The 55830-nt window shown below is 71.2% G+C and carries 54 protein-coding genes, 1 tRNA gene and 1 riboswitch (2 of these 56 running past the window's edge); of the genes, 24 read left to right on the top strand and 31 right to left on the bottom strand.

All coding sequences use genetic code 11. From position 1 onward, the window contains the following. A protein-coding gene (locus KUM39_RS08685; protein WP_217784849.1) for an ROK family transcriptional regulator crosses the window boundary here: on the bottom strand, positions 1-666 show its 5' portion. 717 nt of this gene lie to the left of the window's left edge; 666 of the gene's 1383 nt are visible here — the first part of the coding sequence; its start codon is at positions 664-666; the stop codon falls past the left edge of the window. Positions 667-725: 59 nt separating this feature from the next. Here KUM39_RS08685 and KUM39_RS08680 point away from each other — a divergent pair, with 59 nt between their 5' ends. The 3 genes from KUM39_RS08680 (at position 726) to KUM39_RS08670 (ending at position 3437) form a co-directional block, all read left to right on the top strand. Next, on the top strand, positions 726-1802 hold the full coding sequence (locus tag KUM39_RS08680; protein WP_217784848.1) for a Gfo/Idh/MocA family oxidoreductase: 1077 nt from the start codon (positions 726-728) through the stop codon (positions 1800-1802). Further along, the gene (locus KUM39_RS08675; RefSeq protein ID WP_217784847.1) at positions 1799-2290 is read left to right on the top strand and encodes a heme-degrading domain-containing protein; all 492 of its coding nucleotides are present in this window, start codon (positions 1799-1801) and stop codon (positions 2288-2290) included. Before KUM39_RS08680 ends, KUM39_RS08675 begins: the two co-directional genes overlap by 4 nt. Positions 2291-2549: 259 nt before the next feature. Further along, positions 2550-3437 (top strand): LLM class F420-dependent oxidoreductase, encoded by an 888-nt coding sequence (locus KUM39_RS08670; RefSeq protein ID WP_217784846.1) that lies wholly within the window; start codon positions 2550-2552, stop codon positions 3435-3437. 312 nt (positions 3438-3749) lie between these two features. Here KUM39_RS08670 and KUM39_RS08665 read toward each other — a convergent pair whose 3' ends face one another. The 3 genes from KUM39_RS08665 to KUM39_RS08655 form a co-directional block, all read right to left on the bottom strand. Next, a complete protein-coding gene (locus KUM39_RS08665; protein WP_217784845.1) occupies positions 3750-4607 on the bottom strand; it encodes a fumarylacetoacetate hydrolase family protein in 858 nt (285 codons plus the stop codon). A 143-nt stretch (positions 4608-4750) separates the two neighbouring features. Further along, a complete protein-coding gene (gene yidC / locus KUM39_RS08660; RefSeq protein WP_217784844.1) occupies positions 4751-5614 on the bottom strand; it encodes a membrane protein insertase YidC in 864 nt (287 codons plus the stop codon). A gap of 284 nt (positions 5615-5898) precedes the next feature. After that, on the bottom strand, positions 5899-6147 hold the full coding sequence (locus tag KUM39_RS08655) for a DUF6412 domain-containing protein (protein ID WP_246619834.1): 249 nt from the start codon (positions 6145-6147) through the stop codon (positions 5899-5901). Positions 6148-6840: 693 nt separating this feature from the next. On the opposite strand from KUM39_RS08655, the gene KUM39_RS08650 reads away from it, so the two are divergent. Both KUM39_RS08650 and KUM39_RS08645 read left to right on the top strand, forming a co-directional pair. After that, positions 6841-7869, top strand: coding sequence for a hypothetical protein (locus KUM39_RS08650; protein ID WP_217784843.1), 1029 nt, complete (start codon positions 6841-6843; stop codon positions 7867-7869). Continuing rightward, positions 7866-8357, top strand: a complete 492-nt coding sequence (locus tag KUM39_RS08645) for a very short patch repair endonuclease (RefSeq protein WP_308288085.1) — start codon at positions 7866-7868, stop codon at positions 8355-8357. The genes KUM39_RS08650 and KUM39_RS08645 overlap by 4 nt, the downstream gene beginning before the upstream one ends. Here KUM39_RS08645 and KUM39_RS08640 read toward each other — a convergent pair. The 4 genes from KUM39_RS08640 to KUM39_RS08625 form a co-directional block, all read right to left on the bottom strand. Continuing rightward, the gene (locus KUM39_RS08640; protein WP_217784842.1) at positions 8286-9635 is read right to left on the bottom strand and encodes a DNA cytosine methyltransferase; all 1350 of its coding nucleotides are present in this window, start codon (positions 9633-9635) and stop codon (positions 8286-8288) included. The genes KUM39_RS08645 and KUM39_RS08640 overlap by 72 nt on opposite strands. Positions 9636-9801: 166 nt before the next feature. Continuing rightward, on the bottom strand, positions 9802-11619 hold the full coding sequence (locus KUM39_RS08635) for a DEAD/DEAH box helicase (RefSeq protein WP_217784841.1): 1818 nt from the start codon (positions 11617-11619) through the stop codon (positions 9802-9804). Then, positions 11616-13049, bottom strand: coding sequence for a ParB N-terminal domain-containing protein (locus KUM39_RS08630; protein WP_217784840.1), 1434 nt, complete (start codon positions 13047-13049; stop codon positions 11616-11618). Before KUM39_RS08630 ends, KUM39_RS08635 begins: the two co-directional genes overlap by 4 nt. A gap of 56 nt (positions 13050-13105) precedes the next feature. Further along, the gene (locus KUM39_RS08625; RefSeq protein ID WP_217784839.1) at positions 13106-13804 is read right to left on the bottom strand and encodes a KpnI family restriction enzyme N-terminal domain-containing protein; all 699 of its coding nucleotides are present in this window, start codon (positions 13802-13804) and stop codon (positions 13106-13108) included. 387 nt (positions 13805-14191) lie between these two features. Between KUM39_RS08625 and KUM39_RS08620 the strand changes: the two genes are divergently transcribed. Beyond that, positions 14192-15109 (top strand): hypothetical protein, encoded by a 918-nt coding sequence (locus KUM39_RS08620; protein ID WP_217784838.1) that lies wholly within the window; start codon positions 14192-14194, stop codon positions 15107-15109. A 92-nt stretch (positions 15110-15201) separates the two neighbouring features. On the opposite strand, the gene KUM39_RS08615 is transcribed toward KUM39_RS08620, so the two are convergent. Further along, the gene (locus KUM39_RS08615) at positions 15202-15642 is read right to left on the bottom strand and encodes a DUF2267 domain-containing protein (protein ID WP_217784837.1); all 441 of its coding nucleotides are present in this window, start codon (positions 15640-15642) and stop codon (positions 15202-15204) included. 348 nt (positions 15643-15990) lie between these two features. Here KUM39_RS08615 and KUM39_RS08610 point away from each other — a divergent pair, with 348 nt between their 5' ends. After that, positions 15991-16293 carry a hypothetical protein gene (locus tag KUM39_RS08610; protein WP_217784836.1) on the top strand — a complete coding sequence of 101 codons (303 nt, stop codon included), beginning with the start codon at positions 15991-15993 and terminating at the stop codon, positions 16291-16293. A gap of 24 nt (positions 16294-16317) precedes the next feature. Here KUM39_RS08610 and KUM39_RS08605 read toward each other — a convergent pair whose 3' ends face one another. After that, positions 16318-17658 (bottom strand): SGNH/GDSL hydrolase family protein, encoded by a 1341-nt coding sequence (locus KUM39_RS08605; RefSeq protein WP_217784835.1) that lies wholly within the window; start codon positions 17656-17658, stop codon positions 16318-16320. A gap of 164 nt (positions 17659-17822) precedes the next feature. Here KUM39_RS08605 and KUM39_RS08600 point away from each other — a divergent pair, with 164 nt between their 5' ends. From KUM39_RS08600 to rdgB, 3 genes are all read left to right on the top strand, one after another. After that, positions 17823-19208, top strand: a complete 1386-nt coding sequence (locus tag KUM39_RS08600) for a DUF445 domain-containing protein (RefSeq protein WP_372455726.1) — start codon at positions 17823-17825, stop codon at positions 19206-19208. 238 nt (positions 19209-19446) lie between these two features. Then, positions 19447-21009 carry an MFS transporter gene (locus KUM39_RS08595; RefSeq protein ID WP_217784833.1) on the top strand — a complete coding sequence of 521 codons (1563 nt, stop codon included), beginning with the start codon at positions 19447-19449 and terminating at the stop codon, positions 21007-21009. Positions 21010-21137: 128 nt separating this feature from the next. Further along, positions 21138-21740 carry an RdgB/HAM1 family non-canonical purine NTP pyrophosphatase gene (gene rdgB, locus KUM39_RS08590; RefSeq protein ID WP_217784832.1) on the top strand — a complete coding sequence of 201 codons (603 nt, stop codon included), beginning with the start codon at positions 21138-21140 and terminating at the stop codon, positions 21738-21740. A 75-nt stretch (positions 21741-21815) separates the two neighbouring features. Here rdgB and KUM39_RS08585 read toward each other — a convergent pair. Then, positions 21816-21890, bottom strand: a tRNA-Leu gene (locus KUM39_RS08585). Positions 21891-22115: 225 nt separating this feature from the next. After that, on the bottom strand, positions 22116-22583 hold the full coding sequence (bcp, locus tag KUM39_RS08580; protein WP_217784831.1) for a thioredoxin-dependent thiol peroxidase: 468 nt from the start codon (positions 22581-22583) through the stop codon (positions 22116-22118). A gap of 93 nt (positions 22584-22676) precedes the next feature. Here bcp and KUM39_RS08575 point away from each other — a divergent pair, with 93 nt between their 5' ends. The 3 genes from KUM39_RS08575 (at position 22677) to KUM39_RS08565 (ending at position 23900) form a co-directional block, all read left to right on the top strand. Next, positions 22677-23006 carry a DUF3618 domain-containing protein gene (locus tag KUM39_RS08575; RefSeq protein ID WP_217784830.1) on the top strand — a complete coding sequence of 110 codons (330 nt, stop codon included), beginning with the start codon at positions 22677-22679 and terminating at the stop codon, positions 23004-23006. A 41-nt stretch (positions 23007-23047) separates the two neighbouring features. Continuing rightward, positions 23048-23407 carry a GroES family chaperonin gene (locus KUM39_RS08570; protein WP_217784829.1) on the top strand — a complete coding sequence of 120 codons (360 nt, stop codon included), beginning with the start codon at positions 23048-23050 and terminating at the stop codon, positions 23405-23407. Positions 23408-23516: 109 nt separating this feature from the next. Further along, positions 23517-23579, top strand: a riboswitch (guanidine-III (ykkC-III) riboswitch). A 30-nt stretch (positions 23580-23609) separates the two neighbouring features. Beyond that, a complete protein-coding gene (locus KUM39_RS08565; RefSeq protein WP_217784865.1) occupies positions 23610-23900 on the top strand; it encodes a DMT family transporter in 291 nt (96 codons plus the stop codon). 200 nt (positions 23901-24100) lie between these two features. Here KUM39_RS08565 and KUM39_RS08560 read toward each other — a convergent pair whose 3' ends face one another. Continuing rightward, positions 24101-26845 (bottom strand): transglycosylase domain-containing protein, encoded by a 2745-nt coding sequence (locus KUM39_RS08560; RefSeq protein ID WP_246619828.1) that lies wholly within the window; start codon positions 26843-26845, stop codon positions 24101-24103. A gap of 1022 nt (positions 26846-27867) precedes the next feature. Here KUM39_RS08560 and KUM39_RS08555 point away from each other — a divergent pair. Genes KUM39_RS08555 through KUM39_RS08545 form a run of 3 tightly spaced genes read left to right on the top strand, consistent with a single transcriptional unit; the run spans position 27868 to position 30642 of the window. Next, positions 27868-28668 (top strand): ABC transporter permease, encoded by an 801-nt coding sequence (locus KUM39_RS08555; protein ID WP_217784828.1) that lies wholly within the window; start codon positions 27868-27870, stop codon positions 28666-28668. Then, positions 28661-29614 (top strand): ABC transporter permease, encoded by a 954-nt coding sequence (locus KUM39_RS08550; protein ID WP_372455725.1) that lies wholly within the window; start codon positions 28661-28663, stop codon positions 29612-29614. Before KUM39_RS08555 ends, KUM39_RS08550 begins: the two co-directional genes overlap by 8 nt. Positions 29615-29640: 26 nt before the next feature. After that, complete coding sequence (locus KUM39_RS08545; RefSeq protein ID WP_308288087.1) at positions 29641-30642, top strand: ABC transporter ATP-binding protein; 1002 nt, start codon at positions 29641-29643, stop codon at positions 30640-30642. A 26-nt stretch (positions 30643-30668) separates the two neighbouring features. Here the strand turns inward: KUM39_RS08545 and KUM39_RS08540 are convergent, their stop codons facing one another. Then, complete coding sequence (locus KUM39_RS08540; protein WP_217784827.1) at positions 30669-31604, bottom strand: TerC family protein; 936 nt, start codon at positions 31602-31604, stop codon at positions 30669-30671. A 177-nt stretch (positions 31605-31781) separates the two neighbouring features. On the opposite strand from KUM39_RS08540, the gene KUM39_RS08535 reads away from it, so the two are divergent. After that, entirely contained in the window at positions 31782-32504 is a 723-nt protein-coding gene (locus KUM39_RS08535; protein ID WP_217784826.1) for a DUF1707 SHOCT-like domain-containing protein, read from the top strand. A 39-nt stretch (positions 32505-32543) separates the two neighbouring features. Here the strand turns inward: KUM39_RS08535 and KUM39_RS08530 are convergent, their stop codons facing one another. The 3 genes from KUM39_RS08530 to KUM39_RS08520 form a co-directional block, all read right to left on the bottom strand. After that, positions 32544-32948, bottom strand: a complete 405-nt coding sequence (locus KUM39_RS08530) for a hypothetical protein (RefSeq protein ID WP_217784825.1) — start codon at positions 32946-32948, stop codon at positions 32544-32546. A 203-nt stretch (positions 32949-33151) separates the two neighbouring features. Further along, entirely contained in the window at positions 33152-33889 is a 738-nt protein-coding gene (gene rph / locus KUM39_RS08525; protein WP_217784824.1) for a ribonuclease PH, read from the bottom strand. A gap of 94 nt (positions 33890-33983) precedes the next feature. After that, on the bottom strand, positions 33984-34217 hold the full coding sequence (locus KUM39_RS08520; RefSeq protein ID WP_217784823.1) for a PTS sugar transporter subunit IIB: 234 nt from the start codon (positions 34215-34217) through the stop codon (positions 33984-33986). A gap of 224 nt (positions 34218-34441) precedes the next feature. Between KUM39_RS08520 and KUM39_RS08515 the strand changes: the two genes are divergently transcribed. After that, entirely contained in the window at positions 34442-35731 is a 1290-nt protein-coding gene (locus KUM39_RS08515; RefSeq protein ID WP_217784822.1) for a PTS transporter subunit EIIC, read from the top strand. 165 nt (positions 35732-35896) lie between these two features. Beyond that, positions 35897-37159, top strand: coding sequence for a PTS transporter subunit EIIC (locus tag KUM39_RS08510; protein WP_217784821.1), 1263 nt, complete (start codon positions 35897-35899; stop codon positions 37157-37159). 69 nt (positions 37160-37228) lie between these two features. On the opposite strand, the gene KUM39_RS08505 is transcribed toward KUM39_RS08510, so the two are convergent. Continuing rightward, the gene (locus tag KUM39_RS08505; RefSeq protein ID WP_217784820.1) at positions 37229-37981 is read right to left on the bottom strand and encodes an MBL fold metallo-hydrolase; all 753 of its coding nucleotides are present in this window, start codon (positions 37979-37981) and stop codon (positions 37229-37231) included. 263 nt (positions 37982-38244) lie between these two features. Here KUM39_RS08505 and KUM39_RS08500 point away from each other — a divergent pair, with 263 nt between their 5' ends. Continuing rightward, on the top strand, positions 38245-38718 hold the full coding sequence (locus tag KUM39_RS08500; RefSeq protein WP_217784819.1) for a type II toxin-antitoxin system PemK/MazF family toxin: 474 nt from the start codon (positions 38245-38247) through the stop codon (positions 38716-38718). A 58-nt stretch (positions 38719-38776) separates the two neighbouring features. On the opposite strand, the gene KUM39_RS08495 is transcribed toward KUM39_RS08500, so the two are convergent. The 8 genes from KUM39_RS08495 to clpS form a co-directional block, all read right to left on the bottom strand. Then, on the bottom strand, positions 38777-39223 hold the full coding sequence (locus KUM39_RS08495) for a hypothetical protein (RefSeq protein WP_217784818.1): 447 nt from the start codon (positions 39221-39223) through the stop codon (positions 38777-38779). Between the two features lie 137 nt (positions 39224-39360). Beyond that, entirely contained in the window at positions 39361-41178 is a 1818-nt protein-coding gene (locus KUM39_RS08490; protein WP_217784817.1) for a S53 family peptidase, read from the bottom strand. A gap of 324 nt (positions 41179-41502) precedes the next feature. Further along, the gene (locus KUM39_RS08485) at positions 41503-42453 is read right to left on the bottom strand and encodes a PLP-dependent cysteine synthase family protein (RefSeq protein WP_217784816.1); all 951 of its coding nucleotides are present in this window, start codon (positions 42451-42453) and stop codon (positions 41503-41505) included. 8 nt (positions 42454-42461) lie between these two features. Further along, positions 42462-42740 (bottom strand): MoaD/ThiS family protein, encoded by a 279-nt coding sequence (locus KUM39_RS08480; RefSeq protein WP_217784861.1) that lies wholly within the window; start codon positions 42738-42740, stop codon positions 42462-42464. A gap of 168 nt (positions 42741-42908) precedes the next feature. Next, the gene (locus tag KUM39_RS08475) at positions 42909-43331 is read right to left on the bottom strand and encodes a M67 family metallopeptidase (protein ID WP_217784815.1); all 423 of its coding nucleotides are present in this window, start codon (positions 43329-43331) and stop codon (positions 42909-42911) included. 135 nt (positions 43332-43466) lie between these two features. Continuing rightward, the gene (locus tag KUM39_RS08470; RefSeq protein ID WP_217784814.1) at positions 43467-44912 is read right to left on the bottom strand and encodes an amino acid permease; all 1446 of its coding nucleotides are present in this window, start codon (positions 44910-44912) and stop codon (positions 43467-43469) included. Between the two features lie 360 nt (positions 44913-45272). Next, the gene (locus KUM39_RS08465; RefSeq protein ID WP_217784813.1) at positions 45273-45875 is read right to left on the bottom strand and encodes a DUF2017 domain-containing protein; all 603 of its coding nucleotides are present in this window, start codon (positions 45873-45875) and stop codon (positions 45273-45275) included. An 11-nt stretch (positions 45876-45886) separates the two neighbouring features. Beyond that, positions 45887-46204 (bottom strand): ATP-dependent Clp protease adapter ClpS, encoded by a 318-nt coding sequence (clpS, locus tag KUM39_RS08460; protein ID WP_217784812.1) that lies wholly within the window; start codon positions 46202-46204, stop codon positions 45887-45889. Positions 46205-46260: 56 nt separating this feature from the next. On the opposite strand from clpS, the gene KUM39_RS08455 reads away from it, so the two are divergent. Together KUM39_RS08455 and KUM39_RS08450 are read left to right on the top strand one after the other, a co-directional pair. Next, a complete protein-coding gene (locus KUM39_RS08455; protein WP_217784811.1) occupies positions 46261-47607 on the top strand; it encodes a nicotinate phosphoribosyltransferase in 1347 nt (448 codons plus the stop codon). 85 nt (positions 47608-47692) lie between these two features. Continuing rightward, positions 47693-48286 (top strand): isochorismatase family protein, encoded by a 594-nt coding sequence (locus tag KUM39_RS08450; protein WP_217784810.1) that lies wholly within the window; start codon positions 47693-47695, stop codon positions 48284-48286. A gap of 21 nt (positions 48287-48307) precedes the next feature. Here the strand turns inward: KUM39_RS08450 and KUM39_RS08445 are convergent, their stop codons facing one another. Next, a complete protein-coding gene (locus KUM39_RS08445) occupies positions 48308-48628 on the bottom strand; it encodes a hypothetical protein (RefSeq protein ID WP_217784809.1) in 321 nt (106 codons plus the stop codon). Positions 48629-48749: 121 nt separating this feature from the next. Beyond that, the gene (locus KUM39_RS08440; RefSeq protein WP_217784808.1) at positions 48750-51128 is read right to left on the bottom strand and encodes an immune inhibitor A domain-containing protein; all 2379 of its coding nucleotides are present in this window, start codon (positions 51126-51128) and stop codon (positions 48750-48752) included. A gap of 396 nt (positions 51129-51524) precedes the next feature. On the opposite strand from KUM39_RS08440, the gene KUM39_RS08435 reads away from it, so the two are divergent. Further along, positions 51525-51815 (top strand): hypothetical protein, encoded by a 291-nt coding sequence (locus KUM39_RS08435; RefSeq protein ID WP_217784807.1) that lies wholly within the window; start codon positions 51525-51527, stop codon positions 51813-51815. A 90-nt stretch (positions 51816-51905) separates the two neighbouring features. On the opposite strand, the gene KUM39_RS08430 is transcribed toward KUM39_RS08435, so the two are convergent. Continuing rightward, positions 51906-52703: an RDD family protein gene (locus KUM39_RS08430; protein WP_217784806.1), complete on the bottom strand. Its 798-nt coding sequence runs from the start codon at positions 52701-52703 to the stop codon at positions 51906-51908. Positions 52704-52841: 138 nt separating this feature from the next. Further along, positions 52842-54212, bottom strand: a complete 1371-nt coding sequence (locus KUM39_RS08425) for an RDD family protein (protein ID WP_217784805.1) — start codon at positions 54210-54212, stop codon at positions 52842-52844. A 236-nt stretch (positions 54213-54448) separates the two neighbouring features. On the opposite strand from KUM39_RS08425, the gene KUM39_RS08420 reads away from it, so the two are divergent. Next, positions 54449-54862, top strand: a complete 414-nt coding sequence (locus KUM39_RS08420) for an SsgA family sporulation/cell division regulator (RefSeq protein WP_217784804.1) — start codon at positions 54449-54451, stop codon at positions 54860-54862. 52 nt (positions 54863-54914) lie between these two features. Here the strand turns inward: KUM39_RS08420 and KUM39_RS08415 are convergent, their stop codons facing one another. Beyond that, positions 54915-55830: the 3' portion of an FAD-binding oxidoreductase gene (locus tag KUM39_RS08415; RefSeq protein ID WP_217784803.1), read on the bottom strand. It continues 491 nt past the right edge of the window; 916 of the gene's 1407 nt are visible here — the last part of the coding sequence; its start codon lies off the right edge, out of view — the gene reads right to left on this strand; the stop codon is at positions 54915-54917.

Here is a 55830-nt window from a genome sequence, read left to right as displayed (position 1 = left end):
CGCAGAGCCCGTAGAGGGCTTGCCCCCCGGCACACGCACCGGCGCCCCCGCCGCCCCCCGCACCGGCCGACCCCCCGGCGCCTCCCCCAGCACCTCCCCGACCAGCCCCCGTACCGCCTCCGCGACACCCCCCACCACCGTGTCCGCGCCCGCGCCGAGATCCACGGGCGCGCACCGCTCCCCCCGCACGCTGCCGTCCAAGTCCACGACAACCGCGCGGAGTTCGTCGCGGTCGAGGTGGACGCCGACCGCGTGACCGGCCTCGGGGACGAGGCGCAGTACGGTACGGGGCTTGCCGCCGGTGGAGGCGCGGCGACCGGCCTCGGCGGCGAGACCGTCCTCGCGCAGCCGGGCGGTGATCTTGCTGACGGCCTGCGGGGTCAGCCCGGTGCGTTCGGCGAGTTCGAGGCGGCTGATGCCGTCCCGACCGGCGGTACGCAGCAGGTTGAGCACCAGCGCGGCGTTGTGGCTGCGCAGCGCGAGCAGATTGGCCCCCGCCCCCGAACCACCACCTCGTACGGCCACCGGCACATCCACACCGGCACCCGCACCCGCACGAGCACCGGCACCGGCACCGGCACCCACCACCGCGCCCGCGCCGGACGCGGCACCCGCACCCCCAGCACCCTCCGCCCCCGCACCGACCCCACTCCACGTCTCGCTCATCACACCCCCATTCTCCCCGCCACTTGCACTTTGGCAACAGCGTTGCCAAAGTGGACGGCATGACTGGTACCCCCCTCCGCGTCGGCCTGGTCGGCTACGGCCTCGCAGGCTCTGTCTTCCACGCCCCGCTGACCGCCGCGACCGGTGGCCTGGCCCTGGACACGGTGGTGACCGCCAACCCGGAGCGCCAGGAGCAGGCCCGCGCCGAGTTCCCGGACGTACGCCTCGCCGCGACCCCGGACGAACTCTTCGCCCGCGCCGCCGAGTTGGACCTGATCGTGCTGGCATCGCCGAACAAGACGCACGTACCGCTCGCCACCGCCGCCCTGGAGGCGGGCCTTCCGGTCGTCGTGGACAAGCCGCTCGCCGCGACCGCCGCCGAGGCGCGCGGCCTGGCCGCCCTCGCGGACGAGCGCGGCCTGCTGCTCTCCGTCTTCCAGAACCGCCGCTGGGACAACGACTTCCTCACCCTGCGCGAGCTCATCGCGCGCGGCGACCTCGGTGACGTGCAGCGCTTCGAGTCCCGTTTCGAGCGCTGGCGCCCCAGCCTGAAGGGAGGCTGGCGGGAGTCCGGCGACCCGGCGGAGATCGGGGGCCTGCTCTACGACCTCGGCAGCCACGTCGTGGACCAGGCACTGGTGCTGTTCGGCCCGGCCGCCGAGGTGTACGCGGAGTCGGACGTCCGCCGTCCGGGCGCGGAGGCGGACGACGACACGTTCATCGCCGTCACCCACACGAGTGGCGTCCGTTCCCACCTGTACGTCTCCGCCACCACCGCCCAACTCGGCCCGCGTTTCCGGGTACTGGGCTCGCGCGCAGGCTACGTGAAGTACGGCCTGGACCCGCAGGAAGCAGCCCTCCGGGAGGGTGCCCGCCCCACCCCCGGCGGCGCGCCCTGGGGGGAGGAACCCGAGGAACTGTGGGGCCGCCTGGGCTCCGGCGAGTCCCCGGTCACCGGCGGCGGCACCCCCGTACCCACCCTCCCCGGCGACTACCCCGCCTACTACGCGGCCGTCGCCGCCGCCCTCACCGGCACCGGACCCAACCCGGTGACCGCACTGGAGGCCGCCGCCGCCCTCGACGTCCTCGAAGCGGCCCGCCGCTCCGCCCGCGACAAAGTGACGGTGACCCTGTGACCACGACCCCGCACCTCCCCACTCCGCACACCCCCACCTTGGACGAGCTGGCCGAGCAGGAACTCCGCCTGGTCTTCCGGCAGTTCACGTACGACGACGCCTGGGAACTGGGCAGCCTGCTGGTCGGGATGGCCCGCGAGCGCGCCGCGCCGGTCGCCATCGACATCCACCGCTCCGGCCAGCAGCTCTTCCACGCGGCGCTGCCCGGTTCCGTACCGGACAACGATGCCTGGATCGCCCGCAAGCGCCGTGTGGTCGAGCGCTACGGCGTCGCCTCGTACCGCGTCGGCGCCCGCTTCCGCGCCAAGGGCACCACGTTCGAGGAGTCCTCGCGGCTCGACCCGGACACCTACGCGGCGCACGGCGGCTCCTTCCCCGTCACCGTGGAGGGCGTCGGCGTGGTGGGCTCGGTCACCGTGTCCGGGCTCCCCCAGATCGAGGACCACGCGCTGGTGGTGGCGGCACTGGAACGGTTCCTCGGGAAGTAGGGCTGTCCCCCGGACCGTCCGGCACACCTCCCCTCCGGCCAACCCCCCTTAGCCCGGCCGGACTCCCCCTCCGGCTCTCCTCCTCCCAATCCTCCTGATCCTCCCTCCCTCCCGACACGCTCCGTCTTCCCCGCACGGCTTCCCCACCCCGGAATCCCGCGCGGCTCCCTCCGGTTGGCACCCGCGTGCACGACGATCGCTCGGGCAACCGTGTGCACGAGGATCACGGCACGACACCCGACCGGAGGGAACGCACCCGATGACCGACCAGGCGGACGGCGCACGCGCCGTCAAGGACAGCATCGGCCGCTACGGCGTCTGGAGCACCGGGCTCCGCTCGGAGGACCCGGCCCGGCGGGGGGCCATCGCGGAGGCCGCCGCCGAACTGGAGGACCTCGGTTTCGGCGCCGCCTGGCTCGGCGGCAGCAGCGCCGCCCGGCACGCCGTACCCCTGCTGGAGGCGACGACCCGTCTCGTCGTCGGCACCAGCATCCAGAGCATCTGGCAGTACACCCCCGAGGAGAGCGCCGCCGGGTACGCGGAGGTCGCGGGCGCCCACCCCGGCCGCTTCCTGCTCGGTCTCGGCGCGAGCCACGCCAAGCTGGCGGAGCAGTACCACCGCCCGTACTCCTCCCTCGTCGGCTACGTGGACGACCTCGACGCGGCCGGAGTGCCCGCCGGGGACATGGTCCTCGCGGCCCTCCGCCCGAAGACGCTCGCCCTGTCCCGCGACCGGGCGGCCGGCGCCATCCCCTACCTCGTCACCCCGGAACACACCGTGCGGGCCCGCGAGCTGCTGGGTCGATCCCCCTTGCTGGCACCGGAGTTCGGGGTCGTCCTGGAGACCGACCCGGACCGTGCCCGCACACTGGCCCGCGGGCACCTGGAGATGTACCTGACCCTCCCCAACTACACCGGCAACTTCCTGCGGCTCGGCTTCACCGAGGACGACCTCGCGGACGGAGGCAGCGACCGGCTGATCGACGCCCTGTACGCGTGGGGCGACGACAGCCGCATCCGCACCCGGATCGACGCCTTCCTGGACGCGGGCGCGGATCATGTGGCACTCCAGGTGGTGGAACAGGCCGGGTCGGACGACCTGCCCCGAGCGGCTTGGCGGCGGCTGGCGGGGGTCCTGCTGGGCTGAGGGGGAGCGGGCGGGCGCTCGCCGGTCGGGCAGGCGGGCTGCGGGCGGGTACTCGTCGGCAGGGCGGGTGCTCGTCGGTCGGGTGAACGTCCGCCGATCGGGCGGTACTTGCCGGTCGAGCCGGGCGGTTGCTGTGGCGGTCGGCCGACCGGCCACCGCCGGGCACCGCGACGAACCTCCGCGCCGAACCGGCGACGGTGCCCGGCGTACGCCCGCTCTCCCCCGCGCCCACCCCCTCGTTCGGTCACCCCCGGAGAGCCGGGCTCCGCGACCGGTCGTCGTGGAAGGTACGACGGCCGCGGAGCGCACCCCTCACGCGTCCTTCATCTCCTGCCGCTGCCGACCCAGGCCCTCCACCTCCAGTTCGACCACGTCACCGGCGCGCAGATACGGCTTGGGCTCGGGGCGGCCGAGAGCGACACCCGCCGGGGTACCGGTGTTGATCACATCACCGGGGTACAGCGTCATGAAGCGGCTCAGGTACGCCACCACCTCCCCCACCGGGAAGATCTGGTCGGCGGTCGTACCGTCCTGCTTCAACTCCCCGTTCACCCAGGTCCGCAGCCCCAGGTTCTGCGGGTCGGGCACCTCGTCGGCCGTCACCAGCCAGGGTCCGAGCGGGCTGAACGTCTCGCAGTTCTTGCCCTTGTCCCAGGTCCCGGCACGCTCGATCTGGAACTCCCGCTCGGACACGTCGTTGGCGACCATGTATCCGGCGACGTGCGCGAGTCCCTCCTCCGCCGACTCCAGATAGCGGGCGGTACGGCCCACCACGACCGCGAGTTCGACCTCCCAGTCCGTCTTGGTCGCCCCACGCGGCACCAGCACGGTGTCGTCCGGTCCGACGACCGTGTCCGGCGCCTTGAGGAACACCACCGGCTCCGCGGGCGGCTCGGCACCGGTCTCCCCCGCGTGGTCACGGTAGTTGAGGCCGATGCAGACGATCTTGCCGATACCGGCGAGCGGCGGACCGATGCGCGGATCGGCCGCGTCCAGCACCGGCAGTCCACCGGACGCGGCGGCCTCCCGCACCCGGCCCAGTGCCTCCTCGTCGGCGAGCAACGCCCCGTCGATGTCGGCCACGACACCCGACAGGTCGCGCACCATACCGTCGGCGTCGAGCAGCGCCGGGCGCTCCGCCCCGGCCGGACCCACACGCAGCAGCTTCATGGTCACCATCTCCCTCGATCACGGCACGTCGGGCCGTTGGATGCGGCCATCGCGGGACTGTTCGATCCTCCGAGCCCCCGGTCCGGTCCGCAAGACCATGTTCATGGACCGGACCGGGGCCCGCGCGCCCTCGGCGGCCCGCCTCAGCGGGCCAGTACGACCCTCTCTACTGCCGTCCACGTGGTGCTGGTGACGACGTACAGCGCGGCGGCCAGCGGTACGACGGCCACGGTGGCGAGGGTCAGGAAGGAGAGGTACGGCGCGACGCGGCCCGCGGCGGCCAAGCCGGGTATCTGCTCACCGGAGCCGTTGCCGACGGCACTGCTCCCACCAGTGCCGTTCCCCCTGCCCCGGCCCTTCGCCTTGCCCGCGTCCTCTCCCGTACGCAGGTCCTTGTCGTTGCCGGAGCCCGACGAGGTCCGCGATACGGATGGGCGCGCTGGCGTGGTTGCGGCCGAGGTCGCGGCCGTACGGAAGGCCGCGTCCGCCGTACGCCTCGCGCGGATCACATTGACCGTGGCGACGGCGGCGACCAGGGCGAAGAGTGCGACGTACACCAGCCCCGCCGAGCCGAACGGGCCGCCGTGCGCGAGCGCGTCCAACCAGTGTCCGGCGAGCGGGGCGGAGAGCAGGGTGTGGCTGAGCAGGCCGCCCGCCGCACCGGCGGACGACCCGGTGAAGAGGTGGTACAGCAGGAAGAACACGGGCAGTTGGAGCAGACCGGGTAGGAGACCGGAGAACGGCGAGACCTTCTCTTCGGCATGCAGCTCCAGGACCGCCCGCCGCAGCCGCTCGGGGTCACGGGCGTGCTTGCGGCGCAGTTCCGCGAGTCGTGGCTGGAGCCGGGCGCGGGCTCGCGTACCGCGTGCGGCGGCCCGTGCGAGGGGGTGGGCGAGGAGTCGGACGAGTGCGGTGAACAGGACGATCGCGGCCGCGGTGGCCGAGGCCCCGCAGAGCGGCTGGAGCAGGTCGGCGAGTTGCTCGACCAGGCGGGCGAAGACGGACATGGCTGAACCCTCCACAGGGGTACGCGTCGGGGCGGGCCCACGGGCCCGGTGTCGGCATGGCCGCACAGCCGCGCGGCCGGGCGGTGACGCGGCTCAGGGCTGCGGCACGGCGGGCGGCGCGGTGATGCGGTACTGCTGGTGTCGGATGCGACGACCCGCGTGAAGGGCGCGAGGGGTACGCGGGAGCGTGACGCTCAACAGCGGCTGGAAAAGGGGCACTTACCGAGGTGTGGAGTGCCCGCGTGTCCTGTGATCACCGCTGTCCGGCGGGTGTCCGCCGAGCGCTACGCGTGGGTCGTCAGGAAGGTGAGTCCGGGTGCCCGGGGCCTGCAGCGCCCGGCTGCGTCGGGGTCGCGCTGCGGGAGGAACGCCGTGCGCCGGTCGCGGTCCCGTATCGCCGTGCGCACCCGGGTGGGCGGAACGGCGGGGACGGAGCGGGCGGCGGCGACCGAGCAGAGCACGAGGGCCCACCCGGCGGCGGCGGTCGCGGCGAGCGCGACGGTTATGGAGAGGGCCCCGGTGCCGAGAAGCATGCCGTGCAGCACGACCAGCCCGGCCACGAGTGTCAGGGCGTGCGGAAATGCTGCGGTGTGAGGAAATGCTGCGGTCTGCCGCCTCGCGGTGTCGTCGTCGTGCACGGTCCCCTCCTCTCGTCGCGGTCAGGCTACCCGCCGGTCACGGCTCCGAAATCACCGGATCGGGTGGTGATTTCGGACTGGCGTTCGGGCAAGCTCCGGGCAGTGGCGGCGCGTCCTGACAGCCGCACGGTGACGGCGAGGCAGACGGTTCGCCATGCCTCGATCGCGGGGGTACCGGCCCAGCGGCCGACGAGGACGAGGACCGTACCGGGGAGCACGGCGGCGGCGAGGAGGAGCAGGGACCAGTGGGGGGGCAGGGCGCCGGGGGGGCGGCGGTAGGCGTAGGCACCGCCATTCCGGGAGGGGCGCGGGGGTGTGGGCTGCCGTGGAGGCGCCGTCAGCCATCGCGTCAGTACCCCGCCCCGCCTGCGCACGCGCCCCACGACCGGAGCACAGGGCGGATGATCCGACCGATCCGGATCGAACCGACGACCACGGCACAAGCTGTGGACGGGGACGGCACCCCCGCGACGGGGCGCGCTGCAGGGCGGCCCGTGCGGTACGGGCAGCCGCGTCGGTGTGGGGCCGCCGGACACAGGGGCCGACCGGGCCTCACTTTTGTCGGCGCCCGGCAGTACGGTGTCCCCCATGCGCCCCGACACGCCTGCCGAGAACGTCGATCATCTGGCCGAGGCGGCCCGTCTGGAACGGACCGCCGATCTGTACCCCGAGGACGCCGAAGCCCTGCTGTTGCGCGCCGCGGCCCACCTGGAGCTGTCCGGCGACCGCCCGGCCGCGACGACGCTCTACGACCGCCTGCTGACCCAGCCCGCCACGCTGGAGAACCCGTCCCTGGTCCGCGCCCTGAAGGCGTCGAACCTGTGGGAGTACGGGCACGAGGCGGAGGCGCGGGCGATCATCGACGGCGTACGGCTGTCGGCCCCCCGCGACCCGGCGCCGTGGGTGATCGTGGCGGAGTCGCTGGAGTCGCACGACGAGCTGGAGGCGGCGGAGGAGACGTTCTCGGAGGGGGCGTCGCTGCTGCTGGCCGGGGTGGCGGAGCCGCCGCGCGCCACCTACCCGCTGCTCTACGGCCGCCACCGGGTGCGCCGCATGCTGGGCCGCCCGCACGACGAGCAGGACACCCTGGCGGACGCGCTGCACGAGGCCCGGCTCTCCCCGGCGGCCCCGGTCTCGCTGGACGAGCTGCACGACCCGAAGCGGGTGTGGTCCCTCGGCTCCGACAACCCCGCCGAGCTGGCGGCCGAGATCTCCCGCCTCCGCGCGGAACTCGGCGCCTACCGCGAGGCGCTGTCCCGCCCCTTCCCGGTCGCCGTCCTCCACTGGCCGGCCGCCGAACTCACCGAACTCCTCGCGGCCTACCCGGACCTGGCGACCGAATACCCGTCCCACCCCGAGCACCTCACGACCATAGAGTCCAGCCTCCGCGAACTCTCCGCCTCCGGCACCCCCAACCTCGGCATCGTCACCGGCACCGTCCCCTCCTACGAAGCCTTCGCCGCCTCCGAAGCCGCCTCCCCCCAGGACCCCACCCTCCTCCCCCAGTACGCCACCACCCTCGCGGCCCGAGGCCGAGCGGTGGCGTGGCCGCCGCAGCGGGGGGCGGAGTGCTGGTGCGGGACGGAGGAGGCGTACGCGGACTGTCATGGCGGGTGACGCCGCGAGACCAGGCCGATGACGTGTCTGAAGACCCGCTGTGGACAGCTCCCGAGGGTTCCTGGGCCTCGTCAGCGGCGCGTCGGCGCAACATGCAGGCCATCCGCAGCCGCGACACCAAGCCGGAGAAGCTGATCCGGCGGCTCGTCCATGCCAAGGGCCTGCGGTACCGCGTCGCCGCTCGTCCTCTGCCCGGCCTTCGCCGGACGGCGGATCTCGTCTTCCGCCCGGCGAAGGTGGCTGTTTTCATCGACGGCTGCTATTGGCATGGCTGCCCGGAGCATTACGTCCCGCCGAAAACGAACTCCGGCTACTGGTCGGAAAAGGTAGTCCGCAATGTGGAGCGGGACCGGGATACCGACCAGCACTTGAAAGAAGCTGGGTGGCTCGTGCTCCGCTTCTGGGAGCACGAGCCGTCAGACACTTGCGCGGAGACGATTGCCACTACGGTGCGACTCCGCCGGGCCCGCAGCAGGGTTGATGACTGACACCGGAAATGCGATCTGCTCCGGTTCGTACTTCTCCGGCACCGCACCATCGGCGTCGATCTCGTAGTCACGTAGAAAACTCTCACGAGATTCCGGCCGCAGAACGGCTGCGATGGCGCGGCCAATCGCTTCTGCCACAGGCGGCGGAAAAGCATTTCCAACCTGACGGTACCGGGCTGTTTTCCGGCCCTGGAACTGCCAGTCCGCTGGAAATCCCTGGATAATCGCTGCCTGCTCAACCGTCAGCATGGGGCCAGCGGGGCGGAAGAGGTCCCTTTCCGGAACACATGTTTCAGGGTCGTTGGCGATGCCCATTCCATCCACGCCCAGCACCTGCCAGGCACGCTTTGCCCTAGTGGGGCCAAGGTCCGCACCTCCATGCTTCCGAGACCCCCCTACCAGGGTAGGAGCGATGCCCTTGCCGAGAGCGTCCGCCTCAGTCGCCTTGCGCAGCCACTCATTGAACACCTGCTCGCCGGTCCGCTCGCCCGGTTTGGGCGGCTGGCCGAACTGGTTGGTTTTCCAGAATGGGCGGCAGCGGGCCTCCATACTGGCGAACAGCTCGGAAAGGACTGTTGCTTGCTTGCCCTTGAGTGCCGTTGGCCATACAAACCCATGCGGAGACTGCTTGGACTTATCCTTCCGAATAGCAACTAGAATAGCGCGAGGCCGCAGTTGGGGAACACCAAAATTACTGGCATCGACCCGCCGCCACACCTTGCGCATGGCGCGGTCCTGCTCCCGAGCAGACCAGTTTTCTTTGATCTCAGGGACTTCATACTCCCAGTCCCTCAGTTTTTTGAGAATTTCCCTGCGATAGTCAATGAATACTTCCGGGGGTTCCAGAATGCCCCGGACATTTTCGATCATGACCGCTTCAGGGAGAAGCTTCTCAATAATATCCAAAGCATCAGGGAAAAGGTCACGCTCGTCATCGCTGCCCAATTGCTTGCCCGCAAGAGAGAAGGGGGGGCAGGGCACGCCGCCTGCGAGCAGACCCAGATCGCCTCGTTTCGCGGGGAGGCAACTGGTCTCAGAACTCAGAAATTCCTTCACATCCCCAGGGCGAAGCTCATCAGCACGCTCCCGTCCCCACCCAGGCCATCCCGCCACATTCGCCCGCAGAGTGGCCACCGCGTGCTGGTCCCACTCCACGAGGTCAAGATGGTCAAAGCCCGCGTTGTGCAGTCCAACGGCTTGTCCGCCCGCGCCGGCACAGATCTCGACCGAGGTCAGTGGCCGGGCAAAGCGCGGACGCTCACGACCGCTGGCGCTCATAGCGTTCCTTCCAGGGTTGACTCGCAACAGATGCCCGCGCTCAGGAGTCTTGATCACTTGCTGACTCTTAAGCACACGACACCCACGAGTGTCCCATCACCCCGGCCCTGACCAGTGTCCGGGCCAGAACTGAGGCAGGAACCGCTCAAGAACTATGTGATGTCGCTCACCGGCCGACCCCCGGCCTGCCCATATGACGCAACAGTGCCTCAATATCACCAGGTGCCAGCCCCGCCGCCACCGAAGGTTCTTCCTCAAGGTCAGCAAGCTGCTGGACTGTGGGGTCGTCCAGGATCTTGCCCATGAACTCAAGTTTCTGGTCCATCCGCACCTCGACCACCTCGTCGATGGTCTTGCGCGCCGCGAGCACGGTAACCCTTGTCTCCGTGCCCGGCGCCAGCCCGAGCCGGTGGATACGGTCCAGGCTCTGGAGGTAGCGGCCGGCCATGAAGTCCCTGTCCACATAGACGGCGTCGTGACAGACATGGTGGAGGCTGATTCCCTCACCCAGGGTCGCCGGGTTCGAGATCAATACCATGCAGCTGGGATCCTCCCGGAACCGGCGGAGTTGTTCCTCCCGGTCGGGTGTCCCGCCGTACACCACGGCAGGCCCGTACTTCTCCAGCATCTGGGCCAGTGTGGTCAGGCTGCGCACGAAAGTCGTCCAGACCAGCGTCTTCCGGCCCTGTGCCGCGTTCTCAGCGACGATGGCCAGCGTTTCCTTGTACTTGGGCGACAGTTCGTAGTCCGGAAGGTTCTGCATCAGGAAGTACAGGGAGCTGCCGGAGGGAATCTCCAGCGGCGGCAACTGGTAGGCGAGAGGTTCGTACTTGGTGGCTCCCTCCAGCAACAGGGCCGGACTGGTGGCCGCCATCAGCAGCCGGAGCGCGGTCTTGCCCAGAGAGCTGAGGTCTTCGCGGGTGGTGCCAGCGGACATGCCGCCCACCAGCGAGCTGTAGATCTCCGCGTGCAGGTCGGGCATGTCCAGGTACCGCATGCGCAGGGTCATGGGCGGCAGACCGAGTTCCTGCTTGGTCGTACGGGTGAACAGCGGTCTGAGCACCTGGCTGGCGTAGGCCAGATCGCCGCCGGCCACGGCCCTGGTCACCGCGCGCTGCCCGTGCCCCGGCCAGACGAAGCCCAGGAGGTTCTCCAGGTCCTTGGATCCGTTCGGCGCCGGCGTGCCCGTGAGAATCAGACGACGTTCGGCCAGCGGCCCCAGCGCCATGCACGCGGCGCCGTACGTACCACGGGCTCCCAGCTTCATCCGGTGCGCCTCGTCCAGAATGATCATTGAGGGTGCGGCCCTGAGCCAGCTGGCGAGCAGGGGCAGCGATCGGTCCAGCCGCTCGTAGTTGACGATCAGTACCTCCGCCCACTGGTCCAGGGGGCCTTCCAGCACATGCGTGCGCAGGGGATAGGTGAAACTGCCCCCTGTCTCGTAACTCCATGACTCGTAAGCGGACTTGGGGCATACGACCAGCAGCCGGGTGGCGTTGCCCGCGGCGCGCTGGGCAGCGTAGACGGCGAGTGCGGTCCGGGTCTTGCCGGCGCCGGGCACACTGAAGTTCGCCCCATGCCCCAGAGACAGGAGCTTGGCGATGTCCCGGCGCTGGAACTCGTTGAGGTCGGCCTTCCAGTCGTCACCGAGCATCCCCGGCACATCATCCGGGGCGACTTCGCCTGGCACCTCGGTGCCGGACAGCCGCTCCCCGACCCGCCGGGCGTCCTGGACAACTCCCGTGACGAGCCTCTGGAGTTCGGGTGCCCACTGAACGCCCTGGTGGTCGGGCCATCCGCTGAGCACACTCAGGTCAGCGAGAAGATCGTCCAGCGCCACGGAGGCGGACAGCGTGCCAAGCTGGCCGCCGCTGCGGAACCGGGCAGCCAGCTCAACGAGATCCTGACGGTAGCGCTCGGTGGTCCGCAGGACCACACGCGTGCGCGAGTCGTCGAGACCAAGCAGCAGAGACGTTTCCGTCACTGAGCCCCCTCGGCGACAGCGGCGGCGAGCAGCCAGGTGACCCCGTCACCGGGATTCGGAATGCCACGGCCGGCCTGCTGAGCGAGCTTGCGCAGACTGTTCTGGAGCTTCACCACCGCGTCGTCGAAGGCTTCCTCGTCAAGGCTGTTGGAGGTCCGGGCCTGGACGAGTTCCACGACGCACTGATCGATATTGGCGCAGGCGTCTGCGAGCCGGGCCGGAGCGAGCTGCTTCCGCTTGCGGACACGCGCGTCCCGGCCGTGACTGTCGATCGCGCGGTCGAAGGCGCCCTTGGCGTTGTCGAGGAGCGCCTGGGCCTGGGCTTTCTCACTGTCGGGCAGTGCGGCGGCCATGTTACGGACGGTGGCGGCAGCGCGCAGGATGCGGTCGTTCAGCTCACGGGCAGCGGACACCGCGGACGTGGCCGCCGGCACTTCCAGCCCCAGTCCGGGGATGGAGACGGCCACGGCCGGGGCGGCGGACTCTCCCTGCGCCAGCTCTCCTGGGAGTTCCTTCCCCAGGTAACCCGCTTGCAGGAACACCTCGTCGATGTGCCGGACGTCCGTCTTGGAGAAGTCCATGAGGATGGCGGCCAGCCGCCATTCCTTGAGGATCTCGGCCTGGTCCCGGTCCAGGCTCTCCAGCCTCACGTACAGGCGCTGAAGCTCCTTGAGCCGCTCCTGGGCACCCTCCCAGTCAACAAGCCGCAGCGCGATGCCCCCGCCGCTCGCGCTGCGGTCGTTCAGATCCTTGATAACGCTGAGAATCCAGCGCTCCTGGTGATAAGTCGCCGTCCGGATGCGGAACTCTCTGGCGATCTGTTCCGGCGTGCGGCCGAGCGCTGCCTGCTCCTCCATCGCCAGGAGACGGTTGATGTAGGAGTAGTCACGGCGCTGGTCCTGGCGGAGCTGGAGGGCCAGCTCGACGGCATCGACGTCAGCCTGCGTGAACGACGACGGGAGCACACCCACCCGCATGGTCTGCTGGCCGAGTTTGCGCAGGGCGACGGCGCGCGTATTGCCGTTGACCAGGACACCGTGGTGGGTGACGAGACCGGGATCGTTCTGGCCGAACTGCTGCAGGTCGTCCTTCAGCTTGTCGAAATCAGGGTCGCGCAGGTCCGGGTTGGCGGGCCGGGCCATGAGCAGGGCGCTCAGATACTCCTGCCCCTTCTCGCCGAAGGGGTCCCTGTCCAGGTTCTCGTCCTGGTCCGGTTTGTGCGACCGCTGCGCGCGGATGCGGTGCGTGCCGGGGTTCAGATACAGACCGCCCAGCGGCAGGTCGATGACATCGACATGGATCTGCTGCCCGTTCCAGTCAACGGTGACCGTCTCCCGGGTGCCTCCCGACTCCTTCACCTCATCAAGCCTCTTCTTGATCAGGTCGCTGAACTGCTCCGCACGCGGCGGCGGCGGAAACTCCCTCACCATGACTCTTCCCTCCCTTTGTGCTGCCGGTCCTGTCCCGCTTGGCTGCCGGAACCCGGTCAGCGAGCCGTCTCATCCAGGGTCCGCGCCAGCTCGGCACGCGAATCCGCGGGCAGGGACCGGTAGATGCCCCACACCTTCTCCAGTGGGTGGAAGGTGCGCTGGTCCGCCTCGATCCACTTCGCCAGGAGGCTCTGTTCCAGAGGGGCAAGGGCCTCTACGAGTTCCTGCAACATGTCCAGGTCAACCTCGCGCTCCTTGCCTCCGCCAGAACCGCAGCGCTTGCATTCGGTGATGAGCTGGTACTCCGCCTCGCCAGAACGCATCACCTTACGGCGGGCTACATTCAGCTTGGCCAGGTCGATACCACCGCTGCCCTCGTATGCCTCGCCGGCCCCGACACCGCACGACCTGCACAGGAAGTTGTCATCCCTGAGCACCTTGGCCCGCTGGGTGTCGGTCAGACTCGCCTTGTGCTTGGGCGCCTTGGACCTGCCGGGGATCCACACGTCGGCACCGCGGGTCACGAAACGCTGTTCCTGCTGGAGCAGGGACGGGTCATCGCGGCTCGTATCGATACGCCAGCCGTGGTCACGCAGGTCACGCAGACGGCGGTCAATCTGGGCGACCTCCGGGAATGCCTCCCGCAGCTGCGACTTGGTGAAGACCTCTCCCTCGCCCACCTCCGTCAGCAGCCACAGCGCGCCCCGCACCATGCTGCCGAACTTCTCGTCCTGGTAGGACGGGATCTGCTCCATGCGGCAATACCTCCGAGTATTTCACTGACACATGCCAAGCGGGTACACCGTCAGCATGCGAAGCGGACACATCCCGCGCTCTATCCGAACGGAGATGCGTACGGGCTTCGCAGTCCCCCCACTACACAGCGGCTCACGGAAAAGCTCACACCACGAGTGCCTCACATGTCCAGCCCGATTCTCCATCTTCAGGACTTGCTCGGGTCAAGCAAGTTAAAGCGGCGACTTGCTTACGGAAAAGCAATTCTGCTTTTTGAAAGCAAGGAAACTGGTGAGCAATCGCAGGACTGGAGAACAGGTCAACTGATGCACAATGAAGTCGAGCACACACCAGCTATGACCTGCACCAATCGGGACTTACTGGCCCATAGGGGGACGAGAGACTTCATGGCATCGACCACGGCAGATGGCCGGGCGGCGTCGCGCAGGCGCTCCTGGCTGGATAAGCCCATCCCGGAATCGATTCCTCCGCGGAAACGGCAGCTGGCGTTGGCACTCCACTCCTTGTTCGTCCTGCTGCGACGGCATGAGGACGGCAATTCCAGGGCAATGACGCACGACATGCCCAGCCAGCAAGAGGCGGCGGACCGTTTTAACTCCGATTCATCCTCCTTGTCCCGCTATCTCTCCGACATTAGAGTTCCCAAAGCGCCCTTTTTGCGCGCTCTCCACGAAGCGGCGGAGGCGGATGCCGTCGCCGCTGGCAAAGAGGTCGGCATCACCCTGGCGGATCTGCTGGATCTGCACAGGCTCGCGGTCCGCGAACGCAGAGGCGAACTGCCAGAGCAGCGGGGCGAGCCCGGCGGAACATGCCTCTCCTGCCATGAGTGCGAGCGGCAGCTCTCGTCGGCGAGGAAGTACGCGCAGCTCATGAACGGCAAAGTACGGGTACTGAAGAGGAAGAACGCCGCTCTGCGGACCCGTCGGGCCGACGCTCGTCGGCGTCCGGAAACCGTTACTCCGCTGCCGGTCCCCCATCAGACGGGGGACCGGCAGCGGAACAACAAGCCTTTGGCCACGGCAAAGCAAGTGGCGGCCCAGGCGGCGGCCCTGAACAGGGCGGGCAGAGCCGACGAAGCGTTCAACACCGTACGGCGGACCGCCACGGAGCTTCTGACCCCGGTCGAGACCGCCCTGCTCATCCTCGAACTAAGAGCGGAGAAGCAGGACTTGCTCGCGGACAACCTCATCCACGTCTACGGACGCGACGAGAGCGCCGCGCGCGTCATCGTGGCTTCTGCCGCGCTGCACGACGCGGGCGCGGCTAACGAGGCCGGCACGCTTCTGCGGGCGTCCCTGCGGTAGCGGCCGGCCGCCTTTCCCCGCGCAGAGCAGGCAAACGCCACCGTCCAGAGCCAGAGAACAGAGACGGCGGTGCCACGTGGTTCCGGACCCTGTCAGGCCGGTGCGGCCAGTTCTGCTCGGCCGAACAGGAACGCGTAGCCGCTCGGAAGTTGGGTGAGCAGGGCTGCGGTCAAGGGGGTGGGGAGGTGGGTGGAGAGGGTGGTGAGGACTGAGGTGGTGTGCCAGCGGGCGGTGGCGGGGGTGGTGTCGGGGAGGCGGGCCGCGACGGACTCCACGAACTCGCGGGCTGTCAGCGGGGTGGTGGAGGGGATCTCCGCGGCGATCAGGAGGGCGGCCTCGTGGGGGAGGGACTGGGCCAGGGAGACGCGTTCCTCGCCGGTGACCTGGGTGCCGAGGGCGGAGAGGACGGTGCGGGTGATCTGTTCCGCCTCCGGGGCCGTCTCGTAGCGGCCCGCCTCGCGCACCGCTTCCGTCAGCTCGGGCCAGCCGAGTGCGGGCGCGGCGAGTCTGGGGTGCGGGGTCGTCACGGTCATCGGGAACTCCTTCTCCGGGGCTGCGGGGCCGCCGACCTTGGGGCCTTGAGCGGTGGCCTTGAGCGGTGGCCTTCTGCACACCGGAAGGGCCCGTACCCCGTAATCCGGCCCGCATGAGCCGGAGTTGGGCCAAAGTGCGACATGGAGCGGGGTCGCGCGCTTCGGGTTCCGGTGACTCGTTCGGCCGCCGTCACCGTCCCCGTCACCTCTCCCCCGCCACCGGCATCCCCTCACCGCCCTCCCCTCCAGGACACCCGGGGTCGCCGACCCGGCCGCGTCCCGGCGGGCTAGCCTCCACTCCGTACGAAGCCGCACGAAGCTCGTACACGCACAGCAGAGGAGACATTCATGGCCGAAGTACCCAGCTCACTCGTCGCCGCGGGCGGACTCGTCGGTGGGTACGGTGTCGCGCGGTGGAGCGGGAGGCGGGAGTGGGGCGGGGCGGTGCTGGCCGTGGCCGGGGCCGCCGCGCATCTTCAGTGGCGTCGGCGCGCGGGCGGCACCGCCGCCCAGGTGCTGACCGGCGCCTATGTCGTCGCCTTCGGCGCCTCGCACCCGCTCGCCAAGAAGGTCGGCGCCTGGCCGTCCGTCCTCGGCGTCGCCGGGGCCGTCGCCCTCGCCTCCTGGGCCGTCGCCGACCGCCGCGCCTGAGACCGTGCCCGCGCGCGACGGCTCCTACAGCTCCGCCTGCCCCGCGCCCTTCAGCGACTCCAGGTCGAAGACGTCCGCCATCTCCTGGAACCCGCGGTCACTGGGGTGGAGATGGTCGCCGGAGTCGTAGCGCGGGCTCAGGCGGTGGACGTCGGTCGGGTCGCGGAGGGCCTTGTCGAAGTCCACGTACGCGTCGAAGACGTGCCCGGTGCGGATCTCGGCGTTCACCCGTTCCCGTACGCCCTCGCGCGCCGGGGTCGAGCCGAGGTGCCCGCCGAACGGCATCAGGGTCGCGCCGACGACCCGCAGCCCGTGGGCGTGGGCGTCGCGGACCAGGGTGCGCAGGCCGCCGACGATGCGGTCGGGGTCCGCGAGGCGCGGGTTGCGCAGGATGTCGTTGACGCCGAGGTCGATGACGACGACCTTGACGTCGGTCCGGGAGAGCACGTCCCGGCCGAAGCGGCCGATGCCGCTCTGGTTCTCGGCGGGGCGGCCGAGGCCGTCCGCGAGGACCTGGTTGCCGCTGATGCCCTCGTTGACCACCGCGTAGTGGGGCAGCGCCGCCCCGCCCGCGAGCGCCGCGCGCAGCCGCCCGGACAGCACGTCCGGCCAGCGCCGGTTGGCGCCGATCGTCGAGGTGACGCCGTCGGTGATGGAGTCGCCGAAGATCACGGCCGTACCGGTCGCCTCGTTGCTCAGCACGTCGAGGGCGGTCACGTAGCGCCAGTACGGCGTCTGCTGGGTGTACGGCGTGCCGGTCGCGTCCTCGGTGCGGTCGCCGTCGGCGACGTACGACATCTGGCGGGCGCGCGGGTGGTAGGTGACCGGGCCGGACGGGGTCGGGGAGTACGTGGTGACCAGCATGTCCGTGGCACGCGGGACCGTGAGGCGGACCGCGTCGCTGACGACCTGGCCGCCCGCGGGTATCACCGTGCCGGACGCGCCGCCGAAGGTGAGGCGCCGCATGCTGCCCGTCACCGCCGTGGGCGAGTTCGGGGAGGCCGCGACCGCCAGCGAGGCGTGCGAGATCGTCAGCGGCGACTGGCCGTAGAGGTTGGACAGCGTGATCCGGGCACCCGTGCCGCCGACACCGGTGTGGACGACGTTGCGGACCGAGCGGCCGGCCAGGCCCTCGGCCTCGGTGCCGGGCTCACCGCCGACCGGGGCGGTGGCCCAGCCGCCGACCCAGGTCCCGGCGGAGGCCGGGGCGACGGAGGAGTCGCGGTGCGGCCGTTCGGCGGCGGCGGGCGTGCCGCGGTGGGGTGAGCCGTCGTCGGCGCGGGCCGACACGTATATGGCGGCGGACAGCGCCACGACGAGTGCGACCAGGGCACTCAGGACGGCATAACCATGACGCTTGGTCATGCTGGCGTTCTTCTCCTCGGAAGACGGGAGCGCGGGCTCCGATCCGGTGTCCCCCATGATGTGGCACGAGGGGAGGAAGCTGACAGGTCCCTGCCGGAACTTCCGGACAGTCAGACGCCGGGAACTTCTCTTCCGTTCCGTAAGTCGGTCGGGAAGGGACAATTGTGTGCGGGATCACCGAACGGGTGGAGCAGATGGAACGCAGCAGGACGGCGGGCACGAGTGCGGGTACGGGCACGGGTACGGGTACGGGGAATGCGGCGCGGACCGGCCCGTCGTACCGGACCATGAACGCCTTCACCCCGGCCGACGAGGAACGGCGGCGCGGGGTACGGCGGATGAAGCTGACGGCGACCGGGCTGCTGCTGCTCGTCGCCGTGGTCTACGTGCTCGCCACGGTCGCCTCGCACCAGGGCGCGGGCACCTGGGCACGGTACGTGGCCGCCGCCGCCGAGGCGGGCATGGTGGGCGCGCTCGCGGACTGGTTCGCGGTGACCGCGCTGTTCCGGCACCCGCTGGGGCTGCCCATCCCGCACACGGCGATCATTCCGACCAAGAAGGACCAGCTCGGGGTCTCGCTGGGCGAGTTCGTCGGGGAGAACTTCCTCTCCGGCGACGTCGTACGGCAGCGGCTGCGCGCCGTCGGCATCGGCGGGCGGCTCGGCACCTGGCTGGCCGAACCGGAGCACGCGGACCGGGTCACGCGGGAGCTGGCGACCGCGCTGCGCGGGGCGCTGACCGTGCTGCGCGACTCCGATGTGCAGGCCGTCGTGGGCGAGGCGATCACCCGGCGGGCCGACGCGCAGGAGATCGCGCCCGGTCTCGGCAAGCTGCTGGAGCGGGTGGTGGCCGACGGCGGGCACCGGCGGGTGGTGGACCTCGTGGTGAGCCGCGCGCACGACTGGCTGGTGCTGCACCGGGGCGATGTGATGGTCGCCGTGGAGGGCGGCGCGCCCGGCTGGACGCCGCGTTTCGTGGACAAGCGGGTCGGCGAGCGCGTCTACAAGGAGCTGCTCCGCTTCGTCACCGAGATGCGCGACATGCCCGCCCATCCCGCGCGCGGTGCCCTCGACCGCTTCCTCACCGACTTCGCCGCCGACCTCCAGTCCGACTCGGAGACGCGGGCGCGGGTGGAACGCCTCAAGCGCGAGGTCCTCGGGCGGGGCGAGGTCCAGGACCTCATCGCCTCCACCTGGACGGCCGTACGCTCCATGATCGTCACCGCCGCCGACGACGAACGCAGCGAACTCCGCCTCCGCGTCCGCGCCGCCCTCCTCTCCCTCGGGCAGCGCCTCGCCGGTGAGTCCCCCATGCAGGGCAAGGTGGACGGCTGGGTCGAGAGCGCCGCCGTCTACGTCGTCACCACCTACCGCGACGAGATCACCTCCCTCATCACCGACACCGTCGCCGGCTGGGACGCCGAACACACCACCCGCAAGATCGAGGCCCACATCGGCCGCGACCTCCAATTCATCCGCATCAACGGAACCGTGGTGGGGTCACTGGCGGGGCTGGCGATCTTCGCCATCTCCCGGGGGTTCGGGGGCTGAGGGGCAGTAAAGGGGGCGGGGACAGTGGGGGTGTTCGGCACGGCTTAAGTGAGCAGAGGCGCGTAAACCTCCGGGTGGGGGCGCCTTGGGGGTTGGGGCGGTGGTGAAACCGCCCCCGGATGCCACGAAAAACTCCCACGCCTCGCACACCCCTCCAACCCCCCGGATCATGAACCCACCGCCTACTCGACGCAGACGCGGGCACCCGCCCCCCGTTCCTCGACGTGGAGGGGAGTCCATGAGCACACCGCACACCGGCCGACCGAACGACCCGGTCCGGACCAGGACGATCACGACCGACATCCCGGCAAGACTGGACCGCCTCCCGTGGTCCCGCTGGCACTGGACCGTGGTGATCGGCCTCGGCACCGTATGGATTCTGGACGGCCTTGAGGTCACGGTCGTCGGCAACATCGCGGGCCGCCTCTCCGAACCGGGCAGCGGCCTGGACATCTCCTCGGGCCAGGTCACGGGCCTGGCCGCCGCGCTGTACGTCGCGGGCGCCTGCGTGGGAGCGCTGTTCTGGGGGCGCCTGACCGACCGCTTCGGCCGCAAGCACCTCTTCATGATCACCCTGGTGGTCTATCTCGCGGCGACCGCGCTGACGGCTGTGTCCTTCGCGCCCTGGTGGTTCCTGCTGTTCCGGTTCCTGACGGGCTTCGGCATCGGCGGCGAGTACGCGGCGATCAACTCCGCGATCGACGAGCTGATCCCGGCGGACTACCGGGGCCGGGTGGACCTGATCATCAACGGCAGCTTCTGGCTGGGCGCGGTGGGCGGTTCGCTGCTGTCGATCGTCGCGCTGAACACGGATCTGATCGCGGCGGACCTCGGCTGGCGGCTGACGTTCGCGCTGGGTGCCGTACTCGCCCTGGTGATCCTCCTGGTGCGACGGCATGTGCCCGAGAGTCCGAGGTGGCTGCTGATCCACGGGCGGGACGCGGAGGCGGAGGAGATCGTCGGCGGGATCGAGCGGCGGATCGCTGCGGAGCGGAGCGAGCCGCTGGCGGAGCCGCGGGGCGAGCTGGAGATCGAGCAGCGGAAGAGCATCACGTTCCGGGAGATCGCGGCGACGGTGTTCGGGCAGTACCGCAAGCGGGCGGTGCTCGGATTCTCCCTGTTCATCGGGCAGGCGTTCCTCTACAACGCCATCACCTTCGGCTTCGGCGCGATCCTGACGACGTTCTACAAGGTGCCGTCCGACCACACCGGCTACTACTTCGCGGTGATCGCGGTCGGCAACTTCTTCGGCCCGCTGCTGCTGGGCAAGCTGTTCGACACGGTCGGGCGGCGGGTGATGATCTCCTCGACGTACCTGCTGTCCGGGCTGCTGCTGTTCGGTACGGCGTGGCTGTTCGACCGGGGTGCGCTGAGCGCGACCACGCTGACGGCGTGCTGGTGCGTGGTGCTGTTCTTCGCCTCGGCGGGCGCGTCCAGCGCGTACCTCACGGTGTCGGAGATCTTCCCGATGGAGACGCGGGCGATGTCCATCGCCTTCTTCTACGCCATCGGTACGGCCGCCGGTGGCATCAGCGGCCCGCTGATCTTCGCGGACCTCACCGGCAGCGGGCGGGTCGGGGACACCGCGCTGGCGTTCTCGATCGGCGCGGGTCTGATGTGCGCGGCGGGTCTGGTGGCCGCGTTCCTCGCGGTGAACGCGGAGCGGCGGTCCCTGGAGGACATCGCGCGTCCGCTGACGGCGGTGGCCGGGAAGGCCCGCCAGGCGGCGAAGGCGACCCGCCCCGACCCCGACACGGGCCCCGGCGGTCCGCCCCTGCCCCCGGCGGCGGGCCTGCCGTAGGCCACGGTTCTCCCCGGGGCAGCCGGGCTGCCTCGGGGAGAACCATGAGATCCGCCTCCGGCATGGATCAGGGGCGGACCAGGGACATCCCCGAGATGCGGGGGACCCGCACCGGGAATACTGACTCCATGACCCGCCTGATTCTCGCCACACGCAACGCCGGAAAGATCACCGAGCTGAGGGCCATCCTGGCCAACGCCGGTCTCCCCCACGAGCTGGTGGGCGCCGACGCCTTCCCCGAGGTGCCGGACGTCAAGGAGACCGGGGTGACCTTCGCGGAGAACGCGCTGCTGAAGGCGCACGCGCTGGCCCGGGCGACCGGCCTGCCCGCGGTGGCCGACGACTCCGGTCTCTGCGTGGACGTGCTGAACGGCTCCCCCGGCATCTTCTCCGCCCGCTGGGCGGGCCGGCACGGCGACGACCGGGCCAACCTCGATCTGCTGCTCGCCCAGCTCTCCGACATCGCCCCCGAACACCGGGCCGCCCACTTCGCCTGCGCGGCGGCCCTGGCCCTGCCCGACGGCACCGAACGCGTGGTCGAGGGCCGCCTCACCGGCACCCTCCGCACCGAACCCACCGGCACCCACGGCTTCGGCTACGACCCGATCCTCCAGCCCGACGGCGACACCCGCACCTGCGCCGAACTCACCCCGCCCGAGAAGAACGCGATAAGCCACCGGGGCAAGGCGTTCCGCGCACTGATACCGGTGGTGCGGGAGTTGCTGGGCTGACCGGCGCGGAGCGAGGAGACCGGCGCACGGAAAGACCCCGCACCTTTGGTCTTCGGTGCGAGGTCTCTCCCTCTGTGGGCCCGGTGGGACTCGAACCCACGACATACCGGACCTAAACCGGCATCCTCTAGCCAGCTGGGATACGGGCCCTCAGCGGGCACCCACTCTACTGGTCACCGTCCGACCGGCGACGCCCTCCTCGGCACCGCGTACCGGTGACGGCGGCCCGGCGCCCGGGCCCGGCCCGACCGGCGGGGTGCCTGCGGTCCGGTCCGCGACGGCACAGCACGTGCCGGGTGGTCGCGTACGGGGCGCCCGCCCGCACCCCGTACGGTCGGGGGCGGGCAGGGGCAGACAGACGGGCAGGCAGACGGGTCAGATGCCCAGATCCTTGATGATCTTGGCGACGTGGCCCGTGGCGCGGACGTTGTAGAGGGCTCGTTCCACCTTGCCGTGTTCGTCCACGACGACGGTGGAGCGGATGACGCCCTGGTAGGTGCGGCCGTAGTTCTTCTTCTCGCCGTAGGCGGCGTAGGCGTCGAGGGTGTGGTGGTCGGGGTCGGCGAGGAGGGTGATCCTCAGGGACTCGGTGTCGCGGAACTTGGCGAGCTTCTCGGGCTGGTCGGGGGAGATGCCGATGACGTCGTAGCCCGCGCCTGCCAGGAGTTCCAGGTTGTCGGTGAAGTCGCACGCCTGCTTGGTGCAGCCGGGGGTGAGGGCGGCGGGGTAGAAGTAGACGATGACCTTGCGGCCCTTGTGGTCCGACAGGGACACCTGCTTGCCGTCGGCGTCGGGGAGGGTGAAGGCGGGGGCCACGTCGCCGGGCTGGAGTCGCTCGCTCATCGGTCCAGCGTAACGGGGGGCGTTGAGGTGCGGCGCGGCCGGGAACTGACAGACTGTCCAGGACAGACATCAGCAGACTTCGGAGGCCGTACGGTGGCGGACACGTCGGACACCAGGACAGCGGCGCAGATCGAGGCGGACATCAAGCGCCGCCGCGACGTGCTGGCCGAGACGCTCGACGAGATCGGGGTGCGGGTGCACCCCAGGACGATCGTCGGAGACGCCAAGGCCAAGGTCGTCGCCAACGTCGATCACACGGTCGGCCGGGCATACGTGCAGGTCAACCGGGTGGTGAGTGACGTCAGGGCGCAGTTCGTGGACGACCAGGGCTCGCCCCGCCTGGAGCGGGTGGTTCCGGCCGCGCTCGTCGTGGTCGGGGTCGTGGGCCTGCTCGCCCTGGGTGCGCGCAGGCGCCGGGGCTGACCGGGTCGTACGGGCGGGCGCGGGGCAGGTAGGTTCGAGGCGTGAGCGCCAAGAGGAACGAGCACAACGACCCGCAGCACGACAAGCTGCCCATCCGGATGCTGCACGACCGGGTTCTGGTCAAGCAGGACTCCGGGGAGGGCGAGCGCCGCTCGGGCGGCGGCATCCTGATCCCCGCCACGGCGGCGGTCGGGCGGCGGCTGGCCTGGGCGGAGGTCGTGGCCGTGGGCCAGAACGTCCGCACCGTCGAGACCGGCGACCGGGTCCTGTACGACCCGGAGGACCGGGCCGAGGTCGAGGTGCGGGGTGTGGCGTACGTCCTGATGCGTGAGCGCGACCTGCACGCGGTGGCCGCCGACCGGTTCGAGGGCGCCGAGGACTCCACCGGGCTCTATCTCTGACCCGGATCACCACAGCGGGACCCGAACGGCCGCGAAGGGGCCGGTGACCATCGTCACCGGCCCCTTCGCCGTTCCCGTTCCCGCCCCGCTCCCGCCCCGGCCGTCCCCTTGCTACCGTCGGCCGGATACCCGACGAGACGCGCCGTACCGGGCCCCGCAAAGACGACGCACCCCAGAGAAGTCCCGAGGGACTCCCAGGGAAATCCCGGGGAGCCCCGGTCCCGGAGGTGTGAAGTACAGCGAGGGTTTCACCCGTCCCGTCCCCAGCGTGCTGACCGGCGCCGGGATCGTCGCCAGCATGCTGCTGCTGTCGTACGCGGCCCGCTCCCTGCCCATCGGTACGGCGTACGGGGTGTGGGTCGGCATCGGCGCGGCCGGGGCCGCCGTTCTGGGCATGGTCGTGCTGGGCGAGCCGGTCACGGCGGCCCGGATCTTCTTCGTGTGCCTGCTGCTGGTCGCCGTGGTGGGACTGAAGGCGACCGGGGGCCATTAGGGCCTGGCTCCACAATCCCGCCTCGCGGCGCCCGCGCCCGTGCACGGCGAAGGCCCGCCGGAAGGAAGCCCTGGAAACAGGGACCCCGACCCCGGCGGGCCTTCATCCGTACCTGGTCATCCGTACCTGGTCATCCGTACGCGGTCGTGCGGACGCGGTCGTCCGGCCCGGTCATCCGCGCACCGTGCCGGACCCCGGCGCTATGGGAACGTCCCGCCGATCGGGCTCGTCCCCGCCGTGCCGCCGCCCGCGGGGCCTCCCCCGGCGGCGCCGCCGGGAGTGCCGCCGCCGGTGGCCGCGCCGCCCGGGGTGCCGGTGGCACCGCCGTCGGCCGTGCCGCCGCCCGGGGTGCCGCCCGTCGTGCCGGTGGTGGTGCCGCCGTCCGTGGTGGCGCCCCCGTCGGGGGGCGTACCGCCGTTGGTGGCGCCGCCGTCGCCGGGGGTACCGGCCGTGCCGTCGGTCGGGGTGCCGCTGGGGGCGCCGTCGGTCTGGCCGCCGGTGGTGGTCGTACCGCCGTCGCCGGGAGTGGCGGGCGGGGCGGACGGGTCGCCGGTGGGCTGCTGGGGCTTGTCGGCGTCCGGCATGAGCTGGAGGTCGAAGTCGGCGACCGGCTTCCCCTTCAGCGCGGCGCGGGTGTACTGCGCCCAGATGGCGGTGGGCGGGCCGCCACCGTTCATCCGGGGCACGCCGAGCGCGTTGTAGAGCGACTTGTGCTGCGCGGTGACCGGGTCCTGGCCCATGACGGAGACCACGGTGGCGAGGTCCGGGGTGTAGCCCGCGAACCAGGCGGCCGTGTCCTCCTCCGCCGTACCGGTCTTACCGGCCGCCGGACGGCCGGCCGCCTGCGCGGCGATGGCCGTACCGCTCTGCACGACGCTGCGCAGCACCGAGGTGGTGGTGTCGGCGGCCTCACGGCTCACGGCCTGCCGGGTGTCGCGGCCGGGCAGCCTGATGACGTCGGTGCCGTCCTTCGTGATCTTGTCGATCATGGTGTACGTGCCGTGCTCACCGTGGTTGGCGAGGGTGGCGTACGCCTCCGCCATGTCCAGCACGCTGGCGTTGGCGGTGCCGAGCGCGATGGACGGGTACGGCTGGAGGTCCTTGGTGTCCTCGGGGATGCCGAGGTCCACCGCGGTCTTCCTGACCTTCGCGGGGCCGACGTCCACGGCCATCTGGGCGTACACCGAGTTCACCGACAGGTCGGTCGCCTTGCTGACGGTGATCTGGCCGTACGACTTCTCGTCCTCGTTCTCCGGGGCGTACGGCCCGCCGCTCCAGCCCTTCACGGGGCGGCTGCTGGTGCCGTCGTAGTACGTGGTCGGGGTGATCGGGCGGCCGTCCTGCGTGGTGGAGGAGTTCTGCACGGCGGAGGTGAAGACGAACGGCTTGAAGGTGGAGCCGACCTGGAAGTCACCGCGGGTCGCGCCGTTGGTGTACTGCTTCACGTAGTCGATGCCGCCGTAGATGGCGACGACCTTGCCGGTCCGGGGATCGACGGAGGCGCCGCCCGCGCGGACGTAGGTGTCGGCCTTGCGGTTCTTCTTGTCCAGCTTGGAGATCAGCTGGTCGTTGACGGCCTTCTCGAAGGCGTTCTGCTTGTTCCGGTCGAACGTCGTCGTGATGCGGTAGCCGCCGCGCTGGAGCTCCTCGCGGGTGAGGATCTTGTGCTCGGTCAGGTAGTCCTTGACCGCCTCGACCAGATAGCCGCGCTGCCCGGAGAGCCCGGTGGAGACCGTCTGCTCCTTCGGCATCGGGAACTTCATGCCCTGCCGCTCGGACTCGGCGAGCCAGCCCTTCTTGACCATGCCGTCCAGCACGTAGTTCCAGCGGGCGAGGGCGGCGGGCTTGTTCTCCGGGTGCGCGACGACGTCGTACTCGCTGGGCGCGTTGACCAGTGCGGCGAGGTAGGCGGCGCGGGCCGGGTCGAGGTCGGTGGCGTCCACGCCGTAGTACGCCTGGGCGGCGGCCTGGATGCCGTACGCGTTGCGGCCGAAGTAGCTGGTGTTGAGGTAGCCCGCCAGGATGTCGTTCTTCGACTTGGTGCGGTCGAGCTTGACCGAGATGAAGAACTCCTTGGCCTTGCGGGTGACCGTCTGCTCCTGGGCCAGGTAGTAGTTCTTGACGTACTGCTGGGTGATGGTCGAGCCGGACTGCTTGCCCTTGCCGGTGGCCGTGTTCCATCCGGCGCGGAGCATCGCCTTGGGATCGATGGCGGACTCGGTGTAGAAGTCCCGGTCCTCGGCGGCCAGTACGGCGTGCTGGGCGGCCTTGGACATCTGCGCCAGGGAGACGATCTCGCGGTTGATCTCGCCGTCGCGGGCGAGCTGGGAACCGTCGGCGTAGAGGTAGACGTTGCCCTGCTTGATGGCGAGGGCGTTGGCGGACGGGATCTGCACCATCGAGTAGCCGACGAAGAACAGGCCGATCACGGCGAGTACGCCGAGTACGGCGGTGCCCAGCAGCATGCGCCAGGTGGGCAACAGACGGCGCCAGCCGGTGCGCTTGCGCTTCTTGGGCTTCTTGCCGTCTCCGCCGCCGCTGCCGTCCCCGTTCCCGCCGCCTCCGCCACCGGGGCCGGTGGGACCCGAGGGACCCGCCGGGCCGGAGGGGTTACCGCTCGCGGGCGGTACGGGGGTGGGGGTGCGCGGAATCGGGGCGGTCACGCCCGCCGCACCGGACGCGGAGGTGGTCGCGCCGGTGGGACCCGGGCGCCCCGGCTGGGGCCGACCCTGCTGGGGCCGCTCCCCTCCGGACTCGCCCGGCTTCGGCTGCCCCGGGTTCGCCTGCCACTGCTTCGCCTGCCCCTGCTTCGGCTGCTCCGGCTCGCGCGGCGCGTTGGCCCGGCGGAGCACCTGCGTGCTCTCGGCTGCCTCGGCGGCCCCGGCTGCCCGCGTCGCCTGCGTGGCGGCGTCCTTGGGCGCGCGGGGCGCGTTGACCCGGCGCAGGACCTGGGTGCTGTCGGCGCCCTCGGCGAGAGCGCTCGGCCCGGCGGCCGGGGCGGGGACGGCGGGCTTGGCGGGGTCGGCCGCCTTGACCGCCGGGGTGGGGCTGGCGGCGGGCGCCGCGTTCCCCGAGGTCTGCCCGGCGGGCTTCCCGGCGGACTCCCCCGCAGGCTTCCCCGCGGGCTGCTTCCGCGCCCCCTGCGCACCCGCGGGCCGCTCCCCCGCCCCGGACGCCTGGGCCGGTACGCCCGCACCGCCCGTGCCGCCCGCACCGGAGCTCGGCGTGGCCGTGGTCTCCGTACCGCCCAACTGGGCGGCCAGCGCGGCGCGTCGGGCCGCGCGCGGGTTGCCCTCGGCGTCCTTCGCGGCCGGTTCCCCGGCGGAATCGGCTTCCTGGGCAACGGACTTGGCGCCGGACGCGGTGTCCGCCCCGGCTCCGCCCCGGGCCTCGTCCTTCCGCCCGGGCTGCCCCTGGCTCCCCAACTGGGCGGCCATCGCGGCCCGCCGGGCGGCACGGGCCGCACCGGGGTCGGCCTCGGAACCGGAGGAACCGGAGGTGGCGGAGGACGTGCCGGACGTGCCCGGTGCCTCCGACCCGGGGCCGGGCCCGCGAGGCGCTGCCTGCGGCGGCACCTTCGCGTCAACGGGGCGCCCCTCGACACCCCCCTTACGAGTGTTCTCGGCGTCGGCGGCGGGCGGGGTCGTCGCCCCGCGCCCCTCCGCGCTGCCCCCCGGTTCACCGGGCCGCCCTTCAGCCGGCAGGGGTCGATCCGGTGCCCCGCCCTCGTGGTGCTGCGGCTGCGGCTCGTCGCTCATGTCGTGCACGGACTCCTGTTTCGCGTCGTACGTTTTCCGTACGCCTCATACGCCTCGTACGCCTGTTGCGCCCCTGATGAAGACTCTCGCGCCGGGCTTTCCGTTCCCGGATTCCGGCCCGCTTCCAGGGAAAACACGTGGCCGTTCGCCGTACCTCCGCACTAGTCTCCTGCGCTTCGGTGTCGAGCGGTCCGGGGAGGCTGACTGGTGTGGGCGCGGGACGGTTGTACGGAGCCGTCGCGGTGGGGGGATTCAGACGGTACGCGACGTACCGCGCCGCCACCGCGGCAGGGGTGTTCACCAATACGGTCTTCGGACTGATCCTTGTCTACACGTACCGCGCGCTGTGGGACGAACGACCGCACCTGGGAGGGTACGACCAGGCGCAGGCCCTCACCTACGTGTGGATCGGGCAGGCGCTGCTGGCGACCCTGTCGATCGGGGGCGGCGGTGTCGAGGTGGAGCTGACGGAGCGCATCCGGACCGGCGACGTGGCCGTGGACCTGTACCGCCCCGCCGATCTCCAGCTCTGGTGGCTCGCGGCCGATCTGGGGCGGGCGATGTTCCAGCTGCTGGGGCGCGGAGTGGTGCCGTTCGTGGTGGGCGCGCTCTGCTTCCCGCTGTATCTGCCGCGCGACGCGGGGACCTGGCTGGCCTTCCTGGGCGCGGTGCTGCTGGCGATGCTGGTGGGGTTCGGGCTCCGGTATCTGGTCGCGCTGACCGCGTTCTGGCTGCTGGACGGCACCGGGGTCGCGCAGATCACCTGGCTGGTCGGCTTCTTCTGCTCGGGCATGCTGCTGCCGCTGAACGTCTTTCCGGGCACGCTCGGCGAGGTCGTGCGGCTGCTGCCGTGGTCGTCGCTGCTCCAGCTCCCGGCGGACGTGCTGCTCGGGCACGCCGATCCGCTGGGCACGTACGCCTTCCAGGCGGCCTGGGCGGTGGTGCTGCTGGGCGCGGGCCGGTTGATCCAGGCGGCGGCGACACGACGGGTGGTGGTCCAGGGTGGCTGAGGCGGAGCGCGTGGCGGCGGGCGGCCACGGGGAACGGAGCGCGCCGGGTGAGCACGCCGGAGGCGGTGAGCGGGCGGGGTCCGGCGAGTGGGCCGGAGGCGGTGAGCGGGCGGGGTCCGGCGAGTGGGCCGGGACCGGGCGGATCGCGGCCGGGCTGCGGACGTACGGCCTGATCGCGGCGATGTGGACGCGGTCCACGATGGCGTACCGGGCGTCCTTCGCGCTGAGCACGCTGACGAGTTTCGCGGCGACGTTCTTCGACTTCGTGGCGATCATGCTCATGTTCTCGCGGGTGAGGGCGCTGGGCGGGTACGCGCTGCCCGAAGTGGCGTTCCTGTACGGGCTGTCGGCGGTGTCGTTCGGGCTGGCGGACCTGGCGATCGGCTCGATGGAGCGGCTGGGGCGCAGGGTGCGGGACGGCACGCTGGACACGCTGCTGGTGCGGCCCGCGCCGGTGCTGGCGCAGGTGGCCGCCGACCGGTTCTCGCCGCGCCGGATCGGCCGGGTGCTCCAGGGGGCGCTGGTGCTGGGCTGGGCGCTGGCCCGGCTGGACGTGGTGTGGACGGCGCCGAAGCTGCTGCTGATGCCGGTGACGGTGCTGAGCGGGTTCGGGATCTTCTGCTCGGTGTTCGTGGCCGGGGCGGCGTTCCAGTTCGTGACGCAGGACGCCTCCGAGGTGCAGAACGCGTTCACCTACGGGGGTACGACGCTGCTCCAGTACCCGCCGACGGTGTTCGGGAAGGAACTGGTGCGCGGGGTGACGTTCCTGCTGCCGCTGGCCTTCGTCAACTGGCTGCCCGCCTGCTACGTGCTGGGGCGGCCGTATCCGCTGGACCTGCCGGGGTGGACCGCGTTCGCCTCCCCGCTGGTCGCGGTGGCCTGCTGCGCGCTGTCGGGACTGGCGTGGCGGGCGGGACTTCATTCGTACCGGAGCACAGGGAGCTGAGGACAGTGACGGGCGAGCCGGAGGCAGTGGCCGGACCGGGGGCGTTGGCCGCGCCGGGTGCGCCGGAGGCGGACTTCATCGTGCTGGACCGGGTGGAGAAGGTCTTCGAGGTGCGCCGGAAGACCGGGTTCCTGAAGCGGGAGCGGCGCGAGGTGCGGGCGGTGGACGCGCTGTCGTTCAGCGTGGCGCGGGGCGAGATGGTCGGGTACATCGGGCCGAACGGCGCCGGGAAATCGACCACGATCAAGATGCTGACCGGCATCCTCACCCCGAGCGGGGGCCGGTTGCGGGTGGCGGGCACCGACCCGGCGCGGGAGCGGCGGCGCCTCGCGCACCGGATCGGGGTGGTGTTCGGGCAGCGGACCACCCTGTGGTGGGACCTCCCGCTGATCGACTCCTACCGGCTCGCGCACCGCATGTACCGCGTCCCGGACGCCCGTTACCGCGAGAACCTGGAACGCTGCGTCGAACTCCTGGAGCTGGGAGACCTGCTGGACGTACCCGTACGACAGCTCTCGCTCGGCCAGCGGATGCGCGGGGACATCGCGGCGGCCCTGCTGCACGACCCGGAGGTGCTGTACCTGGACGAGCCGACGATCGGCCTGGACGTAATCTCCAAGGCGAAGGTGCGGGGCTTCCTGAAGGAGCTGAACGCCGAACGCGGCACCACCGTCCTGCTGACCACGCACGACCTCCAGGACATCGAGCAGCTCTGCTCGCGGGTGATGGTGATCGACCACGGCCGACTCGTCTACGACGGCGCGCTCACCGGGCTGCACGAGGCGGCGGAGGGCGAGCGGACCCTGGTGGTGGACCTGGAACGCGAACTGCCGCCGGTCGAGGTGCCCGGCGGCCGGGTGGTCCGCGTCGAGGGCCCACGCCAGTGGCTGGCCTTCCCGGCGGGCCGCTCGGCAGCCCCCCTGGTCGCCCACATCGCCGAGCGCTACCCCCTGGTGGACCTGTCCGTCCGGGAACCGGACATCGAGGAGGTCATCGCCAGGATGTACGCGGGGCGCGGGGTGTCGTAACGGACCTGGGGGCGCCGACGTGCCGCTCACACGTCCGGCCGCGTGCGGTCCGGCCCCCGGGTGTCGTACCAGGAGATGGCGAAGGTGACGGCGAGGACGCCGATGATGAACGTCAGCGACGCCCACACCGGCACCTTGTAGAAGTCGGTGAGCAGGAGTTTCACGCCGACGCCGGCCAGGATGACCCCGAGGCCGGTCTGGAGGTGCCGGAAACGCCGGGCCGCGCCGCTGATCAGGAAGTAGGCGGCGCGCATGCCGAGCAGGGAGAAGGCGTTCGCGGCGAACACGATGAACGTGTCCTGGGTGACCGCGAAGATCGCCGGGATGCTGTCCACGGCGAAGACGACGTCGGTCGTCTCGATGACGAGCAGGGCGGCCAGCAGCGGGGTGACGGTCCAGACCCCGTTCACCCTGACCAGCAGCCGCTGGCCGTGGAGCCGGTCGGTGACCGGGGCCACCCGGCGCAGGGCGCGCAGCACGAGGTTGCGGTCGGGATGCACCTGGGTCGCGCCGTGCCGGAGGATCTTGACCGCCGTCAGCAGCAGGAGCGCCCCGAAGACGTAGATGGTGGCGTGGAAGGCGTCCAGCAGCGCGGCACCGACGATGATGAAGACCGCCCGCATGGCGAGCGCTCCCACGATGCCCCACATCAGGACCCGGTGCTGGTATTTGTCCGGGATGCCGAAGTACCCGAAGATCAGGGCGAAGACGAAGATGTTGTCCACGGACAGGCTCTTCTCGATGAGATAGCCCGCCAGGTACTCCTCGGCCGGTCCCGGGCCCCGCCAGATCGCCAGCAGACCGCAGAAGGCGAGGCCCAGCAGCACCCAAACGGTGCTCCACAGGGCGGCCTCCTTGATCGAGATCACCGTCGCCTTCCGGTGGATCACGACGAGGTCCAGGACCAGCACCACCACGAGGAAGGCGATGAGGACGATCCAGGCAGTGAGCGGTGTCTCCATTCCGCGCCCCTACCCGATCACGCCGCGAGACGCACCCTTCGCCCCTTTTGTCCACTCACCTGATGACAACCCCGCGTTTCCGTCGGAGCAATCGGCCGAACGCGCGGGAGACGACGGCCGGTCCGGGAGGCCATCTCCAGGATGTACGCGGAGAGGGAGGTCTCGTACGCTTCTGCCATGACCGACGACGCAACGCCGGAACTCCGCGCCTCCGACGCCGACCGTGAACGGGTGGCCGAGGTGCTGCGGGACGCCCTCGCCGAGGGGCGCCTGGACATGGAGGAGTTCGAGGAGCGGCTGGAGGCGACGTACAAGGCGCGCACCTACGCGGAGCTGGCGCCGATCACCCGTGACCTCCCGGTGGGCGGCACGGTCGCCCCGGTGCCGGTGTCGTTCGCCAAGGCCCCTGCCGAGCAGGGGAGTTGGTCGAGCCGGATCGTCGGCGGCGAGGGCTCGTCGGGTGGCGGGATCGCCGTGCTGGGCGGGTTCCAGCGCAAGGGGCGCTGGACGGTGCCCCGCAGGTTCACGTCCTTCGCGTTCTGCGGCGGCGGTGAGATCGACCTGCGGGACGCGGACTTCGCGGCCCGCGAGGTGGAGATCAACTGCGTGGCGATCATGGGCGGTATGCAGGTGACGGTGCCGCCCGGCGTCGAGGTCGTGGTGCGCGGCATCGGCATCATGGGCGGCTTCGAACACCCCGGCGGCGACGACGTGCCCGAGCCGGGCGCGCCCCGCGTGGTCATCACCGGCTTCGCCTTCTGGGGCGGCGTCGGCGTGGAGCGCAAGGTGAGCCGGGCCGAGCGGCAGCGGCTCAGGGAGCAGCGCCGCCAGGAGCGGGTCGAGCGCCGCCAGTCACGGCACGAACTCCACCGGGGGCGGCGGGAGAACGACGACTTCTGACCGCTCCGCCCCACCGCCGCGCTCCGGTGACGGACGTGGTCACGGCTTGCACACCTTGGTCAGCTCGCCCGCCGCGTCCGTGAGGGGGCCGGTGTCCGGGGAGCGGTCACCGGCGTGCAGGGAGCGGCGTACGGTCGCGGCGGCGCCGCCGACGCGGTCCACGGCGGTACGGAGAGCGGTGTCGTCCGCGCCGGTGCCGCCGGTGCCGTCATCGGTGTCGATGGTGCGGAGTTCGCGGTCGATGGTGTCGAGCGAGTCGCCCGCGCGGCCCGTGTCGGCGGGCGTCTCCTCCACGGCCTGCTGAAGACCGGTGACGCCGTCCGCGATGGCGTCGGCGGTCCGCAGGCAGTCCGGGGCCGGGTGCCCGGAGCCGCAGCCCGTGAGCAGCGCGGCGGTGGCCACCACCGCGAGCAGCGCGGCGCGGCGGCTTCGGCGGACGGCCATGAAGCGGGTCCCCTCCTGGATACGACGGCGGTACGACGATATGACAGCACGGGCGCGCGGGTTGTGGCCGCGCGCCCGTACCCGTAGGGACGCCTCAGGGGTGGGGCGGGTTGCGCCCGCGCCCGCCCCGAAACCGGGAAACCGGAGAGCCGGGGCCGAGGGCGGGCCGGGGGCGGGGGCGGGCGGGAGTGTGCGGACGGGCTCTACCGCTCCCGCGTCGCCTCCAGCGCGGCCCGCTGGATGGTGGCGAGGTCGTCGCAGCCGCTGACGGCGAGGTCGAGCAGGGAGTTCAGCTCGTCGCGGGCGAACGGCTCGGCCTCGGCGGTGCCCTGGACCTCGACGAACCGGCCGTCACCGGTGCAGACGACGTTCATGTCGGTGTCGGCCCGCACGTCCTCCTCGTAGCAGAGGTCGAGCAGCGGGACGCCGCCGACGATGCCGACGGAGACGGCGGAGACGGTGCCGGTCAGCGGCTTGCGCCCGGCCTTGATCAGCTTCCGGCCCTGCGCCCAGGCGACGGCGTCCGCGAGGGCGACGTACGCGCCGGTGATGGCGGCGGTGCGGGTGCCGCCGTCGGCCTGGAGGACGTCGCAGTCGAGGACGATGGTGTTCTCGCCGAGCGCCTTGTAGTCGATGACGGCGCGCAGCGAGCGGCCGATCAGGCGGGAGATCTCGTGGGTGCGGCCACCGATCTTGCCGCGCACGGACTCGCGGTCGCCGCGGGTGTTGGTGGCGCGGGGGAGCATGGCGTACTCCGCGGTGACCCAGCCCTCTCCGCTGCCCTTGCGCCAGCGCGGGACGCCTTCGGTGACCGAGGCGGTGCAGAAGACCTTGGTGTCGCCGAAGGAGACGAGGACGGAGCCCTCGGCGTGCTTGCTCCAGCCGCGTTCGATGGTGACGGGGCGGAGCTGTTCGGGGGTGCGGCCGTCGATTCGAGACATGCCCGAACCCTATCGGCAGCACGGCGAGGGGCCTCCCCCGCAGGAGGAAGCCCCGGCCGGAGAAGCCCCGGACGCCGGGAAGGTGCGGCGCGGACTACATCATGTCCTCGATCTCCGCCGCGAGCGGGTCCGCGTCGGTGCCGATGACGACCTGGATCGCGGTGCCCATCTTCACGACGCCGTGCGCGCCCGCGGCCTTCAGGGCGGCGTCGTCCACCAGGGAGGGGTCGTGCACCTCGGTGCGCAGCCGGGTGATGCAGCCCTCGATCTCGTCGATGTTGTCGATGCCGCCGAGCCCGGCGACGATCTTCTCAGCCTTGCTGGCCATGCTCTTTCTCCCTGATCCGAACCGCTTTGTCGCAGTAACCCACAGTTGGCCCATCAATGCGAGCGGTCGCGCCGCGGAGCGCCGGAAGATGGCGGTCACGACAGCGGAACCGTCCGCCGACTGGTCTACACCACCGCGCGGACGGCCACCAAACCGCCGCGGGACCGAGCGGCCACGGGACCGACCGCCACCGCACCGGGGGCCTGCGGGCCAGGGAGACGCCGATGAGCAGCGAGTACGCGGCGGGTCCGGGGCGCGCCCGCTGGGGCCGGTTGTTCCAGGGGCTCCAGAAGATGGGCCGGAGTCTCCAGTTGCCCATCGCGGTGCTCCCGGCGGCGGGTCTGCTCACCGGGCTCGGACAGCCGGGCGTGGTCGGGGCGGACGGCCTCGGCTGGACGGCGGTGTCGAAGGTGATGCTGGGCGCGGGCAGCGCGCTGCTCGACGGCTCGCTGGGGCTGCCGCTGCTGTTCTGCGTGGGCGTGGCCATCGGCATGGCGAAGAAATCGGACGGCTCGACGGCGCTCGCGGCGGTCGCCGGTTTCCTCGTCTACTACGGAGTGCTGCGCCAGTTCCCCGAGGACTGCCCCGGCGGTTCGACGGCGGTGGCGAACGTCGGCTGCCAGGTCCGGGACGGTTCGGTGACCGCGTTCACCTTCCAGAACCCCGGTGTGTTCGGCGGGATCGTGATGGGACTGCTGGCCGCGTTCCTGTGGGCGAGGTTCCACCGGACCCGGCTGGTGGACTGGCTGGGCTTCTTCAACGGGCGGCGGCTGGTGCCGATCATGATGGCGTTCGCCGGAATCCTCTTCGCCATCGTGTGCCTGTGGGTGTGGCCGCCGGTCGGCGCGGGACTGGAGACGTTCAGCCGGTGGCTGCGGGACGCGGGGCCGTGGGGTGCGGGGATCTTCGGCGTGGCGAACCGGGCGCTGCTGGTGATCGGGCTGCACCAGTTCCTCAACGTGCCCATCTGGTTCCAGTTCGGCAGTTACACCAAGCCGGACGGGACGGTGGTGCACGGTGACATCAACATGTTCCTCGCGGGCGACCCCGACGCGGGGCAGTTCACCTCGGGCTTCTACCCGATCATGATGTTCGCCCTCCCGGCGGCGGCCCTCGCCATCACGCACTGCGCGCGCCCCGAGCGGCGCAAGGAGGTCGGCGGGCTGATGCTGTCGGTCGCGCTGACCTCGTTCGTGACCGGCATCACCGAACCGCTCGAATACAGCTTCCTGTTCATCGCCCCCGTCCTCTACGCGGTGCACGCGGTGCTGACCGGCGTCTCGATGGCGGTCACCTGGGCGCTCGGCGTCCATGACGGCTTCGCCTTCTCCGCCGGTCTCATCGACTACGTCATCAACTGGAACCTCGCCACCCGCCCCTGGCTGATCATCCCCATCGGCCTGTGCTTCGCCGCCGTCTACTACACGGTCTTCCGCTTCGCCATCACGAGGTTCGACCTCAGGACACCGGGCCGCGAGCCGGCGGAGGATGTCGAGGACACGACCAAGGTCTGACGACGCACCGTCGGCTCCGGCGGTCAGGCGACAGCCCCGGAACCCCATGTGACCTGCACGGCGCGTGACTTCACGGTGGCGGAACAGCGGGTTCCTCATCCGCCTTCATCGTGCTACAACAGGTCTACACCACCTGGTGGTGTAGACCACCCCGATGGAGGATTCATGAGCACCGCCACCGCCACCGCCACCGGCACGGCGGCTCCCGCGAGGAAGCGGGGCTCCGGCCTGTTCCAGGGTCTGCAGAAGATCGGCCGCAGCCTCCAGCTCCCGATCGCCGTGCTCCCGGCGGCGGGCATCATGGTGCGGCTGGGCCAGGACGACATCTTCGGCAAGGACGGGCTCGGCTGGGACCGGGTCGCCACCGTCTTCGGCGCGGCCGGTGGTGCCCTCACCAGCAGCCTGCCCCTGCTGTTCTGCATCGGTGTGGCCATCGGCTTCGCCAAGAAGGCGGACGGCTCCACCGCGCTCGCCGCACTGGTCGGCTTCCTGGTCTACAGCAAGGTGATCCAGGCGTTCCCGCTCGTCCCGGAGCACATCGAGAAGGGCCAGATCGTCGCGGCGTCGTACAACGACCCCGGTGTGCTGGGCGGCATCATCATGGGCCTGCTGTCCGCCGTGGTCTGGCAGCGGTACCACCGCAAGCGGCTGGTGGACTGGCTCGGCTTCTTCAACGGCCGTCGCCTGGTGCCGATCCTGATGGCCTTCGTCGGTCTGCTCGTCGGCGTGGTGTTCTCCCTGGTCTGGGAGCCGATCGGCCGGGGCATCACGCACTTCGGCGAGTGGATCACCGGTCTCGGTGCCGCCGGTGCGGCCCTGTTCGGCCTGGTCAACCGCGGTCTGATCCCCATCGGCATGCACCAGTTCGTCAACACCGTCGCCTGGTTCCAGATCGGCAGCTTCAAGGCGCCCGACGGCACAGTCTTCAACGGCGACTACAACCGCTTCCTGCACGGCGACCCCGGCGCCGGAATGTTCATGTCCGGCTTCTTCCCGATCATGATGTTCGGCCTGCCCGCCGCCGCGCTGGCGATGGCGCACGCGGCCCGCCCCGAGCGCCGCAAGGCCGTGCTGGGCATGATGGTCTCGCTCGCCCTGACCTCGTTCTTCACCGGTGTCACCGAGCCCATCGAGTTCTCGTTCATGTTCGTCGCGCCGGTGCTGTACGCGGTGCACGCGGTCCTCACCGCCGCCTCGATGGCGATCACCTGGGCGCTGGGCGTGCACGACGGCTTCAACTTCTCGGCGGGCGCGATCGACTACGGGCTGAACTGGAGCCTCGCCACCAGGCCCTGGCTGATCATCCCGATCGGCCTGGTGTTCGCGGTCGTCTACTACGTCCTCTTCCGCTTCGCCATCGTGCGGTTCGACCTCAGGACACCGGGCCGCGAACCGGAGGAGGAAGTGGACGACCTCACCGGGGCGTGAGCCCCCCGCACCTCTCGGACGAGGCCCCGGAACCGATCGGTTCCGGGGCCTCGTCCGCGTACCGGGAGGTCAGATCTCGTACGTCCGGCGGGGCACCGCCAGTTCCACCGGCCCCGCGAAGGCCGCGCGGGCGTCCGCGAGGTTGATCCCGGGGTCGGTCCAGGGCGGGATGTGGGTGAGGACCAGACGGCGGGCGCCCGCGCGGGAGGCGGTCTCACCGGCCTCGCGGCCGTTGAGATGGAGGTCGGGGATGTCCTCCTTGCCGTCCGTGAACGCGGCCTCGCAGAGGAACAGGTCGGCGCCGCGGGCGAGTCGCTCCAGCGCCGGGGAGATCCCCGTGTCGCCGGAGTACACCAGGGATCGCCCCGCGTGCTCGACCCGGATCGCGTACGCCTCGACGGGGTGCCGCACCCGCTCGGTGTGCACGGTGAACGGGCCGACCTCGAAGCTGGACGGCTTGACCGTGCGGAAGTCGAAGACCTCGCTCATCGCGGACGCGGAGGGCGTGTCCGCGTAGGCGGTGGTCAGCCGGTGCTCGGTGCCCTCGGGGCCGTACACCGGGAGGGGCTCGCAGCGCCCGCCCTCGTGGCGGTAGTACCGCGCGACGAAGTAGGCGCACATGTCGATGCAGTGGTCGGCGTGCAGATGGCTGAGGAAGATCGCGTCGAGGTCGTAGAGACCGCAGTGGCGCTGCAACTCGCCCAGGGCGCCATTGCCCATGTCGAGCAGCAACCGGAAGCCGTCGGCCTCGACGAGGTAGCTCGAACAGGCCGAGTCCGCGGACGGAAACGACCCCGAGCAGCCGACGACGGTGAGCTTCATGAAGCAGAAACCTCCGTAGGCGGGAACCGGGTGTGCGGGAGGGAGGGGTGACTCGGAGACGGCACGGGAGAACGGATGACGGACGCACGGTGGGTGACCGTACGGTCCGTCGAGCGTACGGCGCCGGGGGACGGGCCGCTCCTCTGCTCCCGGCGGTTGTGGGCGAACTCACCTGCGCCGTCACCGGTTCGGCTGGACCGGAGGGCGTGCGGGCGTGGGGGAAGGGCGCGCGCCGCCGGACGCGCGCCGGTACCGTCGTCCTCATGGACACGTCCTGGTGGCTCGCGCTCGGCGCGGTGGTGCTGCTCGCGCTGCTCGCCTCGCTGATCGACGGCTGGGGCCGGGGGCATCGCAGCCGCCGCCGTCGCCGCGCCTCCCGCCCGCCGTCCCGCCCGCGCGGCCGGGACGACCGGCGTACGACGGCCACCCGTCCGTCACCGGGTGACATCTGGTGGGCCGAGGTCCCCTACGAGGACCGCCCCGAGTCCAAGGACCGGCCGTGCCTGGTGCTGGCGGTACGGGGCGACCGGGCGACCGTCGCCAAGATCACCAGCAGGAACCAGGACGCCCGCCCCGGCGCCATCCCCCTCCCGCCCGGCGCGGTGGACGACGCCCGGGGCCGCCCGAGCTTCCTGCGCACCGACGAACTCCGCGAGGTCCCGGTCGCCGACTTCCGCCGCAGGGCGGGCACCCTCGACCCGGACCTCTGGAAGCGGCTCAGGCACCTCGCGGACTGACCGACCGGCACCGCGGCACCCCGCGCTCCCCAACCGCCCCTCCCTCGGCGGGTGTTCGCTACTTCACCCGCACCGTCGCGGTCCAGGACTGGAGACCCTTGCAGGACATCTCGCCCGGCTTCTGGGCGCAGAGGGGGCGGGAGGAGGTGAGCGTGCTGGTGCCGGGGGCCTGGGCGGAGTAGGCGGCGGTCGCGTCGCCGGGCCGGAGGACCAGGCCCGCGTTGATCGCGGTGAGGGAGCCGCCGGTGACGGTGGGCCCGGCCCAGGGGCGGTCCTTGGTGCCGTCCAGGGTGAGCCGGACCTCGCCGCCCCGGGTGACGCACACCGTGTGCCCGTTGTCGGCGGCGGTCAGCTCCACGTGCGACGCGCAGGTGCCCGTGGAGTGAGAGGGGGGCGCCTTCGGTGCGCCCTTGTCCGCCGATCCGGTCCCCGCGCCGCATCCGGTGAGGAGGAGCGCTGCCGCCGCGAGGGCGGTGAACGTCGTCGTACGGCGTGCCAACAGCATGGGGGTGCCTCTTCTCTGCCGTGCCCGGCGGGTCGCCGGTGCCCTGGGTACCGGTGAGACGTACGAGCACGCGAAACGGCTCCCGCATCCGGAGCGGAAAGTTCCGGATATGGGAGCCGTCGGGGAGGGCGGGCCGGTCAGGCGGTCGTCAGGGCGGTGTCGTCCACGACGAAGCTCGTCTGCTGCGAGGAGTCCTCGACGCCCGTGAACTTCACGGTGACCGTCTGGCCCGCGAAGGACGACAGGTCGAAGGACTTCTGGCTGTAGCCCGAGGCCGCGTTCACGTTGGAGTACGTGGCCAGGGTCGTCGAACCGGCGGTGACCGTCAGCTTGTCGTAGGCGGTCGAACCGGTCTCGGCGGTGTCGATGTGCAGGTAGAAGGTGAACGTGGCCCTGCACCCGGCCGGGACGGTCACCGACTGGGTGACCGTGTCGGTGTGCGCCTGGGCGTAGCCGTTGAGCCACGCCTTGTACGAACCGCCGTGCGCGGCCTCACCGGTGTCGTTGGTGATGACGCCGGACGACGCGGTCCAGCCGGTGTTGCCGGACTCGAAGCCGGGGTTGGCGAACAGCTGGGCGGCCGTGCAGGTGCCGGTGCCACCGCCGCCGCCCGTGGAGCCGCCGGAGGTGAACGCGGTCACGCCGTTCGGGGTGCCCCAGCCGGTCGGCCCGTCGTACCCGGCACGCGCGGTGCAGAAGTACGAGGTGGTGCAGGAGCCGTTGCTGCCGGTGGTGACGTCGTTCAGGTTCGCCGTGTGGGCGTACGGGTACTTCGCCGGGTAGTCACCGGCGGCCGGGGTGCCCGCCAGGGCGTAGACCCCGGCGATGATCGGCGCGGAGGCGCTGGTGCCGCCGTAGACCGCCCAGCCGGAGCCGCCGTAGGTGGTGTAGACGGCCACGCCGGTGGCCGGGTCGGCGACCGCGGAGACGTCGGACTCCATGCGCTTGGCGCAGCCGGTGTCCGTCTGCCAGGTCGGCTTGGGGTCGTACGCGGAGCAACCGGAGCCGGTGCCCTCGGTGGAGCTGGTGTGCCACACCGACTCCGACCAGCCGCGGGAGTTGGACGCGGTGGTGAGCGCGGTGCCGCCGACGGCGGTCACGTACTGCGAGGTGGCCGGGTACTCGGCGCCGTAGGCGGAGTCGCCCGCCGAGACGGTGATGGCGACACCGGGGTGCTTGAAGTACTGGGTGTCCTCGGTGGTCTGGCCCGACGCCTCGTCACCGCCCCAGCTGTTGGAGACGAACTTGGCGCCGAGCGCGACGGCCTCGTTCTCGGCGATGCCGAGGTCGGTGTCGTTCGCGGACTTGGCCTCGACCAGGACGATGTTGCAGTTCGGGCAGACCGCGCTGACCATGTCCAGGTCGAGCGCCTCCTCGCCCGCCCAGCCGGTGTCGTTGGTCGGCAGCGAGGTGGTGGAGCCGGTCTGGCTGACCTGCTTGAAGCAGCCGTTGGCCTTGGTGCACGCCGACAGGCCGAACTGGGACCGGTACGTGGCCAGGTCCGCCTCGGCGTTGGGGTCGTTGTAGGCGTCCACGACGGCGACCGTCAGGCCGGAACCGCCCGTGGAGGGCAGGTTGTAGGCGCTGTGCAGGTTGGCCGGGGAGAGCCCGGAGGGCGCGGCGGCGGCGAGCGACGAGGCGAGGCGCTGCTTGATGTCGGTACGGCGCTGCGCGAAGCAGGAGGCGTGACCGGGCGCGGCGGTGGCGCAGAGGTGGGTCGTGGGGACCTTCTGCCCGGCCTTGCCGGTGGTGTGGAAGATCTGCCGGTCGGGCGCGGTGAGCGCCTTCGCGTTCTGGGTGGCACGGGTGGTCACCGGGTGCGCGGCGGCGGGCTGGGCGGCACCGGCGACGGGTGCGGCGGCCAGACCGGCGACGGTGAGGGCCAGGGAGGGGAGGGCGACGGCGAAGAGTCTTCGCAGACTCCGTCCGCGCCCTTCCGGGCGGGTTTCACGCATGGGTACTGCCTCCGTCGGGGAGTGGGGTGACTCGCTGGAGGGGCAGGCACGTGACGCGCGTAGCGGCGGTGGTACTGCGCAGTCATGGGCATGACACTCAGAGCACCGGCGGGCCGCATGGACACGACACGTCAGGTGCGGGAGGAACGTAGCTTCCGGCGCCCGGCGACCGGCAGTACCGCAGGAGTTTCTTTGCCCGTACATGGAAAGCGGTTGGCCCCCTCATAGGAGGGGGCTGGCACGCGCTTGGAACGTGTTCCGGCGGCGACGGGCGTCAGCGGGACGCGCGCGCGGGAACGGTACGGGGACGGGGTGCGACCGGGATCAGGCCCAGAGCTGGCCGTGCAGGGTCTCGATGGCCTCTTCGGTGGTGGCGGCCGTGTAGACGCCGGTGGAGAGGTACTTCCAGCCGCCGTCCGCGACCACGAAGACGATGTCCGCGCTCTCCCCCGCCCGCACCGCCTTGCGGCCGACGCCGATCGCCGCGTGCAGCGCCGCGCCGGTGGAGACGCCCGCGAAGATGCCCTCCTGCTGGAGGAGTTCGCGGGTACGGGCCACCGCGTCGGCGGAGCCGACCGAGAAGCGGGTGGTGAGCACCGAGGCGTCGTACAGCTCGGGCACGAAGCCCTCGTCGAGGTTGCGCAGGCCGTACACGAGGTCGTCGTAGCGGGGTTCGGCGGCGACGATGCGTACGTCCGGTTTGTGCTCGCGCAGATAGCGGCCGACGCCCATCAGGGTGCCGGTGGTGCCGAGCCCGGCGACGAAGTGGGTGACCGAGGGCAGGTCGGCGAGGATCTCCGGGCCGGTGCCCGCGTAGTGGGCGCCCGCGTTGTCCGGGTTGCCGTACTGGTAGAGCATCACCCAGTCCGGGTGCTCGGCGGCCAGCTCCTTGGCGACGCGCACGGCGGTGTTGGAGCCGCCGGCGGCGGGCGAGGAGATGATCTCGGCGCCCCACATGGCCAGCAGGTCCCGGCGCTCCCGCGAGGTGTTCTCCGGCATCACGCACACCATGCGGTAGCCCTTGAGCCGCGCGGCCATCGCCAGCGAGATGCCGGTGTTGCCGCTGGTCGGCTCCAGGATGGTGCGGCCGGGGGTGAGGCGGCCGTCCTTCTCCGCCTGCTCGACCATGTGCAGCGCGGGGCGGTCCTTCACCGAGCCGGTCGGGTTGCGGTCCTCCAGCTTGGCCCAGATCCGGACCTCGGCGGACGGCGAGAGCCGCGGCAGGCGCACCAGAGGGGTGTTGCCCACCGCGGCCAGCGGGGAGTCGTAGCGCATCCCGTCGCTCAGACCATGCCGCCGGCCACGGCCGGCAGGATCGTCACGGTGTCGCCGTCGGCCAGCTTGGTGTCGATGCCGTCCACGAAGCGCACGTCCTCGTCGTTCAGGTACACGTTCACGAAGCGGCGCAGCTTGCCCTCGTCCACGATGCGCGCCTGGATGCCCGTGTGCCGGGTCTCCAGGTCGGCGAACAGGTCGGCGAGGGTGCCCCCGGCGCCCTGGACGGCCTTCTCGCCGTCGGTGTACTGGCGCAGGATGGTGGGGATGCGGACCTCGATGGCCATGATGGCGGGCTCCTGTCGGAAGGGTTCGTCGTCGTTCGGAACCATGCGGTCATCGTATAGATTCCCGGCCCGGTCCCCCGAGTGCGGTCCCACATACCGGACGTATCGCGCCCACTGGGTGGGACCCCGAGGGGACCGGCAGCCCCCGGCGCTCCGTACGTCTCGGCCTCAGTACGCCTCCACCACCCGGACCTCCTCCTCGGTGACCTCGCCGTCGAGGATGCGGAAGGAGCGGAACTGGAAGTCACCGAGCCCGTCGGTGTCGGCGGTGGAGACCAGGACGTAGTGCGCGCCGGGCTCGTTGGCGTAGCCGATGTCGGTGCGGGAGGGGTACGCCTCGGTCGCGGTGTGGGAGTGGTAGACGATCACCGGCTCCTCGTCGCGGTCGTCCAGCTCCCGGTACAGCTTCAGCAGGTCCAGGGAGTCGAACTCGTAGAAGGTGGGCGAGCGGGCCGCGTTCAGCATGGGCACGAACCGCTCGGGCCGGTCGGTGCCCGCCGGGCCCGCGACCACGCCGCACGCCTCGTCGGGGTGGTCCGCGCGCGCGTGGGCGACGATCCGGTCGTACAGCTCCTGGGTCAGCGTCAGCATGCGGGCCAGGATATGCGCGCGGGGCGTCCCGTACCGAGGCGTGGTACGGGACGGCCCGCATGCCGGACGCCCTGAGCGGTGGCCGCCGGGCGGCCCCGGCGGCCGGACGTCCTGCGGAGAGGGTCCGTACGGCGGTCAGCCGACCTTGTCGAGCAGTCCCGGCCGCTCGTCCGAGGCCTCGGAGCCGGGCACGCGGGTGCGCAGCACCAGCCAGCCGACGATCAGCGCGAGCGCCCAGACGCCCATCACGTACAGACAGACCCGCGAGTCGGGGTCGTAGGCGATGAGGCCGGTGACGAAGAGGAGGAAGGCGATGGCGATGTACGAGCAGACCGCGCCGCCGGGGGCCGGGAAGCGGGAGGCGGGCAGCCGACCGGCGACGACCGCGCGGCGGTAGCGGACGTGGCTGATCAGGATCATCAGCCAGGTCCAGATGCCGGCGGCGGTGGCGACCGAGGTCACGTACCCGAACGCCTTCTCCGGGACGACGTAGTTGAGGACCACGCCGATGCCCATGAAGAGCGTGGAGACGGTGATGCCGAGCGCGGGGGTCTTCGTCGAGGACAGCCGGGCGAAGAGGCGCGGGGCCTCCTTGTTGTCCGCGAGGACGCGCAGCATGCGGCCGGTGGAGTACATCCCGGAGTTGCAGGAGGACAGCGCGGCGGTGAGCACCACGAAGTTGACGATGCCCGCGCCCGCCGGGATACCGATGACCGCGAACGCCTTCACGAACGGGCTGACCCCGGGGGCGAACTCGGTCCACTTCACCACGCACAGGATGACGGTCAGGGCACCGACGTAGAACAGCGCGATCCGCCAGGGCAGGGTGTTGATCGCCTTCGGGAGCGTCTTCTCCGGGTTCTCCGACTCGCCCGCGGTGACACCGACCAGCTCGACGGCGAGGTAGGCGAACATCACGCCCTGGAGCGTCATCAGCGAGGAGCCGATGCCGTGCGGGAAGAAGCCGTGGAACTCCCAGAGGTTGGACACCGACGCGGTGTCACCGGCCGCGCTGAACCCGAAGGTCAGCACGCCGAGACCGATCACGATCATGCCGATCAGCGCGGTGACCTTGACCATCGAGAACCAGAACTCGATCTCGCCGAACAGCTTCACCGAGATCAGGTTGGCGGTGAACAGCACGACCAGGAAGACCAGGGCGGTCACCCACTGCGGGACGCCGGGGAACCAGTAGTGCACGTAGATGGCGGCGGCCGTCAGCTCGGCCATGCCGGTGACCACCCACATCAGCCAGTACGTCCAGCCGGTGAAGTAGCCGAAGAACGGGCCCAGGAACTCGCGGGAGTACTCCGCGAAGGAGCCGGAGACCGGGCGGTAGAGCAGCAGTTCGCCGAGCGCCCGCATGATGAAGAAGATGATCACGCCCGCCAGCGCGTACATCATGATCAGACTGGGACCGGCCTTGGCGATGTTCGCCCCGGCGCCCAGGAAGAGGCCGACGCCGATCGCGCCGCCGATGGCGATCATCTGGACCTGACGGCTGCCGAGACCGCGCTCGTAGCCCTCCTCGGGGGCCGCCGCGTCCTCGCCGGACCCGGCCGCGACCTTCTCAGAGGTCATGTGTGGTGCGCCTTTCTCCATACCGGCCCCGGCCGTCTCGTCGGCCTCGGACCGGTTCTCGATCCCCCCGGACTGATGGAGTCGAACGGGTTCGCGGACCCGTTCCCGCCTGGCCGGCGGTCGCCGGCTCGGTGGCGCACCCGGACCGGGCATGGGTGGTGCCGGACCGGGCGGTCGTGAAGATCTATCACGACCGACCGGCCGGTACGAGGAGTCCGCTGTGGGTCATCACACAGGAAAAGGCGCACAAAAGGCGCCCTAAAACGGCAAAGGGCGCCGTCGGGGTGACGGGATCGTTATCCGGAGTTGAGCGTCCCCTGAGCGAACGCGCACCGCGTTCGCCCAGGTCACGGCATCAGGTCACGGCATCAGGGTCGTGACCAGGGTCTCCTGGAGTCCGCCGAGCCAGAGGTACGCCATCACCATCGGCTTGCGCGGATCGGTGTCCGGGAGCCGGAAGAGGAGGTCGCTGTCGTCCTCGTCGGAGATCTCCAGCCGGGAGCCGATGGCCAGGCGCAGGTCGTTGAGGGTGCCGAGCCAGCGGTGCGACTCCGCCGGGGCCAGCTTCAGCACCGCGCCCTCGCCGGACGGGGCGAGCGCGTCGAGGTCGCGGACCACCGCGAGGGCGTTCTCCCGCTTGCCGGTGCGCAGGTCGTTCTCCGTGAAGCGGCGGAACTCGGCGGCGTGCGCCCGCAGTTCGTCCGCCTCCTCGGCGGTGGCGGGGGTCCGCTCGGGGTCGCCGTACGCGTCCGGGAAGAGACGCAGCAGCACCGGGTCGGAGGGCGGCTCGCTCGGGCCCTCCGCGAACAGCTCGGCCAGCGGGTCGTCGGAGGCGTCGGCGGCCGGGCCGGGGCCGATCAGCTCCAGGAGCTGCACGGCCAGCGAGCGGATGATGGAGATCTCGACGTCGTCGAGGGCGACGGCCGCGCCGCCGCCGGGGATCGGTTCGAAGTGTCCGGGCATGGGGTCGGTCGCTACTTCCGGTCCTGCTGGAGGGTGGCCCACAGTCCGTAGCCGTGCATCGCCTGCACGTCGCGTTCCATCTCCTCGCGGGACCCGCTGGAGACGACCGCCCGGCCCTTGTGGTGGACGTCGAGCATGAGCTTGGTGGCCTTTTCCTTCGGGTAACCGAAGTAGGCCTGGAAGACGTACGTCACGTAGCTCATCAGGTTCACCGGATCGTTGTGAACGATCGTGACCCAGGGGAGATCGGGCTCGGGTACGGCGAAGACCTCCTCCGCCGGTTCGGTGCGTTCGATCTCTACGGGAGCGGGTGACGTCACAGTGCCCATGCTGCCACGCACCCTCGAAATCGTCACACTGACGAAATGGGGGTACGATGCCTGCCATGAACACAGCGGACCTTGGGCTGCCGGTGGACGTCCCCTCGACGGCACTCTTCACGGACCAGTACGAGCTGACGATGCTGCGCGCCGCCCTCGCCGGGGGCACCGCCGAGCGGCGCAGCGTGTTCGAGGTCTTCACCCGGCGGCTGCCGTCGGGCCGCCGCTACGGCGTGGTCGCGGGGACCGGCCGGGTGCTGGACGCGGTGGAGAACTTCCGCTTCGACGCCCCCGTCCTCGCCTTCCTGCGCGAGCGGGGGATCGTGGACGAGGAGACCCTCGGCTGGCTCGCGGACTACCGGTTCACCGGTGACATCTGGGGCTACCCCGAGGGCGAGGTGTACTTCCCCGGCTCGCCCGTCATGCGGGTGGAGGGCAGCTTCGCGGAGTGCGTGCTGCTGGAGACGGTGATCCTCTCCATCCTCAACCACGACTCCGCCATCGCCGCCGCCGCGTCCCGGATGGCCTCGGCGGCGGGCGGACGGCCGCTGATCGAGATGGGCGCCCGGCGCACCCACGAGCTGGCGGCCGTCGCCGCCGCGCGCGCCGCCTACGTCGGCGGCTTCGCCACCACCTCCGACCTCGCGGCCGGGTTCCGCTACGGCATCCCCACCGTCGGCACCTCCGCGCACGCCTTCACCCTGCTGCACGACAAGGAGCGCGACGCCTTCCGGGCCCAGGTGGACTCCCTCGGCCGGGACACGACGCTGCTGGTGGACACGTACGACGTCGCCGCCGCCGTCCGTACCGCCGTGGAGGTCGCCGGGCCCGAGCTGGGCGCGGTGCGCATCGACTCCGGCGACCTGCTGCTGGTCGCCCACCGGGTACGGCAGCAGCTGGACGAGCTGGGCGCGACCGGCACCCGGATCGTGGTCACCTCCGACCTGGACGAGTACGCCATCGCCTCACTGGCCGCCTCGCCGGTGGACGCGTACGGCGTGGGCACCCAGCTGGTCACCGGGTCGGGGCATCCGACCTGCTCGATGGTGTACAAGCTGGTCGCCCGCGCCGACACCGCCGATCCGGCGGCGCCGCTGGTGCCGGTGGCGAAGAAGTCCAGCGGGGGCAAGTCCTCGCGGGGCGGACGCAAGTGGGCCGCGCGCCGGTTGGACGCCGCCGGGGTGGCCGAGGCGGAGATCGTCGGCACCGGGCCCGTCCCGGCCGCGCTGGCCGACCGGCAGCTCCTGGTCCCGCTGGTCCGGGGCGGCCGGGTCGTCGCCCGCGAGCCGCTGGACGTGGCCCGCGACCGGCACATCGCCGCACGCGCCGGACTGCCCCTGTCCGCGACCCAGCTCTCCCGGGGCGAACCGGTTCTGCCGACGGAGTACGTCCACGCCCCGGAGACGGTGTGACCACCGCGCCCCTCCCCCGCCCCCTCCCGCACCGGGCCGGAAGCTTCTAGGCTCGGCGGGTCACCCCTGCGTCGAAGGACACACCATGCGCCGCGCCCTGATCGTCGTCGATGTGCAGAACGACTTCTGCGAAGGAGGCAGCCTCGCGGTGTCCGGCGGTGCGGACGTGGCCGCCGCGATCACCGAGCTGATCGGACAGGCGGCGGGCGCCGGGTACCAGCACGTGGTCGCCACCCGCGACCACCACATCGCGCCGGGCGGCCACTTCGCCGACGACCCCGACTTCGTCCACTCCTGGCCCGCCCACTGCGTCGCGGGCACCGAGGGCGTCGGCTTCCACCCCAACTTCGCCCCGGCCGTCGCCTCCGGTGCCGTCGAGGCCGTCTTCGGCAAGGGCGCCTACTCCGCCGCCTACTCCGGCTTCGAGGGCACCGACGAGACGGGTACGGCGCTGGCCGCCTGGCTGCGCGACCGGGACGTGGACGAGGTCGATGTGGTCGGCATCGCCACCGACCACTGCGTCCGCGCCACCGCCCTGGACGCGGCGGGCGAGGGCTTCCGCACCCGCGTCCTGCTGGACCTCACCGCCGGGGTGTCCCGCGACACCACGGACCGCGCCCTGGAGGAGTTCCGCGCGGCGGGCATCACCCTGACGGGCACACCGGTGGTCACGGCCTGAACCGGCCCGCCGGGCGGACCCTCACGACCAGGCCGGGCTCTGGCGGAGGAGGGCCCGGATGGGGTGCCACAGCTCGTTGGGGGTGGGGTCGGGCGTGGTGCGCCATATCAGGCCGTCGGGATGGTGCAGCACGGCGGTGATCTCGTCCGGGGTGGGCGGGGCCGTGTTGCCGCGGAGGTAGATCGCGCGGAGGCCGAGGTTGCGCAGCCGGGTCAGGGCGCGGGCGCGGTTGTGGGCGTGGACGAGGACCCGGACACCATCGGCACCGGCGAGCGGGCTGGGCAGGTTGAGTGCCACCACCACGGTGCCGTTCGGCAGTCTGCTGAAGCCTCCTGCGGCCATGCGGTCACGTCCCCGTTCCGTAAGGTGTCAATAAGCGAGCCACAGGACGCACCTAAACACGAACGGCGGCGACCCGCTAGGGGGTCGCCGCCGATACGTTTCTGACCTGCGGAAACGTCCGCTACTTCATCGCGGGGCCAACTTCGAGCTCGACCGTGGAGCCGTCCTTGGCCTCCTTGGTGACCTTGATCTTGGTGTTGGTGTCAGTGACCTTCACACCACCGGTCGGGTTCGCCGGGTCCCAGTAGGTGTTGGCGTGGTCGTTGAAGACCGGCACACCGGGCAGGGACTTGATCTTGGTGGCGACGTCCGCCTTGTGCAGCGTGAGGGCGTCCGTGCGGGCCAGGCCGAAGGTCGAGTCGTACGCCTGCATGCGGTTGCGCATCAGGGTGCCGTCGGACCACTTCAGCGCGGTCGGGTGGGCGTCGATCGGAAGGATCAGACCGGTACCGGGGTGACCGCTGGCGGAGTTGGTGTTGTTGTCCGCCTGGGAGGTGTCCCACTTCCAGATCAACAGGCCGTTCTGGTACGCGTAGTGCTCGACCCAGTCGGGGCGCTTGGCCGAACCGAAGTTGTACGGGCCGGTCTGGAGCGTGGTGTCGTACGAGACGTACTGCCGGTTCTCGGCGATGTAGTACTGCTTGTAGTCCTTGGTGATGGACGAGCCGATGCGGGAGAAGCCGTTCGCGGTCCAGGCCGGGTCGGCGGACTCGACGTTGTCGGAGAACACCGCGGCGCCGTCGGCGGTCACCGTGATCTCGTCGGCGGCGAAGCCCTTGAGCGCCAGGCCGCCGTCCGTCTGGTAGCGGAAGCGGAGCTGGAACTTCTTGCCGGCGTAGGCGTCGAGCGGGAAGACGAGCTTCTTGTAGGAGTCCACCGAGCCGGTCAGGCCGGGCTTGCCCGAGCCGTCACGCGGGATGGCCTTGCCGTCCACCGTGCCGTCCAGCGCGGTCCAGTTGGCGCCGCCGTCCGTGGAGACCTCGGTGTACAGGAAGTCGTAGTCCTGCTCGATGTCGTACCAGCCGTCCAGGGTCAGCGAGGCCGCGGACTTGCCGGTCAGGTCCACCGACCGGGTGAGGGTGTTCTTCAGGTCGTCGCCGCTGCCGCTCCACCACTGGGTGGCGCCCTGCGCCGGGGTGACGACCTGGGTGGTGACGGCCTTCTGCGGCAGCGAGACCACCAGCGCCTGACGGTACTTGGTGTTGTACTCCGCGAGACCCAGCTTGTGCCAGGAGGAGACGCCCGCCTTGGCGGTGTCGTAGGTCAGCCAGCCGAGCTGGAGCTTGTCCCAGGCGTTCATGTCGCCCGGCAGGTCACCGATGGACTCCTTGCCGGTGCCCAGCCAGGAGCCGGAGGACATCAGGGTCCAGAAACCGGTGGAGTTGTCACCGCCCGCGGTGTCGTACTCGTCCGGCAGACCGAGGTCGTGACCGTACTCGTGGGCGAAGACGCCGAGGCCGCCGTTCTCCGGCTGGATGGTGTAGTCGCCCACCCAGATACCGGAGTTGCCGACCTGCGCGCCGCCGAGCTTGTTGCCCGCCGGGCCGGTCGCACCGGCGTCGCTGCCGAAGGCGTACCAGCGGTGCGCCCAGATCGCGTCGGTGCCCTGCGCGCCGCCACCGGCGGACTCGTCCTCACCGGCGTGCACGATCTGGAAGTGGTCGATGTAGCCGTCCGGCTCGTTGAAGTCGCCGTCGCCGTCGTAGTCGTAGCGGTCCCACTGGTCGTACTGGGCCAGGTCGGCCTTGATGGCGGCGTCGGACTTGCCGGCCGCCTTCTGCTGCGCGGTCCAGGCGTTCAGACCGTCGCGGACGACGTTCCACACGCTGGTGCAGTTGCTGGAACCGCAGGCGTTGTTGCCGTAACGGGCCTCGTTGTAGGGGACCTTGACCCAGTCCGAGACCTCGCCGTCCACCGAGTAGCGGCCCGAGGACTGCTTCTCGTAGTACTTCTTCAGCGACTCGGTCTTCTTGCCGGTGCCGAAGTAGAGGTTCTGGAAGTGCTTCTGGTTGTAGTCCTTCTGCCAGGCCGTGGAGTTGTCGTCCCAGCGGTCCGGCTCGGCGATCTTGTTGTGCCGGGGACCGGCGGTGCCGCCGTACTTCGGGTCGGTCTGGTCACCGAACTCGACCAGGATGGTGAAGATCTTGTCGGTCTTCTCCCGGCTCAGCTCGACGAACTTGCCGTCGCCCTTCTTGCCGTTCTTGCCCTTCGCGCCCTTCAGCTGCACGACCTTCGAGCCGTTGCGCTCCTGCGCCTTGGCCTTGCCGTCGATGAGCTGGTTCAGGGCTTCCTGGCGCTGCGCCTTCTGCGTCTTGCTCAGCGGACCGTCCAGGTCGTGCGCCTTCTGGGCGACCGGCGCCGGGTCGTGCCGGGTCACGGCCGCGTCCCCCCCGGTCATGGTGCTCGCCTCGGCGACGGCGAAGGTCGCGAAGGTGGCGGATGCCGCCGCGAGCGCGACGCCGATGGCCGTGGCTCTGAACGTCCAGGTTCTGCTGGTCACTTGAGGTCCTCCCCAGCGCCGCGCGCACGGACTGAGGAGTCCTGGGTGACGGAGAGCATCCGTGCGCGCACGATCAACGCGTGTAATCAAGTGACGTAATTTGACTAGAGGTTTAGAAGAAAAAACAGATCTTGACTTGAACAGGACAACTGCACTATGGACTTGGGGTGTCCGCTTTACGAACACGTGGACATCGTCGAGCGGAAGGCAGGGCTCCGGCCTCCGGCGACCGCCGCCGGGCGCGTACGACCGTCCGTCCTCCGGAACGCGTGAACCGGTGCGCCCCCTGTGCACCGGCACCGTGGGTAAGGTCGTGCTTACCGGGTGCGTGGCTCGGGCATGCAGGGCGGAGAGAGACGAACGGCACCATCTCCATCTCCCGAGGACACGATTGCCATGCCTCGTCCGACCCCCGCACAGCTCGCCTACGGTTCGTGCACCGTGATCTTCTCGACGCTCGCCATGCTGCTGCTCTCGCAGACGGGTTCGGGCATCGGGATCGCCGTGATCGCCCTGGCCGCCCTCGCCCTGGGCGTCCTGGTGGCGATGACGGTGCCCCTGCCCGTGCCACGCGCCGCCGCGCGGGACGCCGAGGCCGAACCGGGTCCGCAGGAGGCGGAGGCGGCCCGGCATGTCCCGGCACAGAGCCGCCGCGGGTCCGGCAGGCGGGTGCCGAGCAAGTTGTGACGAGGCCGCGCGGGACGGCTCCGTACCGTCCCGCGCGGCTCGCGTTCCCTCAACCGGCCTCGCTGATCAACGACTTGGGCTCGGCGCTCCTCAACGCGTGCTGACCTCGACCGTCTTGGCGGCCTTGTCGTGCAGACCCTGCTTGTAGGGCTTGTCGAAGAAGCTCCAGCCGCCGCAGATCGCGGTCCAGACGCAGGCGCAGCAGAAGGCGAACGGCAGCCACAGCACCAGGGCGCGCAGCAGGGAGTTCTGCATCGAGGGGTTGGCGCCGTCGCCGAGGTTGGCGACGCGCATCTTCAGCCACTTCTTGCCGAGGGTCTGGCCGGTGCGCGCGATCATGAACGTGTCGTACGCGACGTAGAGCACGGCCGCCACGACCGACTGCCACAGCGAACGGCCGGTGTCCACGCGCTCCGCGCTGACGTCGTACTCGTGCACACCGAACGCCCAGGTGACCAGCCAGACGACGATGCCGACCAGGATCAGGTCGATGACGCGGGCGAGGACGCGGCGTCCGCTGTCGGCGAGCGGGGGCATCCCGGCGAGGGGGTCACCGGGGCGACCCGGTCCGCCCCCGTGGGGACCGCCGCCCGGTCCCCCGTAGGGGCTGCCCCCGTAAGGGCTTCCCCCTCCGGGTGCGCCCCCGTAAGGGCTGCCGCCGTAGGGGCTGCCGCCGCCGGGAGGCGGCTGTCCGCCGTCGTGCGGGGGCGGCTGACGGTCGGACCAGGAGGGTGCCCGGTCACCGCCGGGCGGCGGGGGCGGGGGCGGCTGCGGGGCGTCGTACGGCGAGCCCGTCCCCTGGTCCGGCCGGTCCGCCGGGGGCCGTTTCCGGAACGGGTCGTCCTCGGGGGGCTGCTCCCCCGAGCCGGGGGGCGGTTGGCTGCTCATGGCCCGAGTGGACCGCGAACCCCCGGCCCCCGCATCCGGCGGCAGGCCGTACGGGGGAAGCCGTACGGGGATGCCCTGCGGGATGTCCCGCAGGGGGCCGGGGCTCAGCCGGACCGGGGGTCTCCACCGGGCCGGGGCTCAGTCGGCGACGAAGGTGTGCGCGGCCTTGTCGTGCCAGCACTGCCGCCAGGGCCGGTCGAAGGCGCCCCAGAGCACGCCGACGATCCCGATGCCGAGGAGTCCGGGCACGCTGTAGACCAGCCAGCGGCGCAGGGCGGCGCCGAACATCGGGGGCTCGTGCGCCTCGATGTCCCGGACCTCCAGGCCGCACAGCTTCTTGCCCAGGGTGCGGCCCCACTTCACGGTGGGCAGCACCTCGTAGAGCACCCCCGAGACCAGCAGCGTGCCGAGGACCAGGGCGAGCGCGGTGCCGGTGGTGCCGTCCAGCAGCCAGACCGTCACCTCACGGCCGGACAGCCGCGCCTCGTCGATCTTCTGCCGTACGTGGTCCAGCGCGCCGGTGCCGAGCGGGACGGCGACCGCCGCGGTGACCGCGCCGACCACCACGCTGTCGATCAGCCGGGCCGCGAACCGCTTGCCGAGTCCGGCGGGGCGGACCGCCGCCCGGCGCCGGGCGGCGGCCTGGAACACGTCCTCGACCGGCGGTTTCCACGGCGCCACCGGCTGCTCGTCGGCGCCCCCGGCGAGTTGGTGCACCTGCTGGGCCCAGGAGGCCTGGCCGCCGCCCGGCCCGGCGGTCAGGGGCGTCCCGGCACCGGCGGGCTGCTGGGCCTGCGCGGGGAAGGGCGGGGCCGTGGCGGCGGACGCGACCGGCGGGAAGGCGTACCCGGACTGCTGGGCCCGGGGCGCCTGGGCACCCTGTGGCGGTGCCTGTGCCGGTGCCTGCGCGGGCTGTCCGGCGGCGGCGCGTGCCGCGGCGGCCTTCCCCGCGCCGAAGCCGGGGCTGCCGCCCGCGCTTCCCGCACCCCGGCCGTCCGCTCCCGGCGCGACCACCGGACCCTGCGCGGGGAAACCGTCCGGCGCGGGCCCGAACCCCGGCGCGCCCCGGTCCGCCCCGGCCGCCGGGCCCGGCACCGGCCGCCGGAAGACGAACGTCCCCGGATCGGGCGGCCCGGCGGTGTCGCCACCGGCGTCACCGCCGGAGGGGCCCGAGTCGCCGCCCGGTACGCGCGGGTCCGCGCCCCACGGCGCCCCCCGCACCGGCCCGCCCGGCGCCGAGGCCCCGAGCCGCCCCGGACCCGGCGCCCCCGGCTGCGGGTCCTCGTCGAAGAAGTGCGGCCCCGTCTCCTCGACGGGCGCCGGGGACACCGGTGCCGGACGGGTCCCACCGGGCGGTACGAGCGGGGCGCCGTCCGCCGGGGCCGGCCGACTGGTGCCCGGCACCCAGGAGGCGCCGTTCCAGTACCGGACGTAGCCGGGGATGGACGGGTCCGGGTAGTAGCCCTCGCGGGGCCTGTCGTCACCGGGGTCCGGAGTGGGGGCGCTCATGGCCGTCGTCCCGTATCTGCTCGGGGGTGTATTTCGGGGACCCCCACATCTATCAGACGCGGGCGGGCCGTACGGGCAGTCCCGCCGGACCCACCCCTTTCCGGGCAACGGCGTGCGGGACTTGGGGCACCGAGCCGGAAAACTTCCCCCAACCCGCGTAATGGCCGCGCCCGAACCCCCTCTCTCCGGGTGCGGGCCCACTCCGAGCGGCCCCGGCAGACGAGGAGAAGCAGGTCATGCAGCACACGGTGGTGGAACGGGAACTGGAGCTGCGGCTCATTCTGTCGCCCGAGCGGAGCATCGGCGTCCCGGCCCGGCTCGCGTACCGCTCCGACGACCCGTACGCGGTGCACGTCACGTTCCACATCAACTCCGAGCACCCCGTGCACTGGACGTTCGCCCGCGAGCTGCTGGTGGAGGGGGTGTTCCGGCCCTGCGGGCACGGGGACGTACGCGTCTGGCCGACCAAGGTGGACGGCCGCAGCGTGGTCCTCATGGCCCTCAGCTCCCCCGACGGCGACGCCCTCCTGGAGGCGCCCTCCCCCCAGGTCTCCGCCTGGCTGGAGCGGACCCTCCGGGTGGTGGCGCCGGGCACGGAAGCGGGCCGTCTGGGTCTGGACGACGCCCTGGACGAACTCCTGGCCCGGTGAGGCTCCCCCGCGGGGCGGACCACGCCGGAGGCCCGCCCCACAGGCAACGTCCTCAGAACAGCTTCCCCGGATTCAGGATGCCCAGCGGGTCGAAGACGCCCTTCACGGCCCGCTGCATCTCCAGTCCCACCGGGCCGAGTTCGCGGGCGAGCCACTCCTTCTTGAGGATGCCGACGCCGTGTTCCCCGGTGATGGTGCCGCCGAGTTCGAGGCCGAGGGCCATGATCGCGTCGAAGGACTCACGGGCGCGGCGGGTCTCGTCGGGGTCGGCGGGGTCGAAGCAGACGGTGGGGTGGGTGTTGCCGTCACCGGCGTGGGCGCAGACGCCGATGGTGAGGTCGTACTCGGCGGCGATGCGTTCGACGCCCGCGAGGAGGGCGTCGAGCCGGGAGCGGGGCACGCACACGTCGTCCACCATCGTGGTGCCGCGCGCGGCCTCCAGCGCGGTGAGGGACAACCGGCGTGCCTGGAGCAGGAGTTCGGACTCGGCGGCGTTCTCGGCGGGGACGACCTGGGTGGCGCCCGCGGCCTCGCAGAGCGCGGCGACGGCGGCGAGGTCGGCGGCCGGGTCGGGGGTGTCGAAGGCGGCCAGCAGCAGCGCGGCGGTGTCCTCGGGCAGCCCCATGCGGGCGTAGGCGTTGACCGCCTGGACGGTGGTGCGGTCCATCAGCTCCAGCAGTGAGGGCACATGGCCGCCCTCGGTGATCCGGCAGACCGCGTCGCAGGCGGCGGCGACGGAGGCGAACTCGGCGGCCAGCACGAGCTGTTCCGGCGGCTTGGGGCGCAGCGCGAGCACCGCCCGGACCACGATCCCGAGGGTGCCCTCGGAGCCGACGAAGAGCCGGGTCAGGTCGTATCCGGCGACGCCCTTGGCGGTGCGGCGGCCGGTGGACATCAGGCGGCCGTCGGCGAGGACGACGTCAAGGCCGAGGACGTACTCGGCGGTGACGCCGTACTTCACGCAGCAC

The organism is Streptomyces corallincola, from assembly GCF_019104725.1.
Taxonomy (GTDB): Bacteria; Actinomycetota; Actinomycetes; order Streptomycetales; family Streptomycetaceae; genus Streptomyces; species Streptomyces corallincola.
The sequence above is the reverse complement of the archived record's forward strand: the minus strand, read 5'-3'. Positions and strand labels throughout refer to the sequence as shown.

Coding starts and splice junctions, on each gene's coding strand:
- KUM39_RS08680 (WP_217784848.1), top strand. CDS start 726: ATGACTGGTACCCCCCTCCGCGTCGGCCTGGTCGGCTACGGCCTCGCA.
- KUM39_RS08670 (WP_217784846.1), top strand. CDS start 2,550: ATGACCGACCAGGCGGACGGCGCACGCGCCGTCAAGGACAGCATCGGC.
- KUM39_RS08665 (WP_217784845.1), bottom strand. CDS start 4,607: ATGAAGCTGCTGCGTGTGGGTCCGGCCGGGGCGGAGCGCCCGGCGCTG.
- yidC (WP_217784844.1), bottom strand. CDS start 5,614: ATGTCCGTCTTCGCCCGCCTGGTCGAGCAACTCGCCGACCTGCTCCAG.
- KUM39_RS08655 (WP_246619834.1), bottom strand. CDS start 6,147: ATGCTTCTCGGCACCGGGGCCCTCTCCATAACCGTCGCGCTCGCCGCG.
- KUM39_RS08650 (WP_217784843.1), top strand. CDS start 6,841: ATGCGCCCCGACACGCCTGCCGAGAACGTCGATCATCTGGCCGAGGCG.
- KUM39_RS08640 (WP_217784842.1), bottom strand. CDS start 9,635: ATGAGCGCCAGCGGTCGTGAGCGTCCGCGCTTTGCCCGGCCACTGACC.
- KUM39_RS08630 (WP_217784840.1), bottom strand. CDS start 13,049: ATGGTGAGGGAGTTTCCGCCGCCGCCGCGTGCGGAGCAGTTCAGCGAC.
- KUM39_RS08625 (WP_217784839.1), bottom strand. CDS start 13,804: ATGGAGCAGATCCCGTCCTACCAGGACGAGAAGTTCGGCAGCATGGTG.
- KUM39_RS08620 (WP_217784838.1), top strand. CDS start 14,192: ATGGCATCGACCACGGCAGATGGCCGGGCGGCGTCGCGCAGGCGCTCC.
- KUM39_RS08615 (WP_217784837.1), bottom strand. CDS start 15,642: ATGACCGTGACGACCCCGCACCCCAGACTCGCCGCGCCCGCACTCGGC.
- KUM39_RS08610 (WP_217784836.1), top strand. CDS start 15,991: ATGGCCGAAGTACCCAGCTCACTCGTCGCCGCGGGCGGACTCGTCGGT.
- KUM39_RS08605 (WP_217784835.1), bottom strand. CDS start 17,658: ATGACCAAGCGTCATGGTTATGCCGTCCTGAGTGCCCTGGTCGCACTC.
- KUM39_RS08595 (WP_217784833.1), top strand. CDS start 19,447: ATGAGCACACCGCACACCGGCCGACCGAACGACCCGGTCCGGACCAGG.
- rdgB (WP_217784832.1), top strand. CDS start 21,138: ATGACCCGCCTGATTCTCGCCACACGCAACGCCGGAAAGATCACCGAG.
- bcp (WP_217784831.1), bottom strand. CDS start 22,583: ATGAGCGAGCGACTCCAGCCCGGCGACGTGGCCCCCGCCTTCACCCTC.
- KUM39_RS08540 (WP_217784827.1), bottom strand. CDS start 31,604: ATGGAGACACCGCTCACTGCCTGGATCGTCCTCATCGCCTTCCTCGTG.
- KUM39_RS08535 (WP_217784826.1), top strand. CDS start 31,782: ATGACCGACGACGCAACGCCGGAACTCCGCGCCTCCGACGCCGACCGT.
- KUM39_RS08530 (WP_217784825.1), bottom strand. CDS start 32,948: ATGGCCGTCCGCCGAAGCCGCCGCGCCGCGCTGCTCGCGGTGGTGGCC.
- rph (WP_217784824.1), bottom strand. CDS start 33,889: ATGTCTCGAATCGACGGCCGCACCCCCGAACAGCTCCGCCCCGTCACC.
- KUM39_RS08520 (WP_217784823.1), bottom strand. CDS start 34,217: ATGGCCAGCAAGGCTGAGAAGATCGTCGCCGGGCTCGGCGGCATCGAC.
- KUM39_RS08515 (WP_217784822.1), top strand. CDS start 34,442: ATGAGCAGCGAGTACGCGGCGGGTCCGGGGCGCGCCCGCTGGGGCCGG.
- KUM39_RS08510 (WP_217784821.1), top strand. CDS start 35,897: ATGAGCACCGCCACCGCCACCGCCACCGGCACGGCGGCTCCCGCGAGG.
- KUM39_RS08505 (WP_217784820.1), bottom strand. CDS start 37,981: ATGAAGCTCACCGTCGTCGGCTGCTCGGGGTCGTTTCCGTCCGCGGAC.
- KUM39_RS08500 (WP_217784819.1), top strand. CDS start 38,245: ATGGACACGTCCTGGTGGCTCGCGCTCGGCGCGGTGGTGCTGCTCGCG.
- KUM39_RS08495 (WP_217784818.1), bottom strand. CDS start 39,223: ATGCTGTTGGCACGCCGTACGACGACGTTCACCGCCCTCGCGGCGGCA.
- KUM39_RS08490 (WP_217784817.1), bottom strand. CDS start 41,178: ATGCGTGAAACCCGCCCGGAAGGGCGCGGACGGAGTCTGCGAAGACTC.
- KUM39_RS08485 (WP_217784816.1), bottom strand. CDS start 42,453: ATGCGCTACGACTCCCCGCTGGCCGCGGTGGGCAACACCCCTCTGGTG.
- KUM39_RS08480 (WP_217784861.1), bottom strand. CDS start 42,740: ATGGCCATCGAGGTCCGCATCCCCACCATCCTGCGCCAGTACACCGAC.
- KUM39_RS08475 (WP_217784815.1), bottom strand. CDS start 43,331: ATGCTGACGCTGACCCAGGAGCTGTACGACCGGATCGTCGCCCACGCG.
- KUM39_RS08470 (WP_217784814.1), bottom strand. CDS start 44,912: ATGACCTCTGAGAAGGTCGCGGCCGGGTCCGGCGAGGACGCGGCGGCC.
- KUM39_RS08465 (WP_217784813.1), bottom strand. CDS start 45,875: ATGCCCGGACACTTCGAACCGATCCCCGGCGGCGGCGCGGCCGTCGCC.
- clpS (WP_217784812.1), bottom strand. CDS start 46,204: ATGGGCACTGTGACGTCACCCGCTCCCGTAGAGATCGAACGCACCGAA.
- KUM39_RS08455 (WP_217784811.1), top strand. CDS start 46,261: ATGAACACAGCGGACCTTGGGCTGCCGGTGGACGTCCCCTCGACGGCA.
- KUM39_RS08450 (WP_217784810.1), top strand. CDS start 47,693: ATGCGCCGCGCCCTGATCGTCGTCGATGTGCAGAACGACTTCTGCGAA.
- KUM39_RS08445 (WP_217784809.1), bottom strand. CDS start 48,628: ATGGCCGCAGGAGGCTTCAGCAGACTGCCGAACGGCACCGTGGTGGTG.
- KUM39_RS08435 (WP_217784807.1), top strand. CDS start 51,525: ATGCCTCGTCCGACCCCCGCACAGCTCGCCTACGGTTCGTGCACCGTG.
- KUM39_RS08430 (WP_217784806.1), bottom strand. CDS start 52,703: ATGAGCAGCCAACCGCCCCCCGGCTCGGGGGAGCAGCCCCCCGAGGAC.
- KUM39_RS08425 (WP_217784805.1), bottom strand. CDS start 54,212: ATGAGCGCCCCCACTCCGGACCCCGGTGACGACAGGCCCCGCGAGGGC.
- KUM39_RS08420 (WP_217784804.1), top strand. CDS start 54,449: ATGCAGCACACGGTGGTGGAACGGGAACTGGAGCTGCGGCTCATTCTG.